General features: G+C 58.1%; 47 protein-coding genes and 1 pseudogene (1 of these 48 running past the window's edge). 19 read left to right on the top strand and 29 right to left on the bottom strand.

All coding sequences use genetic code 11. The annotated features are described in order from the left end of the window. A partial coding sequence (locus ACR1XU_RS18640) for a recombinase zinc ribbon domain-containing protein (protein WP_480915648.1) occupies nt 1-740 on the bottom strand: 740 nt, incomplete at its 3' end. Nucleotides 741-831: 91 nt separating this feature from the next. Here ACR1XU_RS18640 and ACR1XU_RS18645 point away from each other — a divergent pair. Beyond that, entirely contained in the window at nt 832-2775 is a 1944-nt protein-coding gene (locus tag ACR1XU_RS18645) for a DUF3604 domain-containing protein (RefSeq protein ID WP_480907576.1), read from the top strand. A gap of 306 nt (nt 2776-3081) precedes the next feature. Here ACR1XU_RS18645 and ACR1XU_RS18650 read toward each other — a convergent pair whose 3' ends face one another. Further along, nucleotides 3082-4116 (bottom strand): LacI family DNA-binding transcriptional regulator, encoded by a 1035-nt coding sequence (locus ACR1XU_RS18650; protein ID WP_480907578.1) that lies wholly within the window; start codon nt 4114-4116, stop codon nt 3082-3084. 207 nt (nt 4117-4323) lie between these two features. Between ACR1XU_RS18650 and ACR1XU_RS18655 the strand changes: the two genes are divergently transcribed. The 5 genes from ACR1XU_RS18655 (at nt 4324) to ACR1XU_RS18675 (ending at nt 11902) form a co-directional block, all read left to right on the top strand. Beyond that, the gene (locus ACR1XU_RS18655; protein WP_480907580.1) at nt 4324-6546 is read left to right on the top strand and encodes a DUF1989 domain-containing protein; all 2223 of its coding nucleotides are present in this window, start codon (nt 4324-4326) and stop codon (nt 6544-6546) included. Nucleotides 6547-6582: 36 nt separating this feature from the next. Beyond that, the gene (locus tag ACR1XU_RS18660) at nt 6583-7554 is read left to right on the top strand and encodes an ABC transporter substrate-binding protein (RefSeq protein WP_480907582.1); all 972 of its coding nucleotides are present in this window, start codon (nt 6583-6585) and stop codon (nt 7552-7554) included. Nucleotides 7555-7619: 65 nt separating this feature from the next. Then, nucleotides 7620-8669, top strand: a complete 1050-nt coding sequence (locus ACR1XU_RS18665; RefSeq protein WP_480907584.1) for a quaternary amine ABC transporter ATP-binding protein — start codon at nt 7620-7622, stop codon at nt 8667-8669. A 10-nt stretch (nt 8670-8679) separates the two neighbouring features. Next, nucleotides 8680-10197, top strand: coding sequence for an ABC transporter permease (locus ACR1XU_RS18670; RefSeq protein ID WP_480907586.1), 1518 nt, complete (start codon nt 8680-8682; stop codon nt 10195-10197). A 400-nt stretch (nt 10198-10597) separates the two neighbouring features. Next, a complete protein-coding gene (locus tag ACR1XU_RS18675; protein WP_480907588.1) occupies nt 10598-11902 on the top strand; it encodes a caspase family protein in 1305 nt (434 codons plus the stop codon). A gap of 503 nt (nt 11903-12405) precedes the next feature. On the opposite strand, the gene ACR1XU_RS18680 is transcribed toward ACR1XU_RS18675, so the two are convergent. The 8 genes from ACR1XU_RS18680 to ACR1XU_RS18715 form a co-directional block, all read right to left on the bottom strand. After that, on the bottom strand, nt 12406-13026 hold the full coding sequence (locus ACR1XU_RS18680; protein WP_480907590.1) for a 2OG-Fe(II) oxygenase family protein: 621 nt from the start codon (nt 13024-13026) through the stop codon (nt 12406-12408). 51 nt (nt 13027-13077) lie between these two features. After that, nucleotides 13078-13626, bottom strand: coding sequence for an amino acid synthesis family protein (locus ACR1XU_RS18685; RefSeq protein WP_480907592.1), 549 nt, complete (start codon nt 13624-13626; stop codon nt 13078-13080). Between the two features lie 159 nt (nt 13627-13785). Then, on the bottom strand, nt 13786-14199 hold the full coding sequence (gene rplP / locus ACR1XU_RS18690) for a 50S ribosomal protein L16 (protein WP_170615802.1): 414 nt from the start codon (nt 14197-14199) through the stop codon (nt 13786-13788). A 12-nt stretch (nt 14200-14211) separates the two neighbouring features. Further along, entirely contained in the window at nt 14212-14922 is a 711-nt protein-coding gene (gene rpsC / locus ACR1XU_RS18695) for a 30S ribosomal protein S3 (protein WP_008758042.1), read from the bottom strand. Beyond that, on the bottom strand, nt 14922-15302 hold the full coding sequence (rplV, locus tag ACR1XU_RS18700) for a 50S ribosomal protein L22 (RefSeq protein WP_039538267.1): 381 nt from the start codon (nt 15300-15302) through the stop codon (nt 14922-14924). Before rplV ends, rpsC begins: the two co-directional genes overlap by 1 nt. 3 nt (nt 15303-15305) lie before the next feature. Beyond that, entirely contained in the window at nt 15306-15584 is a 279-nt protein-coding gene (gene rpsS / locus ACR1XU_RS18705) for a 30S ribosomal protein S19 (protein WP_005980699.1), read from the bottom strand. 3 nt (nt 15585-15587) lie between these two features. Continuing rightward, nucleotides 15588-16430, bottom strand: coding sequence for a 50S ribosomal protein L2 (gene rplB, locus ACR1XU_RS18710; RefSeq protein ID WP_008757664.1), 843 nt, complete (start codon nt 16428-16430; stop codon nt 15588-15590). Nucleotides 16431-16707: 277 nt separating this feature from the next. Then, the gene (locus ACR1XU_RS18715; protein WP_480907594.1) at nt 16708-17208 is read right to left on the bottom strand and encodes a DUF6647 family protein; all 501 of its coding nucleotides are present in this window, start codon (nt 17206-17208) and stop codon (nt 16708-16710) included. A 103-nt stretch (nt 17209-17311) separates the two neighbouring features. Here ACR1XU_RS18715 and ACR1XU_RS18720 point away from each other — a divergent pair, with 103 nt between their 5' ends. Beyond that, on the top strand, nt 17312-18229 hold the full coding sequence (locus ACR1XU_RS18720; RefSeq protein ID WP_480907596.1) for a LysR substrate-binding domain-containing protein: 918 nt from the start codon (nt 17312-17314) through the stop codon (nt 18227-18229). A gap of 253 nt (nt 18230-18482) precedes the next feature. On the opposite strand, the pseudogene ACR1XU_RS18725 reads toward ACR1XU_RS18720, so the two are convergent. Beyond that, nucleotides 18483-19199: pseudogene (locus ACR1XU_RS18725) on the bottom strand (fatty acid desaturase); the annotation flags it as partial. A gap of 639 nt (nt 19200-19838) precedes the next feature. On the opposite strand from ACR1XU_RS18725, the gene ACR1XU_RS18730 reads away from it, so the two are divergent. Both ACR1XU_RS18730 and ACR1XU_RS18735 read left to right on the top strand, forming a co-directional pair. Beyond that, nucleotides 19839-20132, top strand: a complete 294-nt coding sequence (locus ACR1XU_RS18730) for a hypothetical protein (protein WP_480907598.1) — start codon at nt 19839-19841, stop codon at nt 20130-20132. After that, nucleotides 20122-20535: a hypothetical protein gene (locus ACR1XU_RS18735; RefSeq protein ID WP_480907600.1), complete on the top strand. Its 414-nt coding sequence runs from the start codon at nt 20122-20124 to the stop codon at nt 20533-20535. The genes ACR1XU_RS18730 and ACR1XU_RS18735 overlap by 11 nt, the downstream gene beginning before the upstream one ends. A 216-nt stretch (nt 20536-20751) precedes the next feature. Here ACR1XU_RS18735 and ACR1XU_RS18740 read toward each other — a convergent pair whose 3' ends face one another. Genes ACR1XU_RS18740 through rpsJ form a run of 5 tightly spaced genes read right to left on the bottom strand, consistent with a single transcriptional unit; the run spans nt 20752 to nt 23343 of the window. Further along, the gene (locus ACR1XU_RS18740) at nt 20752-21369 is read right to left on the bottom strand and encodes a hypothetical protein (protein WP_480907602.1); all 618 of its coding nucleotides are present in this window, start codon (nt 21367-21369) and stop codon (nt 20752-20754) included. 11 nt (nt 21370-21380) lie between these two features. Then, nucleotides 21381-21677, bottom strand: a complete 297-nt coding sequence (locus ACR1XU_RS18745; protein ID WP_010437040.1) for a 50S ribosomal protein L23 — start codon at nt 21675-21677, stop codon at nt 21381-21383. After that, nucleotides 21674-22291, bottom strand: coding sequence for a 50S ribosomal protein L4 (gene rplD / locus ACR1XU_RS18750; RefSeq protein ID WP_170334382.1), 618 nt, complete (start codon nt 22289-22291; stop codon nt 21674-21676). The genes ACR1XU_RS18745 and rplD overlap by 4 nt, the downstream gene beginning before the upstream one ends. Then, nucleotides 22288-23013 (bottom strand): 50S ribosomal protein L3, encoded by a 726-nt coding sequence (gene rplC, locus ACR1XU_RS18755; RefSeq protein WP_170682218.1) that lies wholly within the window; start codon nt 23011-23013, stop codon nt 22288-22290. The genes rplD and rplC overlap by 4 nt, the downstream gene beginning before the upstream one ends. Before the next feature lie 15 nt (nt 23014-23028). Then, a complete protein-coding gene (gene rpsJ, locus ACR1XU_RS18760; protein WP_008756422.1) occupies nt 23029-23343 on the bottom strand; it encodes a 30S ribosomal protein S10 in 315 nt (104 codons plus the stop codon). Nucleotides 23344-23621: 278 nt separating this feature from the next. Between rpsJ and ACR1XU_RS18765 the strand changes: the two genes are divergently transcribed. Continuing rightward, nucleotides 23622-25343: an amidohydrolase gene (locus tag ACR1XU_RS18765; RefSeq protein WP_480907604.1), complete on the top strand. Its 1722-nt coding sequence runs from the start codon at nt 23622-23624 to the stop codon at nt 25341-25343. Between the two features lie 196 nt (nt 25344-25539). Here the strand turns inward: ACR1XU_RS18765 and ACR1XU_RS18770 are convergent, their stop codons facing one another. Next, the gene (locus ACR1XU_RS18770) at nt 25540-26202 is read right to left on the bottom strand and encodes a hypothetical protein (protein WP_480907605.1); all 663 of its coding nucleotides are present in this window, start codon (nt 26200-26202) and stop codon (nt 25540-25542) included. Between the two features lie 165 nt (nt 26203-26367). Between ACR1XU_RS18770 and ACR1XU_RS18775 the strand changes: the two genes are divergently transcribed. After that, nucleotides 26368-27270, top strand: coding sequence for a hypothetical protein (locus tag ACR1XU_RS18775; protein WP_170615818.1), 903 nt, complete (start codon nt 26368-26370; stop codon nt 27268-27270). On the opposite strand, the gene ACR1XU_RS18780 is transcribed toward ACR1XU_RS18775, so the two are convergent. The 9 genes from ACR1XU_RS18780 to ACR1XU_RS18820 are packed head-to-tail and all read right to left on the bottom strand — an operon-like array spanning nt 27271 to nt 41959. After that, nucleotides 27271-28473, bottom strand: a complete 1203-nt coding sequence (locus tag ACR1XU_RS18780; protein ID WP_480907607.1) for an ABC transporter permease family protein — start codon at nt 28471-28473, stop codon at nt 27271-27273. It abuts the gene before it with no gap. Then, the gene (locus ACR1XU_RS18785) at nt 28470-29222 is read right to left on the bottom strand and encodes an ABC transporter ATP-binding protein (protein ID WP_480813850.1); all 753 of its coding nucleotides are present in this window, start codon (nt 29220-29222) and stop codon (nt 28470-28472) included. Before ACR1XU_RS18785 ends, ACR1XU_RS18780 begins: the two co-directional genes overlap by 4 nt. Nucleotides 29223-29225: 3 nt before the next feature. Beyond that, nucleotides 29226-31181, bottom strand: a complete 1956-nt coding sequence (locus ACR1XU_RS18790) for a vWA domain-containing protein (protein ID WP_480907609.1) — start codon at nt 31179-31181, stop codon at nt 29226-29228. Continuing rightward, nucleotides 31178-32242, bottom strand: a complete 1065-nt coding sequence (locus ACR1XU_RS18795) for a hypothetical protein (protein WP_480907611.1) — start codon at nt 32240-32242, stop codon at nt 31178-31180. The genes ACR1XU_RS18790 and ACR1XU_RS18795 overlap by 4 nt, the downstream gene beginning before the upstream one ends. Then, complete coding sequence (locus tag ACR1XU_RS18800) at nt 32239-34962, bottom strand: virulence factor SrfC family protein (RefSeq protein WP_480907613.1); 2724 nt, start codon at nt 34960-34962, stop codon at nt 32239-32241. Before ACR1XU_RS18800 ends, ACR1XU_RS18795 begins: the two co-directional genes overlap by 4 nt. A gap of 27 nt (nt 34963-34989) precedes the next feature. Beyond that, a complete protein-coding gene (locus ACR1XU_RS18805; RefSeq protein WP_480907615.1) occupies nt 34990-38178 on the bottom strand; it encodes a virulence factor SrfB in 3189 nt (1062 codons plus the stop codon). Further along, complete coding sequence (locus tag ACR1XU_RS18810) at nt 38142-39428, bottom strand: hypothetical protein (protein ID WP_480907617.1); 1287 nt, start codon at nt 39426-39428, stop codon at nt 38142-38144. Before ACR1XU_RS18810 ends, ACR1XU_RS18805 begins: the two co-directional genes overlap by 37 nt. 9 nt (nt 39429-39437) lie before the next feature. Then, a complete protein-coding gene (locus ACR1XU_RS18815) occupies nt 39438-41303 on the bottom strand; it encodes a S1C family serine protease (RefSeq protein WP_480907619.1) in 1866 nt (621 codons plus the stop codon). Continuing rightward, on the bottom strand, nt 41303-41959 hold the full coding sequence (locus ACR1XU_RS18820; protein WP_480907621.1) for a hypothetical protein: 657 nt from the start codon (nt 41957-41959) through the stop codon (nt 41303-41305). The genes ACR1XU_RS18815 and ACR1XU_RS18820 overlap by 1 nt, the downstream gene beginning before the upstream one ends. A 228-nt stretch (nt 41960-42187) precedes the next feature. Between ACR1XU_RS18820 and ACR1XU_RS18825 the strand changes: the two genes are divergently transcribed. The 7 genes from ACR1XU_RS18825 to ACR1XU_RS18855 are packed head-to-tail and all read left to right on the top strand — an operon-like array spanning nt 42188 to nt 52434. Continuing rightward, nucleotides 42188-43237, top strand: coding sequence for a patatin-like phospholipase family protein (locus ACR1XU_RS18825; protein ID WP_480907623.1), 1050 nt, complete (start codon nt 42188-42190; stop codon nt 43235-43237). A gap of 55 nt (nt 43238-43292) precedes the next feature. Continuing rightward, nucleotides 43293-44360 (top strand): response regulator transcription factor, encoded by a 1068-nt coding sequence (locus tag ACR1XU_RS18830; RefSeq protein ID WP_480907625.1) that lies wholly within the window; start codon nt 43293-43295, stop codon nt 44358-44360. Beyond that, nucleotides 44357-45766 (top strand): sensor histidine kinase, encoded by a 1410-nt coding sequence (locus ACR1XU_RS18835; RefSeq protein ID WP_480907627.1) that lies wholly within the window; start codon nt 44357-44359, stop codon nt 45764-45766. The genes ACR1XU_RS18830 and ACR1XU_RS18835 overlap by 4 nt, the downstream gene beginning before the upstream one ends. A gap of 3 nt (nt 45767-45769) precedes the next feature. Beyond that, nucleotides 45770-46327 carry a hypothetical protein gene (locus ACR1XU_RS18840; RefSeq protein WP_480907629.1) on the top strand — a complete coding sequence of 186 codons (558 nt, stop codon included), beginning with the start codon at nt 45770-45772 and terminating at the stop codon, nt 46325-46327. Continuing rightward, nucleotides 46324-48435 carry a caspase family protein gene (locus ACR1XU_RS18845; protein ID WP_480907631.1) on the top strand — a complete coding sequence of 704 codons (2112 nt, stop codon included), beginning with the start codon at nt 46324-46326 and terminating at the stop codon, nt 48433-48435. Before ACR1XU_RS18840 ends, ACR1XU_RS18845 begins: the two co-directional genes overlap by 4 nt. Then, a complete protein-coding gene (locus ACR1XU_RS18850) occupies nt 48425-49063 on the top strand; it encodes a hypothetical protein (protein ID WP_480891510.1) in 639 nt (212 codons plus the stop codon). Before ACR1XU_RS18845 ends, ACR1XU_RS18850 begins: the two co-directional genes overlap by 11 nt. Then, complete coding sequence (locus tag ACR1XU_RS18855; RefSeq protein ID WP_480907634.1) at nt 49060-52434, top strand: CHAT domain-containing tetratricopeptide repeat protein; 3375 nt, start codon at nt 49060-49062, stop codon at nt 52432-52434. The genes ACR1XU_RS18850 and ACR1XU_RS18855 overlap by 4 nt, the downstream gene beginning before the upstream one ends. Nucleotides 52435-52508: 74 nt before the next feature. Here ACR1XU_RS18855 and ACR1XU_RS18860 read toward each other — a convergent pair whose 3' ends face one another. The 3 genes from ACR1XU_RS18860 to ACR1XU_RS18870 form a co-directional block, all read right to left on the bottom strand. Then, nucleotides 52509-53957, bottom strand: coding sequence for a peptidoglycan-binding domain-containing protein (locus tag ACR1XU_RS18860; protein WP_170806936.1), 1449 nt, complete (start codon nt 53955-53957; stop codon nt 52509-52511). A gap of 214 nt (nt 53958-54171) precedes the next feature. After that, complete coding sequence (locus ACR1XU_RS18865) at nt 54172-55458, bottom strand: peptidoglycan-binding domain-containing protein (protein WP_480907636.1); 1287 nt, start codon at nt 55456-55458, stop codon at nt 54172-54174. Nucleotides 55459-55761: 303 nt separating this feature from the next. Next, nucleotides 55762-57297, bottom strand: coding sequence for a formylglycine-generating enzyme family protein (locus tag ACR1XU_RS18870; protein WP_480907638.1), 1536 nt, complete (start codon nt 57295-57297; stop codon nt 55762-55764). Nucleotides 57298-57535: 238 nt separating this feature from the next. Here ACR1XU_RS18870 and rfbC point away from each other — a divergent pair, with 238 nt between their 5' ends. Continuing rightward, nucleotides 57536-57671, top strand: partial view of a dTDP-4-dehydrorhamnose 3,5-epimerase gene (gene rfbC / locus ACR1XU_RS18875; RefSeq protein ID WP_170615854.1) — the start only. The gene runs 431 nt beyond the window's last position; the window shows 136 of its 567 coding nt (coding positions 1-136); its start codon is at nt 57536-57538; its stop codon lies off the right edge, out of view.

The raw sequence follows: 57671 nt of genomic DNA on the forward strand, positions 1-57671 counted from the left end.
AGTACCGAACAAGCCGCCGCAAGGCGGCTTTGTTCATTCTGGACCAACCCTATCAGCGCCGCCAGGGCACCCTCCAACTCAATCCGCACGCCATCCCGGTCATGTTGGATCGTAACACGTTCGATCAAGCCCCGGATAATCTCCAAGGCCCCCGTGCGGATCGCCGGGTCTGATAGTGCCTGTGCCAGATCGGCGACCTTGGAGCGATAGAGTTCCGACAGGTTCGGGTGAAGGCGCACCGGTGAGGGCACAGGCTCAGACAGCTTCGCATCAAGACCGGCGATCTGCGCTTCAAGCTCTTCGAGCCGCGTTTGAAGGCCGGGGGTACGAATGCCCTCTGCGATTGCATCATAGAACCCATTCAGTTTGCGCGCCGCTTTGTCCCGCTCGGATTGCAGACGGGTCCGGGCTACTTCCGCTGTGCTGGCTTCTGCGTTGGCGGCTTCGCTGAAGGACTTGATAAAAGCGGCCACTGCGTCGGGCTGCATCAGGCGCCGACGAAGCAAATCCAGAACGGCGTCTTCCAGGACATTGCGCCGAATGGATTGCCTGTGCGTGCAGGTGCCGAGCTTGCGGGCAGCAGAGCAGGCGAGATAGTCGCGCCCGACTGTCGCGAGCGGCCCTCCGCAGGTGCCGCAGAATGCAAGACCGGTCAGATGAGGCTGCTCAATTTGCTGAAACTTGTTTTGATGCCCACACAAAGGGCAGAACGGACCACGGCTCCCATAGTAGGCGCACATGTCTCACTATTAAATTTTGCTTGTCCTCCTTGACGGATCACTGCGCCAAATGCTGCCATGGGCAGGCATTCAGCTGGCCTGGGAGGCTCCAATGAGATTTTTTCTGACATCGACAGCAATTGTTTCTGTCGCATTATGTGCGACCTCTTCCAAAGCTCAGGAGTCCGCGCAAGGTGGGCAGGTCGGGGAGATGACCATATCGGTTGACGATATGCGCGAACCCGCGCCCGCAGATTTCTCGCCTTATGCCGGCCGCGACTTTCCGACTCGTCCCCTGTGGGGCGATACCCACCTGCACACGTCCAATTCGCTGGATGCGCGTGGATTTGGGGTCATCCTGAGCCCGGATGACGCTTATCGATTTGCACGGGGTGAGGAGGTCACGACATCACACGGCCTCCGCGTACAACTGTCTCGACCGCTCGACTGGCTTGTTGTTTCCGATCATTCGGATGCCATGGGGGCAATGAATGAAATCATTGCGGGAAACTCGACGCTGATGCGTGATCCAACGCTTCGAGACTGGAGCGAGCGACTTAATGCAGGTGGAGACGTTGCTCTCGGTGCGACTATGGAGGTCATTGAGACATTTGCCGGAATTACCGGGGAAGCCCTTCCCGAGGCTGTGTCGGATCGCAGGTTCGTGCAGTCCGTTTGGGACGAGTTCACGCAAACTGCCGATCATCACGATGACCCTGGTTCGTTTACTGCGTTCATCGGATACGAATGGACATCTACCGAAGCCGGCAACAACCTCCATCGCAACGTGATTTACCGTGATGATGCCATTCGCGCACGGCAAATGCTGCCCTTCACGACCGCAGAAACCTTTAATCCGGAAAAGCTGTGGGACTGGATGGAAACATATGAAATGGAAACCGGCGGTCGTGTTCTGGCCCTTGCCCACAACGGCAACGTTTCCAACGGCCTTATGTTTCCGGTCGAGACCAATCCGGAAACGGGTGAGCCTTTGACGGCGGACTACGCTGAACGGCGCGCGAAATGGGAGCCGATGTACGAGATCACCCAGATCAAGGGTGATGGGGAAACCCATCCGTTCCTAAGCCCGAACGATGAATTCGCGGACTATGAAACCTGGGATAAATCCAATCTTGGCCCGACGCCCAAAGAAGACTGGATGCTTCAGTACGAATATGCCCGCGAGGCTCTGAAGAACGGTCTCAAGCTGGAAGCGCAACTTGGTACCAATCCGTACAAATTCGGTGTCGTGGGTTCGACCGACAGCCATACCGCGTTGGCGACGGCGGAAGAGGATAATTTCTTTGGCAAGCACTCAGGCGTCGAGCCGGAGCCCGGTCGATGGCAGCATGTCGTTGGCGAATTTGACGCGTTGAGGATCCTCGGGTGGGAAATGGCAGCCTCTGGCTACGCGGCGGTTTGGGCCGAAGACAACACACGCGAAGCCATATTCGACGCCATGGAGCGCAAAGAAGTTTATGGAACAACCGGTAGCCGCATAACGGTTCGTTTCTTTGGTGGCTGGGACTTCACAGAGGAGGACGCGCGATCACGTCTGCCTGCCGAAATAGGATATGACAAAGGCGTTCCCATGGGCGGCGACCTCTCTGAAGTGCCCGAGGGCGCGGATGCACCGACATTCCTTATTGCTGCACTCAAGGACCCGTATTCCGGCAATCTCGACCGTGTTCAAGTTGTGAAGGGTTGGGTAAATGCCAACGGCGACACGGAAGAGCAGGTGTATGACGTGGCGTGGTCGGGAGACAGGCAACCGGATGCCGATGGCAATCTACCCGCAGTGGGTAACACCGTGGATGTCGCAACGGGTACGTTCACCAACTCAATCGGTTCTCCGGAGCTGTTGACGGTTTGGAAGGATCCCGACTTCGATCCTTCATTGCGGGCATTCTACTACGTTCGTGTTCTGGAAATTCCGACGCCCAGGTGGACAGTTTACGATGCCGTTCGGTTCGGGGACGAACTGCCCGCAGATGTGCCTACCTCAACACAGGAGCGCGCGTACACTTCGCCAATCTGGTATACTCCAGAAGGCTGAGATGTCCGGCAACCGAGGTTGACTGTGACCGAAGCCCCTTAGCTCCCAAGGCAGCGTCACAAAGCGAAATCCGTCCTTTCAGGCGGTTACTTGGGGCTCGAAGTTGATTGTGGATTGAGCTGCTTTCGGCCAAGACGGTCAGACACAAAGACCGGAGGTGCGAGAAAGGCTCAATCAGCCTCTCTCGGTGGATTGTATCGCGTGTAGGAATAAGTCCAATGCCGCCAACCTCGAACTTCGTCAGGTTTCGTATTCAGAGCGTTGCGGAGGCCAGCGAATGGGTATTCGCGGACGGTTTTTCGAAAGTCAGCCGTATTCGTCGAAAGCGCGCTTTCGAATCGTCGAACTTCTTTCAACCAGGTCTGCCTCTAACCTTTCAGGCTCAGGTCTCTCCTGAGTGGAAATCCAACGCGCCAATGCGATCGCTGCCCTTTCACCCATTGTTGAAACTGGAAGATGAACTGTTGTTATGGAAGGTACAGCCACGGCAGAGCTTGGCAGGTCATCCAGGCCCATTAAAGACACCTCGTCCGGGACACTGATGCCGTTGGATTGAAGACCAAACAAAACCCCTAGTGCCACAACGTCCGACAGACACAGGATCGCATCTGGTTTGACCGACCTGTTGACGATGCGTGCAGTAGCCTCGGCGCCGCCCCGGAGGCTTATTTCGGTTTCAACTGTCGTTATCTCGCCATCCCAATTCAGCTCGTGCAGCCCGGAAAGTCGGGCCCGTGTTCGATCATTGTTGTGAACAGGGCCGTGAACAACTGCAATCCGCCGGTGTCCAAGCTTAATCAGATGCCGTAGGGCCAATTGTGCCGCGGCCTTGTTATCGTATCCAATCGTTGGAAAAGGGTTGGAGACGTCAAAGTATGATGTGACGATCGTGGGGATTCTTGTGCGCTCGATCAGGTCGTGAAATTCAGCGGCGTGTGTTGCGCCAGTAATGATCAGCCCTTCAGCCCCGATATCAACCAGCCCCTTCGCCTTTTCGGCTTCAACTTCCAGGTCTGACTCAGTTGTGGCTACGATCAGTGAAAGCCCATCTTGGGACAGTCTGCGTTCGAGCGCAGCAAGAAACCGAGCGAAAATGGCATTGTCCAACGTTGGTACCAGCGCACCCACGAAACGGGTCCGACCAGAGTTGATTGCTCTGGCGGCCGCGCTGGGGACGAATCGAAGATCCGCAATTGCTTTCTGAACTTTCTCCAGAGTTTCCTTTTTCACAACACCCGGTTCGTTCAACACCCGGGATACGGTTGCGACCGATACGCCCGCTGCTTTCGCAACATCTCTGAGATTTGCGCGTTTTTTCAACGTCGGGTCTTTTTGTGTCACGTGGTATCGCGCCTATTTTTTCTACCTTCAACGAAAGTGTTGACATATGTAACTAGTTTCATCAACCTCTGTAACTAGTTTCATAAATGAGAATCCTACGGCAACATGCATGGTTCCGCTGTCCTACACGAGTTCACGAATGCCGGGTTTATTAGCCCGGGACGCAGATTCCCGGGCTTTCCGAAGGCCTCGGGTGTCCGAGAATATGTGCTGGCGCCACGCGACGCGCACCGTGTTGAAGCCGCCGAGGGCGACCTGCTGTCATTTGAGGCGACATCGCAGGGTTATCCGCTGGACATTGTTGCGTTTGCCGATGGGAGGCCTGCGCTTGCTCGACTGAAACTGCAAGCGAACGGAACGGTTGATCAAGGTGCATTCAACAGCGACCCTTTTACAGGTTGGATTGGTGCAAATGGCGGAGATCCAAGGCAGGAAGTCGCGTGTTTCAGGCTAATGGCCTCATCAGAACCGCTAGTGTTGCGTGTCGAAAAACGCGTGACAGTTTGGTTGATCAGGCCAACGCTCATTTCTGGCTTGGTTGAGGGAACCGATACCGGATGCGTTACGGTCTCCCATCAATGTGCAGTCTCGGACCAGCCTCAGCTGCCGCCACTTCTGGGAGATGTCCGGGACGAGTTTACTGTACCGAGAGGAACGGCGCTGGCTTACGAATTGAAAGCGGGCGAATTCGTTCAGATCATCGACGTGGAAGGGCAGCAGTGCTCGGACTTCATGGTGCTGCGTTCCGATGAGCTGGAACGCGGAATTGAATGGATGATCGACTCGACGGCGACGCGATCATTGGTGCGACGCGCCTATCCTGGCCCGGGGTTGCTGGACAAGTTCTACGATCGTGAGATGCGACCACTTCTCAATGTGGTGCAGGACACCTGTGGGCGCCACGACACTTTCGGTCTGGCCTGCACCGCCCGAGGTTATGAAGAGCGCGGCTTTCCCGGCCATGTGAACTGTTCCGATAACATGTCGAATGCGCTGGCGCCTTACGGCGTCGCGCGACGTTCGGCCTGGCCCGCGATCAATTTTTTCTGGAACACATGGGTCGATCCGGCGACGCATCACATTCTTACCGAGGAGTCCTATTCCCGCCCCGGTGACTATGTCGCCATGCGCGCAATGGAGGACCTGGTGTGCGTTTCGACCGCTTGCCCGGACGATATTGACCCGATCAATGGCTGGAACCCGACGGATGTGCACGTCCGCATCTACCGCCCAGAAACGCCGATCCGCCGTGCGGTTGCCTATCGTGAAAAGGAAGATGCCCCGATGTCGATCAGTCAGGAATCCGCATTTCATGATCGGCTGGCCCCGTTGACCCAACAATTCGCGCCTGCACGTGATCTATGGGCACCAGTCAGCTTTCCGGCGCACGGCACCTTGGGTGAATACTGGGCCTGTCGTGAGGCCGTGACAGTTCAGGACATGAGCGGGTTGCGCAAGTTTGATATTGTTGGCCCGGATGCCGAGAAATTGCTGCAGCAGGCAACAACACGAAATGTCGCCAAATTGCCGGTCTGGCGCGGATCTTACACGTTGATGTGTGACGAAAGTGGCTCAGTCATTGATGATGGCACGCTTTTCCGTCTTGCGCCCGAAATCTTCCGTTGGTGCTGTGGATCCGAAGAAAGCGGTCGTTCGTTGCAGGCATTGGCGACGAATATGGGCCTGCAGGTTCGGGTGCACGCGATGCGGAACGCGATGCCGAACCTCGCCATTCAGGGGCCAAAATCCCGCGACTTGCTGCGTAAGATTGCCTTCACCCAGCCACATGTACCTTCGCTGGATCATCTGAAGTGGTTCGGGGTCACAATTGCCCGGCTCAATGATCGCGATGGTGCGCCATTCATGCTCTCACGCTCGGGTTATACCGGGGAACTGGGTTACGAAGTCTTCTGTTCCAAGACCGACGCGCTAGCGATCTGGGATGCGGTGATGGAGGCGGGTGAAGAGTTTGGGATCACACCCATGGGCTCGGCTGCGCTGGACATCATCCGGATCGAAGCCGGATTGGCCGGGGCAAATACCGAGTTTGCGCCGGGCGTCGACGCGTTCGAGGCCGGTTTGGACTTCGCGGTCGATCTGAACAAGGCGAGCTTTACGGGCAAATCTGCGCTTGAGCGAAACGCGCGAGAGCCGCGCCGCGTGCTCAAGGGATTGTTGATCGGGTGCGATGATGTGCCTGCTCATGGCGCTTCGGTCTTTGCTGGCGAACGGCAGGTGGGCGTGGTCACTTCGGCCATCCGATCACCGATGCTTGAACACGCGATCGCCATGGCGCGGCTGTCGGTCGAGCATGCCGAGAACGGCACGCAACTTGAAATTGGGCAACTCGACGGGCGGATGAAACGCCTGGGGGCAACGGTATCGGACATTCCATTCATAGACCCGCAACGCAAGCGGGCGCGCGTCTGATGGCGCATCCAACACAACGCAACGGGAGAATTTGATATGAAGAAACTGACAACACTCATGGCAACACTGGCTTTCGCCTTGGGTGCTACTTCAGCGTTGGCGCAAGACAAGGTCATGGTGGGCGAACCCAGCTGGCCCGGTGCCAAAATCATGAGCCGCGTCATCGGGCAGGTTATCGAAACGCGTTTGGGCGGAGAGGTGGGCTATGCGCCGGGCGCCAACGCCGTGATTTTTGCCGCAATGGATGGCGGGCGAGGGGACATTGATGTGCACCCCGATGTCTGGTTGCCGAACCAGTCTTCCTTCACCGATGAATACGTCGACCAGAAAGGCACCGTCGCGCTGTCTTCAGGCAGCTACGAGGGCCGGGCGGGGATTTGTGTTCCCAACTACATGGTCGATGATCACAGCATCAAATCGATCTATGATCTGGCCACACCTATGGCCCAGGAATTGTTCGACTCTGACGGCGATGGCATGGGCGAAGTTTGGGTCGGCGCGTCGGGCTGGGCCTCAACCAACACCTTTAAGGTGCGTGTGCGCGACTATGGTATCGAAACGTTCCTGACTCCGACAACCGAAGATGAGACGGTGTTCTATTCCCGTCTCAAAGATCAAATCGACCAGAAAAAAGGCGCCGCTTTCTACTGCTACGCGCCGCATTATGTGCACGCGCTGTATGATGTGACAATCCTTGAAGAGCCCGCACACGACGCGGCCACATACAAGATGGTTCAGCCGGATCAGGACGCGGATTGGTACAACAAATCGCATGTCAGCACAGGCGAGCCTGTGAAAACCGTGACGGTTGCCCACTCCAAATCTCTGGAGCAGCGCAATCCGGCCGCAGCTTCTTTTCTGAGCAACATCAACATGAATGCCGATCAACTCAGCGGCCTAACCTACGAAGTTGTCGTTAAAGGGCGCGAAACGGATGAAGTTGTGGCCGAATGGATCGCCGCGAACGGCGATACCGTCGACGGCTGGCTGGGCCTGAAAACCAACTGATACCCAGTGCCCCCGGCCAGGTTGTCGGGGGCACATTCTGAAAGCTAGACCAAGGTGGGGCCAGTATGACAGCGGATATCGCAATCGATGCGCGCGGCGTGTGGAAAGTGTTCGGAGCACGCGCGCGGGACGCACTGAAGGCCATTCACAGTGAAGGGTTGAGCAAGGCCGAGGTGTTGGAGCGGTTCAACAGTGTTGTCGGCGTCGCTGATGCCAGCTTTGAGATCGAGCGCGGTGAGCTGTTTTGCGTCATGGGCCTGTCCGGGTCGGGTAAATCGACCCTAGTGCGCCACGTGAATCGCCTGCTGGAACCCACCGATGGCCACATCTACCTGGACGGCGATGACGTGATGGGTCTGAACGATGACGGGCTTCGCGATTTGCGGAACCGCCGCGTCGCCATGGTGTTCCAGAACTTCGGCCTGATGCCCCACCGCACTGTCCGCGACAACGTGGCCATGCCTCTGGAAATTCGCGGCACCGGCAAGGCGCGTCGCTGGGAAGAGGCAGATCGCGTTCTCGAACTGGTAGAGCTCAATGGCTGGGAAGACAAATACGCACATGAGTTGTCCGGCGGCATGCAGCAGCGTGTCGGCCTTGCCCGGGCGATCGCTGCAGACCCTGAAATCCTGCTGATGGACGAACCATTCTCGGCCCTCGATCCGCTGATCAGGAAGCAATTGCAAGACCAGTTCATGGAACTCAGCCACAAGCTCAACAAGACCACGATGTTTATCACCCATGACCTTGATGAGGCGATCCGTATCGGCCACCGCATCGCGATCATGAAGGATGGGCGCATCGTTCAGATCGGCACGCCGGAAGAAATCATCCTCAATCCCGCCGATGATTACGTCGCCGATTTCGTCGCCGGGATTTCCAAGCTCAACATGATCTTTGCGCACTCGGTGATGAAACCGGTCGACGAATTCGAGGCCCATCACGGCGAAGTTCCCGATGACGCCAAAGAGGCCCATCCCGACATGGATCTGTCCGACCTGATGAACCTTTGTGTCGAAGGGCACGGAGTGGTCGCAGTCACCCAAGACGGCAAGACCGTGGGCGTGATCAACCGCGCAGGGCTTATCCGCGCCATTCAAAACAGTCAGGCCTAAGGGGACCACGATGAAACACGTTGATGCACAGCAGGTCAAACCCGAAACTGCCGACCGTCTGAAAGGTTTGATCGCTGATTTCGTCGGGCAAAGCCAAGCATATTATCAAAAGACCTTTGCCTATATGATGCAGGCGCCGGGTTATCGGTTCACCCTGAACAAGGCTGCCGCCGTTCTCGGCCCGATCTGGTTCGGCGCGCGAGGCCTCTGGTCCTGGTTCCTAAGCTTTCTGGTTCTTGAAACATTGGCTTACATTCAAGTCGGCTTGGGTCTTTTCGGTGATCTGGGGCGGGAGTTTCGCGAACGGGCCGATCAGATCGAACAGACTCTGGCGCTGCGTCGACAGCAGATCGAGGCGGCGGAACAATCCGGCGCGGCGTCGCTGGATTCCCTAAAACGTGCGGCAGAGTCGCTGGAAGGCGCCCTGGCCGGAGCGCAGGAAGCCGCACAGAGCGCTGACTCTACCGGTATCACCTATCTGGCGGTCGGGCTTTTCCTGCTGCTGGCGGTCAAACTCCTCGCGGCGTCGTTGGCCAACTGGACGCTGGAAGGTCAGTTCGCGCGCTGGCGATCGGATTCCAGCGTGGCTCATGGATGGTCTGTGCCCCGGATGATCGTCGCGTCCGTGCTGACCCTGGTTGTCGTTGTTCTTTCTGCCATCAAGTTTGCGCAACCTGATGCGCTGTCTGTTCTAAAGACCTTTCCGACAAACCGGGATTGGCGGCTCAACGTGGGTGACGGCGTACAGGCCGTATTCGAGTGGACCAAAACAGCCGGACGCGGTTTCTTCGATGGGCTGACCTACGGAATGCGCACCCTTCTGGACTGGATCGAAGTGGTTCTGGTCGACACCCCTTGGCCGGTCGTGGGACTGGTCATAATCATGCTGGCTTATCTTTCCGCTGGCCCGCGCGTGGCAATTTTCACCGGTGCGGCATTGGCTTATTTCGGCCTGCTGGATTTCTGGGAGAAGGCGATGACAACTATTGCCCTGCTGGGGGCCGCTGCGCTGATCTCGATCACGCTGGGTATTCCGCTTGGCATTTACTGTGCACGCCGCCCCCGCGCGTTTGCCATCGTGCGGCCAACCCTGGACTTCATGCAATCGATGCCGTCCTTCGTGTATCTGATCCCAGTTGTCGCCTTCATCGGGTCTGGCAAACCTGCCGGAGTCGTTGCGACAATGATCTTTGGAAGCCCACCGGTGATCCGCTTTACCGTCCTGGGTCTGCAGCAAGTGCCGGAAACCGTGCGCGAGGCTGCCCTCGCATTTGGCGCAACGCCGCGCTATCTGTTGTGGAAAGTAGATCTGCCGCTGGCGCACAAGACCATCATGGCTGGCGTCAACCAGACCATACTTATGTCACTTGCCATGGTCGTTGTTGCATCACTGATTGGTGCGAAAGGCCTGGGCGAAGATGTGCTGGAGGCTCTGCAATATGCTGCCGCTGGGCAAGGCATACTGGCGGGTCTGGCAATCCTCTTCTGTGCTCTCATTCTGGACCGCATTGTGGCAGGCAAGAAATGACCACGGCTTTCCGGTAGCACCGGTTTGGCTGCTTCCAGTTTTCGGATCTGGTGGTTCGGCATGTAGGAACAGTGATCGGTTCAGGCATTCACGGCAAGATGCTTGGTCATGTGAAAACGGACCGGTCACAGACGAGCGGCAAGATATTGACTTGTCGTTGATATTTTCTGTTCTTCGTCAAAACCAAAAGCCGTGAAATCCCTCTAAGTACCGCGTGCGCCAGCTTGACGTCGCGGGGCAGACCAGGGTGTGATAGAGTATACTCAGGTTAAAAAATCTGCTGTTACTTATGTTTAGATGCCAAACTCATCAATTCCGTCGCGGCTTGCGGATGGTTCTTTGCTTTTTCTGGGGCCTGGTACTTTGCCTGAGTATTGCGACATCAGCCGAGGCAAAGCGCGTGGCGCTTGTAATCGGCAACGCACAGTATGACCATGTTTCGGACATTCCCAACTCGGCCAATGACGTCAGGGACGTAGCCGCCGCGCTTGGGCGGATCGGGTTTGTTGTCACCCAAAAATACAACCTCGATTACCGAGACATGCGGCTTACCCTTCGGGATTTTTCCGAGGAAACAGGCGACGCAGATATGGTGCTGGTCTACTTTGCGGGCCACGGAATCGAAATCGACAATACAAACTATCTGATACCCACAAACGCGGAACTCAGAAGTGACAAGGATGTAGAGTTCGAGGCCATCCGGTTGGAGACAATGCTGAATTCAGTTTCAACGGCCAAAGGCTTGAAACTGGTTCTTGTGGACGCCTGCCGGAACAACCCGTTCGTGTCGCAAATGGTCCGAACCACGGCGACCCGGTCGATTGGCCGGGGATTGGGACGTATCGACCCGGGCGGCGTGCTTGTCGGGTATTCCGCGCGCAGTGGGACGCTGGCATTGGATGGCGTGGGCCGCAACAGCCCTTACGCGCAGGCTTTGCTGGAGCATATCGAAGTGCCCGGTCTGGAATTGGGAAAGCTTTTCCGCAAAGTGCGGGACACAGTTTTTGACCTGACCGAGGGCTATCAGGAGCCGTTCACCTATGGCTCACTGCCCGGGCGCGACATCTTCCTTGTTCCTGCAGCAATCAAGGCTCCTTCAACCGAATTAGACCAAAACTCTGCAACCGCAGAACCCCTCCCTGCTGACGAACGCGAAGACGCGGCTCAACGCGTCCTGCGCGAAGCACTGAAGCTGGAAGATGACAGTGTGAAGAAGGGCGCATTGGAAATGATCGCGCAACTCTATCCGAACACAAGGGCCGGACAGTACGCTGGCGAGGTCGCTGGCGCGATTGGCAATCAGGCTCAGCCAAAAACGAAGGCCTCGGATGGCCAAAGGAATGCAGGCGACCTGTCCTTTATGTCGAAGAATACAGCCGACCAGGGGGTTCGGGAGAATGCGCAACAAGACATGGCGCTGGAAACCGAAACTGCGTTGAACTTAAGCCGAAGCGACTATCGAAGTATTCAGCGCGGTCTGAATGCTCTGGGCTATTCCGCCGGGCCAGTTGACGGGATATTCGGTGCGCGGTCTCGCGCGGCCTTGCGTCGATTTCAGGGGCAAAGCGGTTCAGAGGGAACCGGATACCTGACCGAGAAAAGCTATGCTGTTCTGAAAAACATCGCGAAACCCGAACCGCCACTTGATAGCAATGTGCAGCCTGACAGCCGCGTTTCAGTGGCGTTGCCAAATCCCCGTGCCTAGGCGTCCAGCCCGCTATATGGGGATTATGTCATCGATATCAGCCGACGGGCGAACCCCAATGGCAAAGACGCGGGTTCTGGCACAAAGCTGGTCTTGCGATTACACTACCGCAAGTCCGCCAACGGGTTTCAGTTGATCAGTGCTCAGGAATTCGCCAAGGGCGGAGCGTCGCGGCCCAAGAGCTATAGCGCATCGCTTTCTGATAGCGGTCAATTGCGCGTGTCCGGCCGCACGAATTACTTGTTCAAGAGTTCGATTGTTGTCGGATTCTCGATAAGTCAGAACCTGCCGCCAGATTTTTCGGCGGGAAGGTCGCTGAGCAGTACACAGGGCCGATTTGACAAAAACTGGTTTGTGGACGTCAGGATTACGAAAAGATAACGCTCATCATGGCTGGTCGACTTTGTTTTCAGGCCTCATGGCCTGCACTGTCGGAAGACGTATGCAACCGCAGTTGATACGCGGACGGGAAGGCTTTGCTGCGCCCGCTATGACCTGGTTTGTTAATCCCAACGGTAATTGAAGCTGACGCTGATCCGTTCGTCCTCGGCCATGTTCATCGGAACCTCATGGCGCAGCCAGCTTTCCCACAGCAACACGTCCCCCACCTTCGGCTTTACATAGATGAACGGCTGCAAGTCGCGCCGACCACCCTTGAGGCGTGTGGGGGCGGCCATCATGCGGCTGGACCGAGGGTCTTCTAGTTTCAGCGCGCTGGCGCCTTCTGGCATCGCGACGTAAGTTGTGCCTGAGATCACGCTGTGAGGGTGCAGGTGGCTGGAATGCATCCCGCCTTCGGGCAGGATGTTGATCCACAGATCCTCAAGCTTCAGTTCTCCTTCGCCCAGGTCAAACTCAAGATCCTTGGCAAACGCGGCCACGTGCTGATCCAAAACCTTGACCAGATCGGCAAATATTGGGAACCGCCATGGCAGATCGGTCAGGGAGGCGTAGCTGGTATAACCGGGATAGCCGTTTTCCTCACACCAGTCCTGTCCGGCCTCATCATCCTCGGCGATGACCAAGCAGGAATTTTCCAGCTCTTCCGGGTCGATTTTCGGATCGAATTCAGAAAGGGCAGCGCGGTAGAGGCGGGTGACGAAGAGTGAATCAATCTGTGGCATGGGCCGGGAATAACCCAGCCCTTGCAGCAAGGCCAGTTAATGTTTCCAGGGTTACGTCTTAAGGGGCCCTTTGCCACAGCGCGGGATAGGGCGGCCACCATCCGCATAGGCAAGGCACAATACCATCTCGTCCGGTTTCGGCGCATCTGCTACATTCAGTGTCATCGTGTCGAAATGATCGAATGACCACGGGTTGTCCTTGTGTCCCAGCGGCAGATCGATGGCGCAACCTGGTGCACCCAGTTTTACATTTGATGGGATCACAGCCTCGCCCCCGCCAGCCGCCGCGCGCATTGGGGCACCTAGCTTGGGGTGAATCACAGCCCCGCCTTGTTCGAGATCTCCGTTTATGCCGACGATGGCCGCCTTGCCGTATGAAACCGGAACTCCGTCTAGCTGCCCAATTGCTTCGGCAGCCAGATCGGCACCAAGCGCTCCGCCGATCTCGAACAAGTCCGATAAGTCTTCTGAAAACTTGCCTGCCAGACGGTTTTGAAAGACGGCCATAGCTGCCACGCGAACGATGGGTGGGCATGGCTGGCCCAGTTGATCTGTGGTGATCACTTCTTTGATAAGCACTTTCTTGCGCAACTGAACCATGGGAACCTCCGGCTAACTGACTGACAGCCTAGGGGTGCCTTCGTATTTCGTCGAATCCAATCACGCGACCGCGAATGCAGTGCATCGTTGAAACAGAAAACCCCCGCCGGTGTCCCGGCGGGGGTCTTTTCAGTCACGAATGGGGTTGCCCCCAATCGCTTACCAGTCTTCGCGAACCACGACGCGGGTCTTGATCGGCAGCTTCATCGCGGCCAGGCGCAGGGCCTCGCGGGCGATGTCGTCATTGACGCCGTCGATCTCGAACATCACGCGACCGGGCTTGACCTTGCAAACCCAACGGTCCACGGAACCTTTACCTTTACCCATACGAACTTCGATCGGCTTTGCAGTGACCGGAGTGTCGGGGAAAATGCGGATCCAGACACGACCCTGACGCTTCATGTGACGGGTCATGGCACGACGCGCAGCTTCGATCTGGCGCGCAGTTACACGCTCAGGCTCGATGGCTTTCAGGCCGTAAGTGCCAAAGTTCAGATCAGAGCCGCCCTTGGCTTCGCCCTTGATCCGGCCTTTGTGCATCTTGCGGAATTTTGTACGCTTTGGTTGAAGCATATCTTTCCCTCCTTAGCGACGACCGCCACCAGCACCACGAGGTGCAGGGCCGTCCTGGAGTTCCTGTGCTTTACGGTCACGTGCCTGCGGATCGTGCTCCATGATCTCCCCTTTGAAGATCCAGACCTTGATCCCGATGATCCCGTAGGGGGTCATCGCTTCGGCATGTGCGTAATCGATGTCGGCACGCAGGGTGTGCAGAGGCACGCGGCCTTCGCGGTACCACTCGGTCCGTGCGATTTCGGCGCCGCCCAGACGACCAGCGACGTTCACCCGGATACCCAGGGCGCCCATGCGCATGGCATTCTGAACCGACCGCTTCATTGCGCGACGGAACGAGACGCGGCGCTCCAGCTGCTGAGCGATGGACTCGGCAACCAGCTGCGCGTCAAGCTCGGGCTTGCGCACTTCGACGATGTTCAGGTGCAGTTCGCTGTCGGTCATACGAGCAAGCTTTTTGCGCAGAACTTCGATGTCTGCACCTTTCTTGCCGATGATGACACCGGGACGTGCGGTGTGGATCGTAACGCGGCACTTCTTGTGCGGACGTTCGATGATCACACGGGCAACACCGGCCTGCTTGCACTCTTTGTTGATGAACTCACGGATCTTGAGGTCTTCCAGCAGAAGATCACCGTAGTCCTTGGTGTCGGCGTACCAGCGGCTGTCCCAGGTGCGGTTGACCTGCAGGCGCATGCCGATCGGATTTACTTTATGACCCATTAGGCTTGCTCCTCAACTTGACGCACCTTGATGGTGATCTCCGAGAACGGCTTCATGATCTTGCCGAAACGGCCACGGGCACGCGGGCGACCGCGCTTCATGACCAGGTTCTTGCCAACCCATGCTTCGGCGACGATCAGTTCGTCAACGTCCAGGTTGTGGTTGTTTTCGGCATTCGCGATTGCGGACTGCAGGCACTTCTTGACGTCCTGCGCGACGCGCTTGTTCGAGAAAGTCAGGTCGGTCAGAGCCTTCTCAACTTTCTTGCCGCGGATCATTTGCGCAACCAGGTTCAGTTTCTGCGGGCTGGTGCGAAGCATGCGCGTTTTCGCCATTGCTTCGTTTTCAGCCACGCGGCGGGGGTTCTTTTCCTTGCCCATGACTTACTTCCGCTTCGCTTTTTTGTCTGCGGCGTGGCCATAATAGGTACGGGTCGGCGAGTATTCACCGAACTTCTGACCGATCATGTCTTCCGAGACGTTTACCGGGATATGCTTCTGGCCGTTGTACACACCAAAGGTCAGACCCACGAACTGGGGCAGAATGGTGGAACGACGCGACCAGATCTTGATGACTTCGTTGCGGCCCGACTCGCGCGCTGCTTCGGCTTTTTTCAGCACGTAAGCATCGACGAAAGGACCCTTCCAAACAGAGCGAGACATAGATTAACGTCCCTTCTTCTTGGCGTGCCGCGAGCGGATGATCAGCTTCTGGGACGCTTTGTTCTTGTTGCGGGTACGCTTACCCTTGGTGTCCTTACCCCACGGAGTAACCGGCGTACGGCCACCCGAGGTACGACCTTCACCACCACCGTGCGGGTGGTCGATCGGGTTCATTGCAACACCACGAACCGACGGACGCACGCCTTTGTGGCGCATACGACCGGCTTTACCGAGGTTCTGGTTCGAGTTGTCGGGGTTGGACACGGCACCAACGGTGGCCATGCATTCCTGACGGACCATGCGCAGCTCGCCCGAGCTCAGACGGATCTGAGCGTAGCCGCCATCGCGACCAACGAACTGAGCGTAAGTACCGGCCGCACGTGCGATCTGACCGCCTTTGCCAGGCTTCATCTCGATGTTGTGGACGATGGTACCAATGGGCATGCCCGAGAACGGCATTGCGTTGCCCGGCTTGATGTCGGCCTTGGCGGATGCCACGACTTTGTCACCAACAGCCAGACGCTGCGGAGCCAGGATATATGCCTGCTCGCCGTCTTCGTATTTTACCAGTGCGATGAATGCGGTCCGGTTCGGGTCATATTCGATCCGCTCGACGGTTGCCGCGACATCAAATTTGTTCCGTTTGAAGTCAACGATCCGGTAGAGACGCTTTGCGCCACCGCCGCGGCGGCGTGAAGTGATCCGTCCGGTGTTGTTCCGGCCGCCCGATTTGGTCAAACCCTCTGTGAGAGACTTGACCGGACGTCCTTTCCAAAGCTCCGAACGGTCGATCAGCACCAGCCCGCGCTGGCCCGGCGTCGTCGGCTTGTACGACTTAAGTGCCATGCTTTCTGTCTTCCGTTTAGCAAGTGCAGGGGATTTCCCTGCTATGTGATAGGCCCCCGTAGGTGCCAAGGGTATAGGGCCCCGAAGGTCCCCGGTTACAAATATCAGAGGCCCCGGAGCGAATCCGAGGCCGTAAGATTGGGTGCATGTAGCAGTGTTGGGGGTAGGTGTCTATAGGGCCCTGCTGATTTTCTGGCACTCAAATTCGGAACCAACTCAGCAGTCAGGGGGCACAGTAAAAACGACGCGGTTGTTTCGCGAGACCAACAATCTCTCGTTATGGATGAATGTCGCGTGCCGTACAACTTGAAGCCAGGACAACCGCGATCCAATTGACGTCCAGCGAAAGGTCGCGCTCGGCCAGCCAGGCCTGCTGCAAACCATAGGCGGCCTGTTCCTTGGCGGCCTCACAGTAATAATGCTGACCCTCCTGACGATGATGAATAAGTTCGTGCAGCAGGACAGAAATGTCCTGCGGGTCTTCTGCGCTCCAAGGAAGGACCAGCGTTATCCTCTTCGTTTCAGGATCATAGATCCCGCGGGGCGTGCCGCCAATCATCGAAGCCATCTCACTCGGTTCAGCCAAATTCTTGGAATCAGCAAAAAAGATGCTTGCTGGTGAAGGCGCCCTTGGGAGGTCCGTGGCAGTATCTATCCAGCGGTGAAGCTCTTCCGTCAAATCGTCTGGAACTGTCGGGGTCTCTGCCGCGACCGCGAAGGAAAAGGCAAAAAGAAACTGTGCGGCCACGGCGAGCATGACGCGTCTGAGGAACAGCATTGTTCCCTCCTTCCGACAGATGAGGAATTGCCCCGAGCCTAGCCGACAGGTATTATTGACCGCAAAAGATCGTTTTTCATTGCTTGATGAGGGAAATTCACGCGTGAAGAAACGGCAATTACCCCCGTTCTCGGCCGTGAAAGCATTTGAGGCCGCAGCCCGGCATCTGAGCTTCAAAGATGCTGCTGACGAACTTTGCTTAAGCCCTTCAGCAATTTCGCACCAAATCCGCGCATTGGAGGATTATCTCGCAACTGCTCTTTTTCGCCGGGAAGGTAACAGGATCAGTTTGACCGGCACCGGTCGAGACTACGCAGGCCGGCTGACGCAATTGCTGGACAACCTCGAAGACGGCACCAGCGCGGCGAAGGCTGACGCACATGGTCAAACATTGCGGGTCTTGTCCACTCCGGGATTTGCCGCCCGATGGCTTGTGCCACGGATGGGGCGATTTGAGCACGCGAAAGCGGTCAGGCTGCGCATTGCCGAGGGCGCGCCCTCCACAGATTTTGCAACCAACGATGCCGATGTCGTAATCAAGTGGCGCGATGACCCCGAGGTAGGTGTCGATGTCGTGCCATTCCTGAACTCGGCGCGCTACCCGGTCGCTTCACCATCGCTGTTGGAACGCGAAAACATCTCTCATCCAAGGGACCTGTTGCGCTTGACGCTGTTTCGTGACGAAGTTGACGATCAGTGGGCTGAATGGTTCCGTGCCGCAGGCGTCGTGGCCGAGCTTCCGCATGGTGACCCGATTTATCCAAACTGCGAATATGCTTCCACTGCGGCAGAGGCTGGTCTGGGTGTATCGCTTGCCTATGAAGCCGTCATAGGCAGTTCGGTCAACGATGGTCGCCTCGTACGATTGTTCGAGGCCACAACGATTCCATTCACCATCTATGCTATTGCAACGCCACAGGAAAAGCGCGACGACCCACTCGTCATCAGTTTCCGCGAATGGCTGCTCTCTGAGGCCAGGGAAAACGTCGCAAGATCACAACCGATCGAAGCTGCTGAGTAAGAAACCGAGCTCAAGACTTTTTCATTTATTCAGCGTTTTGTCCCATTGTGCAAATTCACAAAAATGACTGCAGCTCTGCCAACTTCCCGTAAACCAGAAAACAATACCCCCGCTTTGGCGGGGGCTCTCATCTCTCTCCAAAAACCGGTTCGATCAGAGACCGGAGGACACGACGATGGTGTTACCTATTTCCAGGGTCACGCAGGCTATCTTAAGTCTTTCCGCTTGCCCAACTTTCCGCGGTAACTACCGCTCACCCATACAGCGCCCGCGCCTCCGCAAAGGACAACAGGCGACGGCTCTTTTCATCCCACAAATGCAGACGCGCGTTGGCGAGGCTCTCACGGATGGTCATCCGGTTGCTATTTGCCAGTTCATCATGGTCGCGCAGCACTTCGGTCAGACGGTAGAACGGGATGCGGCTGTACAGGTGGTGGACGTGGTGGATGCCAATATTGGCCGTGAACCACTGCAATATGGATGGCAGGATGTAATGCGAACTTCCGTGCAGGGCGGCCTCGTGCAATTGCCAGTCCTTGTCGGGATCCCATTGCGTCTCTTCAAACTGGTGCTGAACGTAAAAAAGCCAAACGCCGGCCGCAGCGGCAACCAGCGTTGACGGCAGAAAGATCAGCACCATCGGCATCAGGCCACCAAAATAGTAGATCGCCCCCAGCACGGTCAGAATGGCAAGGTTTGTCACCATCGCGCTGACCCATAATTTCGGAATTCCTGTCAGGCCTAGCGGCAGGCGGTTCTGCAACAGGAACAGATAGCCGGGACCAAAGCCAAACAGGGTGATCGGATGACGATACACGCGGTACCAAAACTGGCTCATCGGCTTCAGTGCGCGGTATTCGTCCACCGTCAGCGTATGGACGTCGCCCATCCCGCGCTTGTCCAGATTACCGGAAGAGTTGTGATGCGTGGAATGCGTACGACGCCAGACGTCATAGGGCGTCAGCACCAGCCCGCGCTGGCCCGGCGTCGTCGGCTTGTACGACTTGAGTGCCATGCTTTCTGTCTTCCGTTTAGCAAGTGCAGGGGATTTCCCTGCTATGTGATAGGCCCCCGTAGGTGCCAAGGATATCGGGCCCCGAAGGTCCCCGGTTAAAAATATCAGAGGCCCCGGAACGAATCCGAGGCCGCAAGATTGGGAGCGTGAAACAGGGTTGGGGGTGGGTGTCTATAGCATAAGGCAGATTTCTAATCTGGTCGCCTAAAGCATGCTCAGGCAACTTTTCGCGTCAGTGGAAACGAGTCTCTTATATCGTATTAATAACAGCGATGTCATTTCCAAACCATCGGAGACCTGGCCGCCAATGTAGTTGGCCAAGTGCTTCATGATTGATCGGCAACGCCAATTGCGGGAGGTCATTGTCGTATCTGCGCCATCAACGACAGCCGCTTCGGTGCTTACGCTTCACATCCAATGTTCATTATATTCGGTTTTTTTGATCTGTATCAACGAAATCAGCAGACATAAAGCCTTCAGTTCTAGACCGGAGTCATTTCTGCGGAGGAGATCATGTCTTGTAAGTCTATTTCTGTAGCTTTAGCCCTTATATGCGGACTTGCGTCAGCGTCATGCACCGGATTGAGTTACGCCATGGAAACCTATGGCGAAGTCAAGCCAGTGGATTTTGACGCCTATGGGCGAACCTGGCGGGTTTTTGACAAACCGGAAAGCGGTTTGATTATGCTGACACCAAGCATAGGCGACGCTGCAATTGCCGGCGCAGCCGAGGGTGCAACACTGGGCTTGGCTGGCAGCATGGATGCAACTCAGTTGGTCTTTCAGTCTGCTGCCAAAGATTATCTCGCGTCTACTGGTCGGAATTGCCAGATTCTGACAGCTCGCTTAGTGGTGGACCCTCAGTGGGAGTTTTCCTATGCGTGCTGAGTTAGAGTTGGCAATGTTTTCACCAAAAAGAGAACGCAATGCGTCTCTCAGTATTCGGAATATCGGCATAATACTTTGTTCTTCTGCGGTAATCTCAGCCTGCGCTGAACAACCTAGCTCGATCGTACCAGTCGCGATGGGCGATGTTTACGCGAATGTACCTTGCAACAAGGCGAGAGAGCTCTATCAAAAAGAAACTGCAAAAGTCCCTGGGTTGATTGCTGGGCAAAAACAGGCCGTTACAGGTGACGCAGTAGGAGTATTTTTGATTGGTGTTCCGGTTTCCAGCCTCTCTGGTGATGATCTGGAAGGTGAAATTGCCGTTACTAAAGGCAAAATTGCTGCCCTTGCAGCGCGGCTCGATGTTTGCGGAACACCGCCACCCGCAATCGTCTGGGACTGATTTGAACGCGAGTGTTTAGAGCCTATTACATGGCTCCATTCGCTCAAAGTTTTGTGCCCGGCACAAAACCTGTACAATCAGCTTGGATACCCGTTCACCAAACCGGGTCTTCTCTGGAAACCAGATGAAGGGAGAGATTGTATTACTAAGTTGTAGCCCTGTTCCAGATTAAAATAAGTTCCTGCACAACACCACTAGAGCTGCCAAATCTAATACTCACCCCAAAGAACGCCTGCGGCAAAGCGGCTCGGCTTCCACCGCGATCCGCTGTTTAAGTTTGATATGCCCCAGCACTTCGCGAAAGGCGCGGTGTTTGGGTTTGCCTTCCAGATAATCCGCCAGTTTGAGCAGGTTGATCGGGTGTTTCGAAATCAACGCCTCGATCCGCTGCACCGCGTCGTCCAACTCATAGTGATCCACGTACTGACAGGCCACTTGCGTGGGTGTCAGCAGGCAGTAGTCTTGAGGGCGTTTTTCAGTATAGCGGGCGATGTCGAAGGGCGACGCGCCGAGGGCATGAAACTTGGGGATGTGCACGCGCATATCGGCCTCGGCGTGCTCCAAAACCGTCCCCGAGGTCTGGTGGAACCCGAGCGGACCAAGTTTGCCGACCACGTGCTTGCGCATCGCCGGAGAGACCATGTCCACATCCGCCCGGTCGTATTTCAGATCATCGAAGACCGACAGAAGCCCTAGCTTCTCATCTGTGATCTGGAAATAGGGCCCGGCGCTGAACGCCCGCATCTGCTCCAGCACCTGCGCCCGCACAGTTTCAGGGTCTGAAACGAAATCGGCCCCGGCGGGTTGAACCGCCGAGGCCGTGAATAGTCGCACTAAGCGTCCGATCAAAGACCGGTGCTAACGTCGATGGTGTTGCCCTCTTCCAGGGTCACATATGCTTTCTTGACGTCTTTCCGACGGCCCAGCTGGCCGCGGAACCGCTTGACCTTGCCTTTGGTCACGGTGGTGTTCACCGCCTTGACCTTCACACCAAACAGCGCCTCGACGGCCTCTTTGATCTGCGGCTTGTTGCTGTCGATCGCCACTTCAAAGACAACCGCGCCGTTTTCGGACGCCATGGTCGACTTTTCGGTGATGACCGGCTTGCGGATCACGTCGTAGTGTTCTGCCTTCGCGCTCATTTCAGACGAGCCTCCAGTGCTTCGACAGCCGCTTTGGTGAGCACCAGGGTGTCACGCTTGAGGATGTCATAAACGTTTGCACCCATCGACGGCAGGATATCCAGACCTTCGATGTTGCGCGACGCCTTCAGGAAACCTTCGTTCACGGTCGCGCCGTCGATGACCAGAGCGCGTTTCCAGCCCAGGTTTGCAACCTGTTTGGCCAGAGCGGCGGTCTTGCCTTCGGCTTCGGCGTTCTCGATCACAACCAGTTCACCTGCCTTGGCTTTGGCCGACAGAGCGTGGCGCAGGCCAAGCTTGCGGAACTTCTTCGGCAGGTCGTGGCCGTGCGAACGAGGGGTCGGGCCCTTGTAGATACCACCCTTGCGGAAGATCGGCGCGTTGCGGTCACCATGGCGTGCGCCACCGGTGCCCTTCTGGCGATAGATCTTCTTGGTCGAGTAGCTGGTTTCCGAGCGGGTCTTGACCTTGTGGGTGCCGGCCTGCGCGTTGTTGCGCTGCCAACGGACCACACGGTGCAGGATGTCCGCGCGCGGCTCCAGGCCGAACAGGTCCGCATCCAGCTCGATGTTGCCGGCTTTGCCGCCGTCCAGTTTGATTACATCAAGTTTCATGCTTCACCACCTTCCGCGGGTGCTTCTTCCGCAGGTGCTTCGGTTGCAGCCGATTTCACAGCAGCCGGGAAAGGCAGGCCTTCCGGTGCTTTCTTCTTGACGGCGTCCTTGACGGTGACCCAGCCCGATTTCGGTCCGGGAACGGCGCCTTTGATGAAGACCAGACCACGGTCGGCGTCGGTTTTGACGACTTCCAGGTTCTGGGTGGTGACACGGGCAGCACCCATGTGACCGGCCATCTTCTTGCCTTTGAACACCTTGCCCGGGTCCTGACACTGACCAGTCGAACCGTGCGAACGGTGGCTGATCGAAACACCGTGCGAGGCGCGAAGACCACCGAAGTTGTGGCGCTTCATCGCACCGGCAAAGCCTTTACCGATCGAGGTACCCGAAACGTCAACCTTCTGACCTGCCAGGAAGTGTTCTGCCGAAATTTCGGCGCCCACTTCGATCAGGCCATCTTCAGAGACGCGGAACTCGGCCAGCTTGCGCTTGGGCTCGACCTTGGCAGCGGCATAGTGACCGCGCATGGCTTTCGAGGTGCGTTTTGCCTTGGCAGCACCTGCGCCCAGCTGAACGGCGGTGTAGCCGTCTTTGTCAGCGGTACGCTGTGCAACGACCTGCAGGTTGTCCAGGTGAAGAACGGTCACAGGGATCTGCTTGCCGTCTTCCATGAACAGGCGGGTCATGCCAACTTTTTTTGCGATAATACCAGAGCGCATTCTCATACCCTCCGATTACGACTGCAGCTTGATCTCGACGTCCACACCAGCAGCCAGGTCGAGCTTCATCAGCGCGTCCACGGTCTGGGGGGTCGGATCAACGATGTCGAGCAGACGCTTGTGCGTGCGGATCTCGAACTGGTCGCGGGATTTCTTGTCAACGTGAGGGCCACGGAGAACCGTGAACTTCTCGATCTTGTTCGGCAGCGGGATCGGGCCGCGCACGTTCGCGCCGGTCCGCTTGGCAGTGTTGACGATCTCTTGCGTGCTGGCATCCAGAACGCGATAGTCAAATGCCTTCAGCCGAATACGGATGTTTTGGCTTTGCATATTAACAGCCTTTTATCAGGCGTTGAGGTTGAGAGGAGGACAGACGCGCATCGCCAACCCTCATCGAACCCAAAAGGCGGGAATCACCCCGCCTTGATGTTCTTGTCGAGAACTCGCGCGATCTACAGGGGTGTGAGGAGTTTGGCAAGGGTGAATTGATATCGGCTTGGATTTGGCCTTGCCTACTTCGTCGCACGACCAGCAATCAGCCGTAAAGGTCGTTTTTTGGGATTGGTACACTATGATCATATTCGAATTATTCGTTTGGAGAGGTTGCAATGACCAGACTACTTGTTTCGGCTATCGCCATTTTTGCCAGTACATCCCCCGCATTCGCACAGTCCAATCGAAGTAACCCAACTGCTGATTACGCTCTGATCAACGGAGAGGTCCATACGATGGATGCAAGCAGAAGCATTGCAACCGCCGTGGGAATAGAAGGCGATGAAATTGTCTATGTGGGCGATGCGGCTGGATTGAAGGACGTCATCGGCATCGGTACCGAAGTCATCGACCTCAAGGGTAGAATGGCCCTTCCGGGTTTCGTTGATGGGCATATACATGCGGCCGCAGGCGGGTTGATCATGCTTGGCGTGGATCTGCAGACAGATGACAAGGACGAGCTGTTTTCCCGTATCCGCCAGGAAGCCGAAACCAACGACAACGACATAATTCTGGGCTACGGGGTCCGTTTCAACCCATGGACGGACGGAAATCCGACGGCCGCCATGCTCGATGAAATTGAACCTGATCGACCTGTGTTTTTGTGGGCAATCGACGGCCACGCGGCTTGGGTGAATTCCAAGGCGTTGGAAATGGCCGGTGTCGACAAGGACACGCCTGACACAGCGCCGGGTTTTTCGTTTTTTGAACGTGACACCGACGGCAACCCGACCGGGTGGATCGTTGAGGTGCCAGCCCAGATGCAGGTTCTGACATCGCTGATAGACATCAACCCCGAGTTCTTGGTGGATGGCGTTTCGAACTGGCTACAGCGCTTCGCTGCTGCCGGGATCACCGCAGTTCATGACCACGGCATTCAGGGGATGAGCCAGGAAGAAGGCTTTCAGATGATGGCCGATTTCGAGGAAAACGGAAATCTGCCAATACGCTTCATCGGCTCATACTACTGGAACGACGGGGCGATTGACCCCCTTCCCGGCACACAGGAGCTCAGCGAAAAGTTCGACTCCGAATTGGTCAAGGCTCGCTATCTGAAGATCAATATTGATGGTGGGGACGACAAATGGAATGCGCTCTATGTGGATCCATATGCCGACAAACCCGAACTTGAGGTCGACCCGATTATTCCGATCAGATTGGTCAAAGACGCGGTGATCCGCGCCGATGCCGCAGGCTTCAACGTCACGTGTCACTGCTTTGGAGATCTGGCGGTACGAACTCTTCTGGACGCCATTGAAACCGCAATCGAAGTGAACCCTGACCGTGAACGTGCGCACAAGATAACGCATGGCACCCTGGTTCATCCCGAGGATTACGCCCGGTTCGGAGAACTGGGCGTCATATATGACACGACCGGCGCGTGGATGACCTTTGACCCGCTCATGCAGTCCATTTCGACCTCCAGACTGGGTGAAGAACGCGTGCAGGCGATGTTTCCGGTGAACAGGGTCGCGGACGAGGGTGGCATATTCTCATTCGGTTCGGACTGGCCTGTGTCCGGGTACGTATCCGAGTATCGTCCGCTTGCAGCCATTGAGGCAGGGGTAACACGCCAATTGCGCGGTCGCGCGGATGTTCCGCCACTGGGCGGAGAAGAGGCTAAAATACCGCTGCAACTGGCATTGGAAGCACATACGATCAATGCCGCAAAAGGTATGGCAATGGACGGCGAGATCGGAAGCATCGAAGTCGGAAAGAAGGCCGATATTGTAGTGCTTGGGGAAAACCTGTTCGAAGTCGAACCATCAGCCATCTCGGATGTCGAAGTTGTCTACACGATCATGGGTGGCGCACTGACGCACCAGAAATCGGATTGAACCGGAGACTTCCTGAACTGCCTTAATTTCGACGACACGTCGCGGGCCGCCCCATTTGGGGCGGATGCTTCAGCTTGACGATGTGCCGAGTTCAAGCCCGGACTTTCTTTGGTCTTCGGAGAAATTCTGCCAAACGCGGGTGCCGACAGCGTGACCATCATCGCGCTTGGCGACGCACGAAAACTATCCTCAAACTTCAAGCCGGCGCACGTTCGAACCCGACCGTGGCCTCGCCTCCGGTTTCGGGCTGCAAGGTCTCGCAACTCGCCTTGCCGTTTTCTGCCAGGGCGCAACTGATCTGGCGCTGATGGATGTAGCCGTTGTCCTGGCAGGCAAGATTTCCAGGCTCGATCAGGTTCAGCTGACCTTGCGCGAATTGCGCCTGAACCGGACCTTCGCATGTGATCCCATCGTTCGACCGCATGACCTGCTTGCCGTTGCCATTGGTGTCGAAACACATCTGCCAGTCCCGATAGGTGCGGATTTCACCGGAATCGACGTCACGGGTGCGATAGGTGGTGTCAAGCGACCAGCATCCATAGAGCATTTCCAGATCCGCCTCGTTCCACCCCTCATCGTGCAGCGGTCCGGTGGCATCGGGTGGGGCCTTGACGCATTGCAGCGCGGCCAGTTCTCTCTCCAACTGAAAGATACGGCGTTCCAACTCCAGACCGGCTGCTTTCGACACACCCAGTTGCTGCTGCGCGACCAGTTGCGTTTGCGGCTTACAGCCTGTCAGGTCCCGCAGTATCGGGATCTGCAACGCACATGCCTGCAGGATCAGTGCCGCGGAAACACCGGCGAGGCCGACGATGCCGACACTGGCAATCATGACTGGCAGGGTTGATCTGACCGGCATATTCCTTAGCGATACCTAATAATTATCTCAAAAACTCCTCTGGCAGAGTTGCGGATATTAGGCCGTTGGTCAATCCGCCCCTTGCCTGAGCAGAATGACAGTTTTCGTTATTTTGCGGGGCGGGGAAGTCGGATAAACTGAAACCTGTATTGGTGGAGTTGGGTCGTGACTGTTTTGAGCCGTCTATTTCGAATTTGGTTTGTCTTGTTTCTTTTTGCCGGCACACCGGCCCACGCCCAGCATCAGGGGCACAACAAAACCCGCAGCGTATTGTGGTTCAACGCGATGCCCGATTACAGCCCCGAGGTTGTATCGCGGCACCGTCAGCAAATGGCCCAGTTCCTCGATCAGTATCGCGAAGGCAAGGTTTTCAATGTCACATACGAACGGAACCTGCAGGGTGGTGGCCTGGCGGCGGCTTTGCGGGGCGGGCAATACGATATTCTGATCCTGGACACAGCCAATCAACGCAAACGGATGAATGCTGAAGACGTGCAGGCCCTGCAGCAGTTTTACGGGGCAGGGCGCCGAACGCTGATGCTGGACGGATCTTTCGCGATCCGGAACATCAATCATAACCCGACCACGAAGTTTCCGGGCCGGAACGGATCAAGCGGGGCCATTCTGATCAATCAGCTGTCGGCGCTGGCCGAGCGGGGCGGCGGCGTTCTGATCGGGACGGACCATAATATCTGGCAGGTCAACGCCAACGCGGCGCTGGGCGCACTGGTGCCAGGCGCGCGCTTCAAGGGGACCACCAACCCGTCAACGGACGGCGACTTCATCGGCACAACGCTGATCGGTGGGCGCGAGTCCGTGAAGGCGCTGGATTTGCTGCGGCATTGGGAATCCGTGCCCAATCAGGGTGAGGCCCCGGTCGGTACGTTTCAGGATTTCAGCGGGCAGCAGATCGTGTTGTATTCGCTGGTCGAAACGGCTGACAAACCCGGTGGCGGGCGCAAGCGGCCTTATATCTCGGCCAGCTATTACCCCGGCGACAACCGTATCCCGATCGACAGCGACGAAGAGATTTTCGACAACCTGCCTACACACAAAAGCGGCAGTTGATCAGGTCGCCCCTTCGCGCAGCACTTCAGCGGGGTCCACACGCGCAGCACTGCGAGCCGCAAAAAAGGCGGCGGCCATCACAAACATCAGTGTCAGAACGATGATGACCAGGCTTTGAAGGAACCCCAGAACGACAAGACCGTTTTCTTCGGTCAGACCGCTGTCAAACAAACGCTCGGCCAGATTGCCCGCGATCCAGAACAGTAAGAAACTGACCAGCAAGCCGATCAATCCGCTGACAAATGCCTGAACGACGGGAAACATCCACAGCCTGCGGGGACCGATCCCCAACAACGCCAACGAGGCGAGGGTCTGACGCTTGCGCGCGACCTCACCCCAGAACCCGAAGACCAGCGCGGCGGCCAGACCCAGACTGGCAACCCCGGCTGTCAGCAGCAGTGCCAGATTCAGATTGCGTCCCAGGCTGAGGACGCCGCTGACCTCGGCCGTGCGGGCTTCGGTCTGCACGCCAAACCGCTGTTCCAGCCTTGATTGCAGGGCCGCCAGTTCGGTGATGTCGCGGGCAAAGACGCGCATTCCTTCGAATTCGGGCTTGCGTGCAGCGATGTCGCGCCCTTCGGTTATTCCATGTTCGGGCAGGGCGTATTCGTCATAAAAGGCTTCGACCAGATCCAGCACCTCGATATTGGCCAGAACGGACCGGCCGGACAGCGCGGAATCCGGAAGGATCACGACAAGTTCCAGCGGCAGCATCAATTGCCGTTTTCGCTCTGTAGCCTGCGTGAAAATCTGCACAGTGTCGCCTACAGTGAACTCGAGCTGGCGCGCCAGACTGGCGCTGAGGACCACCTGGTCTGCGCCCAGCTCAAGGCCCTTTGGCAAGGTCGGGTCACCTGTGCCCGACGGAACCAGAACAGCGTCCCTCTTGGCGACGGCCCCTTCCTTTCGGACATTGACGAAATCAAAGATCGACCGGGTTTTTGCCGTGGCAAAGGCCGTCTGTTCCCAGCCCGCCACCTCGGCTACGTCGCTTTCAACAAACGCGCTGTTTCCGGTGGTTTCGATCCGCAAGGTCGCCGGGTCGTTCAACAGCCGCCCGATCAGCGCGTCATAAACCCCGTTCTTGACGCCGAAGACCACCATGAGCGGCACCAGGACCCCGGCAAGAATTGCGACATTGCAGATCAAATGTACGCGTTGGCGCAACAGGTCGCGCAGGGCCAGCTCGATCATCAATCTCATGCCGCGTCCCCCGCTGTCGCCACGCCGGTCTGGCCGTGTAGTTGGCTGACGACGTTGGACTGGCTCGCCGGATCCACCAGTCCAAGGGCGATCCGGCGGAGCGAAAACTGGTCCAGAAGGTCCAGATCATGGGACGAGATGATTACACCGGCCCCGCCCGAAATGGCCATATCGATCAGCAACCCCATCGCGGTCGAGGCCGCCCCGGGGTCCAGCGCTGCGGTGGGTTCGTCCGCGATCACAAAGGCAGGGCGATGCGCCAGCGCACGGCAGATGGCAACACGCTGACGCTGACCGATGGACAACGCGCCGGGATAGAGCGCGGAAATTTCCGAGATCCCCAATCGCTGCAGCAACTCGCTGCACCATCCCGGATCATCCATACCGACAATCTTTTGCGACAGCGCAACATTGTCAGCCACGGTCAGAAACGGCAAAAGGCCGCCGCTTTGTGGAACGAACCCAAACATCGTCCCGCGAATTTCCGCGGGCGACATGCTGGGATTGTTCCAGATGCCGCCAAAATCCAGCCCATCCTCACCAACTCCGATCAGAAATTTCTTCGCCGTTGATGGACGCCGCAGCAACCCGAGTGTCTCAAGCAACAGGGTCTTGCCCGTGCCGCTGGGGCCGGTCAGGCCTATCGCTTCTCCCGAGGTCAGGCTTAGACCCGGAACATCCAGCGTAAACCGACGTTCCTGATCGCTCAGGCTGACCGAGACACCTTCAAGAAGCAGCTGAGCCGACACGGGTCAGGGCAACACGTCAAAGGGCATGGCAAAGACATGCTCGCCGTCAGGTGCGCCCTCATAAAGTGCAGTCCAGACGGTGCTGTCAAACAGCCACTTCCGATATTGGGTCAGTTTCTGGCGCATGCCATCGATCACGCTGCGGCGGAACATGGCGCTTTCGGCCCAGCGTTGCTCGCTCATGCCCAGAACCTGGCTTTGATAGGGCAGACGGTCCAGAAACTCCATCGCGCCGCCCAGCGTGTCGGCGTTTGCGTTGACCAGCAGGTCCGGGTTCTGCGCCATATCCGCGATCAGGCCCCGAACCTGCGAGAAGAAATCAAGCGACTGTTCCGAGCTTTGCGCGGTTTCGCCAAAGCGCACCAGATTGTCCAGAAACTCGGCCATGCTGGCCATCTCGTTCTTGGTCACCAGCAGGCGCGGTTCGATGGCAAGCCGGTCGGGTGCTTCGACAGCGCGATTGGACAGCCAGCCCTTGATCACGTCAGGGGCTTGCGTGCCTTTCTGTTCGCCCAGCCAGGCCAGTTGCATGGCGCGGCCCAGTTCGACCAGGCCTTCGCCGGCCTCTTCCGGGTTGAGCACCGTTTTTTCGCCCCGGACGATACGGACATGGTCGGTCAATGCGGTCACCAGCCGGGTGACGACGCCTTCGAATGCCTGTTCCGAGCCGCCTTCAATGGGGAAATAGTACTCCCGCCCGGCGAAGCGCGAAAGCTCACGGTATTTGGCCGCGGCATAAGCGTGATTGCCCTGCCCGTTAGGGGTTTTGAGGTGCAGCGTCATGACGACGATATTACGGCCTTCGGCGTCTTTCTGCAGTTCGACGGTTCCGATCTCGGACCGCGCGTTCGGATCCCGCGGGTCCTTCGGCCCAGCGTCGGTCACAAGAATGACATAGCGCGCATCGATCTTGTCGCCGTCACCCTTGGACAGTTCCCAATCAATCGTATCGATCGCATCCTCAACGCCAGCAAGGCTGTCCTCGTTGAAACCGGGCGAATTGGCGCGGGCCACATACGTTGCCTCGCCAATCGCAGACAGAACCGGGCTTTGATCCTGACGCCGTTCCACATCCATCAGAGTTTTGGTGCGGTATTCCAGCTCTGGTACAGCTTCGGTGTTGTCGCGAAATCCGATCACTCCGAAATTGACCAGCTTGCCGATTTCAGTGCCCTCAATCTGGCGCACTGTGTTCTGCAGAACGCGCTGTGTGGCCGCGATGTAAGGCTCCATCGACTGTGTCGTGTCCAGAACAAAGACGATGCCCACATCAAAGGCCGCCGGATCGCCCTGCAGTTCCTGTGCGCCAGCCGTATCCTCTTGTTTCGGGACCGAGGCCACCTGCATCAGCAGGACCTCGTCATAGGTCAGCGGATGCAACGCTTCGGTGAAATCGAGGATCGGCATCAGATACAGTTCGTCGCGGATATTGACGAATTCCTGTGGTTCGACCGAGACGACACCATTCTGACCGTCAACAACACCGGCCGAGGCTTCGGCGACCAGACGCTCCTGCACATCGCGCAGCGCTTCGTGGTTCATCAGCCAATCCAAGTTTTGCTGCGTATCGAACAGCAGTTGACGGCTGCGACCGGCGGAGTTGGTAAAGGCACCGACAATGTTCTGCTTCCAGGGTACGGTGCCGGGCTCCTGCACCCAGCCTTCGGGCGCGATATTCGGGCTTGGGCCAACTTCAAGCCAACCGTCTTGCCGTGCAAAGACATAAAGCGGCTGAAAGGCCGGATAGGTCGATTGCGCAGGGCCGTTTGCCGACGGGTGAAGTGTGGTACCGGGGCGGGTCAGGACCCGTTCATAGATTGTTTGGGCCCCTTCAAGCAGCAGGGGTTTGCGTTGCTGTGCCTCCGCACCAGCCGCCCCAAACGCCCAGAGCAATGCAAAGACGGCAACGAACCGGAGTATCAGGGCAGGGTGCATGGTTTTCAGGGTCCTCTGGGTCACTGGCAATAATCTTCAAACGCGCTTTTCGACAGGGAATCGGACTTGATCCGCAAACGTGTACAGACCGCTGCCAGGCGATCCGCTGCTTCCTGGGACCCGGCCTTGACGGCCCTGTCGTAATACTCGGCCGCCAGGGACGGCTTATCAGGGAATGTCAGGCCGATCTGACCTTCGATGACGTCATCCGTGACGCCGCTGTCGTAAATCGAGCCGAACAGGGCAAGCGCCTCGGCATCTCCGGCAAGGGCCGCTTTTTCGACAAGACCCAGTGCGTCATCGGCCGACAAACTACCACCGCATTCGCGCATTTTGCCTGCTACCGCGTCGAAACCTTGCGACGAGAGTTCGGCAAACTGAGACATTGCGCAGGCATTCTGCACCGCGGCCGGTTCAGGTTCGGGCGCGGGTTCCGGCTCAGTCACTTCGACCGGGTCATCTTCCGGCGTGGTGCCCGGCATCAGGAACAGATAGGCAAGCGCGGCAAGGACCGCTGCCACCACGACCCCGCCGATAATCAATCCGGACTTGCTGGATTTTCCTTCGGAATCTTCCTCTGACGTATCTGACGGGGCGACGCTGCCCTTGCCTTCCAGATTGCTTTCAGGTGACTTTGCGTCCCCATCATCGCCCACGTCGACACCACTTTCGGCATCGTCTGTCTGCGGTTGCGCCACCATTACGGTTGGTGCTTTGACTTCGGGTGCCGTGCCGGTGCCGCCGATGCCACCAATGACGGCCTCGTCCGGGCCAGCATTGATATCGTCAGGCCAATAGGTGTCCCAACTGCCGCCGCCCACTTCGATCCGAACGGGTGTATCTTCTTCGATGTGGTTTACAACCTCGGGTCCGACGACCAGTCGCAGCGTGTCCCCGCCCTGTTCGGCGGTGCGCGCCGGGATACTCGCTCGGTTCGGCTGCCAGCCATCCGCGCCCAGCCATTTCTGCTGATAGCTGTTGAACACCGCAACGCTGACCGGATCATCATCGGCGGTCGCACCGGATATGGTGATTTCGGCAAAGCCACCGCGAGGATGTTTGGGATCTGGTTTGATCTCGATCACGAGGGTTGCTCCGCGTTGACTGTCAGCTCGTTGAGGACGCCGCCCAGTTTGATGTTCTGTTCAATATTTACCGTGCCGGCATCACCGTCCTTGGCGTTTTCTACAAACAGCGCGTCCAATGCGAATACCCAATCCGTCCAGGTATCTGTCGCGGCTGCGCGCGGCACTTCCGGCAGGCTTTCGGCAGTATCTGCGCCCTTGTGTTTTTCGAACGCTTTCCTGCTTGCTCCTTCGCCAAGATCAATGTCCAGACCCTGTCCATTAAACATGTCGCGGGCGCCAAGCGTAGTGACAAAATTATTAATTCGTTCCGAGCAGACAATGGCGGCAGACGGCGCCTGCTTGTCGACGGTCAGGCTGTAAGAAATGCTTCGCAGCAGTTCCATAATGCCGCTCTGGACATTGGTGCGCGAGAAACCGTGCACCATTTCATTCACCAGATCGCCGGCTTTTTCCGGCGTCAGTTGGAAGATGGCCAGCCGTTCTTCATCCTCACGGAACCGGTTAAGGCCCTCGACCCAGACGGAAATCGCGGTATCTGCCTGAAAGGTTTCGGGTGTCATGGTGCGGATTGACTTTGTCTTTGGCTTGTCATCCTCGGCCTCGGGCGTTTCAGGCGGTGCTGCATTGGCCTGCGAGGTCGGGGCCGATGGTCTGGCCGGTGCGCCGGGACGTAACGGTGCGCCGGGGCGCGCCGGGCTTGCTGCGCTGGTCGCGGCCGCCGGCGTTACTGCGGCAGGTTTGTGCGCTTCGTTTGCAACCGCGTTCGTGATGCGGATTGACGAAGGCACCCGCGAAATCCGGTCCTGCACCGCATCCTGATCCACCGACAACGCATTCAGGAAGGCACCGAACCGGTGGTTGGACAAGGTCAGTTCAAGACTGTCGATGATACCGGCGGCGGCCAGTCTCTTTTCCTCGATCCGTTTTTCGACGTCATCGGAGATGTAGAACTGGGCCAGTTCCTGATACAGATTGGCGGCGACCGCTTCGATCTGATTGCTGATCTGGCGCAGTTTGCTTTCGGGTTTGCAGACTTTCGTCAGTTCTTCGATCAGATAGCTGACGCCACCATCGTTCAGGCCCAGGGCCGCTTCCCATGCCCGTTCGGGATCCTTGAAGTGCTTTTGCACCGGTTCCGCCTGAAGGCAGCCCGCCTTGAGTTCGGCCAGGCGGTTGACCTTGTCGGGGATGATCTCGACCTCGCGCTCATCCTCGTATTTGATCAGCGCTTCGATCGGATAATAGGGGTTTCGCAACCAGTAGCAGTTGGTGAACGGTTCGGTCCCGGCCCATTTGTGAACCCAAGACGTTGGCACCTTGCCGAACCCTTTCAGCAAGGACGCATCCATGCGCCGCTCGAACCGCTCGTAATCCTCGGCGCCCGAGGCGCTGTCGATCAGGTGTTTGTCGAACTTGGTCATCACGAAGAACAGAATACAGTCGTTCTTTGCCCGTTCATCCGGGGTCGCGCCGTGGGTCAGCTCGATCCACTGCTCGACCAGTCCCGGCAAGCTGAGCGTTTCCATGTTGCTGTCAGGCACACACAGCAGCATCGAGGTGATTTCCTGGTTCGAAACGTAGCGGTCGAACAGATAGGCCACCTTGCCGCGCAACAGCATGTTGGTCACGGCTTCTTCGGGATTGCGAAGGGTGACTGACAGCGGTGCCTCAAACCGGTTGCGGGCCCCGGGAAAGTCCAGCAGATCGGTTTCGGCAAACAGGGGTGACGGCTGTTCTTCCATCGGAAAGACCAGTTCCGCCGCCAGCGCGGTTGTCACCGCCCGGTTCAGCTGACCGTTTTGCCCGGCGGCGGTCTGGATATTCAGCATGTCCTCGCCCTCCGGTCCAAACAAACCCGACAGGGTGTTGACGTCGATGATTGAGGTCTCGCGCGGCTGCAGCGAATCCAGCGAGGCGTAGATCACCTCGGCATGGTTGATCGTCGCCAGCGCTTTAGACAGTTTGATGTACAGGTTGGTCAGCGGCTCGTACCCGCCCCACAGAATTGACAGGAACTGACCCCGGTCTTCGGGTGTCAGGCGCGGTGCCAGTTCGGCCGCTTCGTCCCAGAACCCGCCCAGATTGAAGGCGTATGACGATTTGCTGACCCATTTCTGGACGTAATCGGCAATCTCGTAGACTTCTTCATAGTCGATCCCGCCGGTGGGTGCTGGCTGCGCCTTGCCCGAATGAGTCGAAAAATGAGCCCCCAGCGATTCCGGCGTCGGCGGCTCTTCGGACAGGTCGCCATCCTCGTAGAAGCTGTTGATCAGGGTGCGCGCGATGTCGGCTTCCGTCAGCAGGTTGAGCTGGATCGGATACCCGTCCGGCGTCGGGGCCTTGGTCATGGTGAACCGCGTCACCAGCCCGGTGGACTCGCCGTCGCCTGCCGGATTCACCTGGCTGATATAGTCAAGCTTGCCGCCCGGGCCGTTGAAATCGGCCACCAGACGCCCCTCGTTCGGGCGGGCCAGAACCGAGACCAGAAAGGACTTGCCGGCCTGCGAGGGACCGAAAACACTGACGCTCATCTTGGTTTGCGAAGCGCGCCCCAGTCGTTCGGCCCGCCTTGCAGCTTTGCGCAGAACCTTGGGCAGATGGGCGACGCGGCCCTCGACGGTCTGCGCGTTCTCGGGATCATTGATCCATTCCAGCGCGGCGCGGGACAAGCGGGCGACATCGGTGCAGCGGTTGGTAAGGGCGTCTTGTTGGCTCATATCATCGTCTCACATCTTCAAACCGGATCAGACCTGGAACACGCCAGTGTCAATCCAGTATTCATCTTCGAACCCAAGGGTGTGCAGGCGCAGTATGACATCACTTGATTTCATCGCGCCGCCTTCGCCGTCTTCGACCTGATCGATCTCGAAGGCCTCGCGCATGGATTCCCGGCGCAGCTTGTCTTCGCTGGTTTCCCCATCGCTGTCGTCAAAGTCCGTCTTGCGCAGTTCGACCCGGATCGGCAGCGGGCGCGACTGGTTGCCGGTATCCGCAAAATCCAGCCGGAACAGCGGCGTGGTTGTCCAGCGGTCCAACGGTAACTGCCGCGATCCGATATAGACTGGCGAATAGAGGTTCACGGTCGCGGTGTCATTGCTGGACCCATCCGTGTCCAGATCGACATCCGAGAACAGGATGCGTTCGTCCGGGATCTGGCCGTTGATGTCCATCTCACCGACAAACCGCGCGGTCGAGCGCATCTGGAACGCGCCGGTCGTGACCTTGAAATTCGGGATACGGTTTTCCGAAAGCGCAATCAGCATACCGCCGACCGCAACGGTCGATTTCGGATCGCCGATCTTTTGCGAAACCGGATCCCGGAACGGGTACCAGCGCCCGGTTTTGTACTGGTGCATCGAGATCAGCCGGTGTGGCGACACAACCAGCATTTCCTCGACGATCGAGCGGATGGCCGGCAGGCGCGAGGGCCGTCCGGTCAGCAGCACGACATCAACGCCCAGATGGTCGATCACCTCGCACATGTTGCCCAGAACGCGCTGGAACACCTCGCGGCTGATCGCATCGACATCTTCGCGCGAGCTGGTCAGGACCAGATCGGCCAGCCTCCAGTCGCGTGCACCAAGGGCCGCCGCCGCGTCTTCGACATATGACAGGATGTCAGAGCCGACCTCGCGGCCGCCATTCGCATCGGGTGTCGGCTCGGTTGTTGGTGCTTCTGCTACCTCTTCTTCACCTTCAGGCCGATCTTCGGGATCAACCGGCTCTGGCATACCCAGAATGCGGGCCACGGGCAGGTCGAACCGGTCGAACTCTTCCGAGGTTTCGCAGTGGGCCAGAGTTGCCTCGGCCAGTGGCACAAGCACGCGCAGCGAGAATTGCCGGCGTCGCTGAACGGCCTGCTGATCCTGTCCGCCGATGTCGCCGCCGAACAGCTCGCGCAGCTTCTCGGCCACGTAGACGCCGCCCGCAGCTTCGATGGATTCCTGAATGCGCGGAATGATGATGGCGCTGACCACTCGGTGAACCAGGTCATCACCCGCGATGCGGAACCCCTCGCGGAACGTCTGTTCGGGGTGCAGAACCCGGTTGGCTTCATTCCGGTAGGTGGTGATCATCAGGTCGGTTGTGCCACCACCCACATCAATGCTGGCCAGTCTCAACGACGGCTCCTCGGCCCCCGACGGGGACATGCGGGGCTTGCCCTTGAGGTTGATGAACGTATCGATGCGCCCGTCGAATTTCTGTGTCAGCTCGCTGTAAAGGTAAACAAGCTGGGTACACGACGCTTCGTCCCAGTCCACCATCACCTCGGGCTTGGTCGAATAGGGCTTCTGAGCGCTGTCCAAACCCAATTGCTGCCAGATCAGGCCAAGCGCACCTTGCGTGCGCGAACGGATGATGGCCTGTTCCTTGATCGGTGTGGCGGTTGGCAGGCTCAGGATGATGCGGTTCAGACGGCGTGGCAGATCCGATTGCGCCCGGCGGGATCGCCCGGCGGGATCGTTGATCTGGATCAGCGCGTGCGCAATGATCTCGCCCATCATGAACCCGAACAGCGAACTGCGCGAAAAGCGCGGCCGGATGGCCGGAGTGCTGGGTGTTTCGCCCCGGCGGCGCAGGCGTTGTTCTTCCTCATACCGGACCTGCTTCATCACGTCGCCCGCCTCATTGAGGTGGCGCATGGCAGATCGCACCGCCTTGGGCAGGTTGTTTGGGTCCATGTGATTGTGGAACCGCCAGTCCTGCTGAACGGCGGCGCTGTCCCATAGGTATCGTTTCGGTGACGAGAGACCGGACAGGGTTTCCGTCCCTTCCTCGCCCTGAACCAGCCGCACCGCTTCGGGGCCGATGCGCACGAAGCTGGGCCACAGGAACGCGTTGCGCCGTCCCGAACGACTGGCATAGCGATCATCGCCGAACCGGACATCGGAAAACTCGACCCGGCTGGGGAACAGACCGCTGTAGTAGAATTCCGGCTTGCTGAGATCGCGGATTTCCAGCGGGAAGGACCGCGCCAGATCGACACGTGTTTCACCCGGAAACTGCTCGATCAGAATGCCGCAGGTACGGCTGTTGCCGACGTCCAGAACCAGATCGACATTCACCGGTGTAACAGCGTCCCGCTCGCTGACGGTATTGGCAAAACGGACGGTCGGCGGGTTCGCGGTATTCTGTACGACCTGCAGATAAGCCAGGTATCGTGCCCAATGTTCGAACCGGTGCGGCAGGTCCTCTTCCGCGAAACGGCGTCCGGGCCGTTCAGCGCGCTTGAAGTTGATGAACAGCTCCTTAAGCCACTCCGACACCCAGCGCTGATGATCCAGCATGTTGCCGTCTTCGTCCGTTTCGGGACGGCGCAGGAACCATCTCATGTCGTTGGGTTCGGTCACCAGTTTGAAATCGCGGGCCTTTTCGGCATCCGATTTCTCAGGCGCGACGTAATTCATGTCCTGCTGATGATCCACCAACGTGGTGTCCAGCGCGATCTGGATCCTGTGGGTATGCCCGGTTTCGGCGTCCGGTTCGGCCAGTTCGACGGTTCGCATACGCGCCCAGCTGGACGGGCCGGGGTCGAACTGCAATTCACCGGCATGGCCGCGCTGGCTTTTCTGGCGCAGGAAAGGCACCGGCACCCATTTGTCCAGAAACGGGTCCAGCGCCGCAGTTGGCCGAACCGAATATTCGTCGTCATCGTCTCGCCGCGCGTCCAGGATTTCGGCGTCGCGCGTGTCCTCGCCGGACAGCGGGAACAGGGTCAGAATGTTCTCACCATCCTGCTCGCCCGTGACCCTTTCAATATATCGCAGAGGGCGCATTTCGAGCTTGGAAATGTCAAAGCCGAAATCCAGCATTTGAATTCCCGAAAACGGAATCAGAGTGATTTCTTCGCGCAAATTCGCGAGTTTGCGAATTTGTGGTTTCCGATCCCTGAGCATCAGTTTCCCTTTCCAACTTCGTATTGTTTGGTCCATGCGGGTTGGCCGCTTGTGACGGAACCATTGAATATTTTGGTCTCGACCCCGTCCTTGATACGCAATCGGAAGGATTGCGTGGTGCTTTGGCCGTGGGGGTCAAACAACGAGACTGCGATATTGTACGGTCCATTGGCCGGGGCGTCGAAATACATGCTTTCGATTGCGTTGGGCACGGCCGTACGAATGTCGTGATTGCCGCCGATATCCAGGTTGCCACCGCAAGCCGCGCGATTGTCGTAGTTGATGATCTGATTGCCCGGGCACCGCACATCCATATGTAAGTCCGCAACCGAGTCCCACAGCAACGAAATCGTCAGTTTTCCTTCGCGTGCACCGCGTTCAGCCAGTCTTTCGCTGTCGATATCCGGAACCAGTTGCGCCCGGTCTTTCGGGTCGGGGATCGGCGCTGTTGCCTTGTCAGGCTGACAGGCGCGGTCGGCAATGCCGATGTCTTTCTCGAGGCTGGCGATCCGGTCGCGCAGCCAAAGTGTTCTGCGTTCTTCTTCGGATGCCTCCACACCCGGCGGCGGGCAGTAACTGGGCAAACCCGGAATGCGCAGGGCGCAGGCTTCGACCATCAGATACAGGATGGCTGCGATCATCAGCATCAGCAGCAGCCAGCCAAACCACATCAGCCACCAGAGGTTTAACGGACCACGATCAGCCGCCGTGGCCTGCGCTTCTCCGGCGGATGCCGGTGCCGCTGCAGCAGTGGCCGCAGCAACCGCTGCCGCCTTTTCCGTGGCTTTCTTCTGTGCTCTTGCAGCCCCCTCCTTGCCACTCAGGTCGCCTGCAACCGCGGCCTGATTGTCCGAGACCCAGGCCCAGTTCAACAGCACGGGCTGACGTGTTTCGCCATCCGTCAGTACGTAGATGCAACCATCATCGGGATAACGTGTTGCGTTGGACAGGGCTTCGCCAAGCCGCTGCTGGTCCGGGTCGTTGCTGTCCAGCAGGGATTGGCCCAATTCGCGGATGTCCGACAACAGGCCCTGAAGGTCCGCGTCGATGGCGGCGCGCTCCTCCTCTTCGAATGTGTCCAGCCTGTGGGGTTTGCCGCCCGTCACGGCATACCAGTCGAACCGATCCCCGTACTGGGTCGCCACTGGTTCGGCAAACAGGGCTGCGTGACGTTCGCCCAATTTGTCCCGAATCGTGCCCGAGATCAGTTCGAATGACCGCTGCGGTGCCGTTCCCAGCGGGGAAAGCCCTTGCGTCGACGTATTTGCGAGGAAAGCTTCAAACATCGTTGCGGCTCACTCGGATTTGGGCGTCAGCGCCGGCAGTTTCGGAAGCGCGTTGGTTTCCGGGGCGGGGCTTTCAGGTGCCGCCCCCGACGCCTGTGCGGTTTCCGGCGGCAGCGGGCGCTGAACCTGCGGGGCGCAGGTTTGTGTCACAACGGCGGGAAGCGCGCCTGTGTCGGCAAGAAAACGCATCAGGTCGCCGGTAGACAGCGCGAAATTCAGGCTGCGCATCGGGCCCACTTTGACAAAGGTATTCACGCCAACCAACCGGCCGCACATATCAACCAGCGGACCGCCCGAATTGCCTTTGGAAATCGGCGCTGAATGCACAACCACTTTGGTTTGCGGTGGCAGTGTCTGTTCGGCCGATACAGTGCCGTCCGTCACCGCCAATTCCGGAACGGCGGTTCTGTCACCGGACCGGAGTTGTTGGAAATTCGCGTCACTTTGCAGCAGATCACCCGGGTAGCCCGCGGCGATAACGGATTGCAGGCGCAGCGATTCCGCGGAATCCAGCACGTTGAACGAAGGCTGTTGTGCGCCTTGAACACGCAACAGCGCAAAATCCCCGCCTGTGGACTGGAACGGGCCAAATGTCTTGAGAACCTGCGCTTCTCTCAGTGAACCGAGCGCATTGTTGGTTACATAAATCGTTGCACCCGGCGACGCGATAACGTGGTGATTGGTGACCAGAAGGTCCGGGCCCACAAAGAAACCTGTCCCGCTGCCCAACCCTTCGGGCGACGGGGCGAGGACCATGGCTGTCCGCTCCTCGATATAGGCAAGCAGCGATTTGGTGTCCTTGGGGTTATCGGAATCCTGAATTTTCACGCGCTCCGGATTGGGTGGCAGAATAGAGGTTCTGTCAGCGGGGCGCACTGCGCCGGGTATGTCGGCGCGGTCATTCGGATCGGGCGGCAGCAACCCTTCGATCGTGCGACCGTTGGGCATCAGCAAGGTGCCATCCGCTTCGCAAACCGCGCCATCCAGCGCAAACTGCAGGTCTGCCAGACGCTGTTCCAGCGACTTGTTGGTGCTAAGAACCGCCGCAAGTGCAGCCTCGTCAGTAACCGCGCGGTCTTTGGCAAGGTCCGGGAAAATGCGATTTCCGGGGATCAGCAGCCAGATCAGGACGCCGCCGGCCAGCAGAAGCAGCAACAGTAACGGCAGCCAGGCCCAAAGCGGCACCCGCTGCGGTGTTGCCGATGCCTGAGAAGGCGGAGGCGGCGGTGTTGGATCGGCCGTTGCGGCTGCTGCTGCGACCGGAGCCGCCGTGGCTGCCGCTGCTGTCGCTACCGCCGCGTCTGGCGCAGGAGTTGCCGGGGCAGCAGCCTGTTTCTGCGCGGCCATTTCCTGCGCTTCGACTGATGACAAAGGCGGTGCAGAAGGCAGGGGAAGAAAACGCCCAAGAGTTTGCGCATAGTGTTTCGCGCGTGTTTCGGTTTCGCGGCTGGCTCCGGCGGGCAACATGCCCCAGTTGATGATGACCGGTGTTCCGTCCACGGACCAGACATCGTTCATGTCAGGGATATGAAGGGCGCTGCCAATCAGGCTTCCGGTCTGCTCGTTGCCCAAGGCGGTCTGAAGTGGCGCCAGCCTGCGGGTCAGCTCCTGCCCCAGCGAGTTCTGCGCGGCGTCATCCAGACGATTGAACGGCGTCGCATTTCCCTTGATGTCGGTATACCACGACACCGACGGAGCCACCTGATCGTTTCCCCGGCTAAGCAGCGGTTCGGCAAAAAGGTGCGCCGTTTCCTCACCCCCATGCGCGGTGAGCGCGTCCAGCAGAGCTGGATAGGCCTCAATCGCAAGCTCGTCTCCAGCCTCAAGGCACTGGCCCAGTTCGATTTGCGTCTTAGTCAGAAAGTGTTCAGCCATCAGTTGCCCCTTGCGGGTCGGCGGAATTCGACGGTTGTCGAACTGCCGACTTCTGGTTGCGTCACGACACAGCTGGCCGTGCCGGATTCATTCAGTTTACAGCTGCTGCTCAGGCGGTAGATGTATCCGCCGTCGCTGCATTGCAGGTTGCCGGGTTCGTCGATAATCAGCGATCCATCAGCTGCGAACGCGCCGGCCACCGGTCCGGCGCAGCTGTTGCCGTTATCGGCACGCATTTCTTCGCGCCCATTGCCACTGGCGTCGAAACACATGGTCCACTGGTTGTAATCAGTCTTCACGCCGGTCCGTCTGTTGGTGGTCACAAACCGGGAATCCAGTTCCCAGCACCCTTCCAGCAATCCGATACGCTGATTGTCCCAGTCCTGAGGGTCGATCTTGTCGGGTAAGGGGGCCAAATCGGGCAGCGCGGCCTGTTGCGGGGCCTTGGGTTCGCACTGCAACAATGCAAGCTCGCGTTCGTGCCGCAAAATGCGATCGACCAGTTCCTGGTTTTGTCGTTCGAGTGCCGCCAGCCTCTGTTCAGCCTGCTCGGCCTTGTTGACCGGGCACCAATCCAGCCAGGTTCCTGCGACCCGATCATTTGCGCCGCATGCAGGAACAAGCGCGGCGGCAGACCAGGCAACAATCGCGATCAACACACCAGTCGTCAAAAATGCCAACACAGCCCGAAACAAAAGAAAAATAGCCCCCTACAAATTGAAGATAAGTAAACGTGACTCATAACTCATGGTCAACGCAAATCTCAGAATTTGGCCAGTTACAGAACTTGTCACACAGCCGCGCTTACAAAAGCTGTCATTTCAAACTTCTAACCGCACAGCCTACCATTTTAGGCAATGGTAAAATCGTCCGGAGAGTTCGAGATGTTTGACTTTGAAAACACAGCAGGACCAGTTACCGAAAGTTCACTGTTGTCCGTTTCCGGAGGCGGTTTGCTGGGCGTTATCCCGGCTGCCATGTTGCTGCGTATCGAGGCCCTGGGGAAAGAGAAATATGGCCCCCATTATCGCCTGTCCGACAGCTTCGATTCCGTGTCCGGATCCTCGACCGGGGCAGTGATTGCCGCCGGCGTCGCGCTGGGCCTTTCCGCTCAGGATATCGCGGATTTTTATTTGCAGGATGTGCCGCGCGGTTTCAAACGGCGCAAGCGGGCTGTACCGCTCTTGCAGGACATCTTCGACGGTGATCTGCTGCACAGCTTCTTCGAACAGCGCACGCAGGGGCGGCTGCTGGACCGCAACGATCTGGAATGCGACCTGACATTGCTGGCCAAAGACCTGCAGCGCGGGAATTCGATCGCGTTTACAACGATTGACTATGGTGTGGACCGTGTATTGTCCGCCGAAATCCGATGCGAAAAACTGCCTCTGTCCGACCTTTTGCGCGCCAGCACTGCAGCCCCCGGTCTGTTCTCGCCGGTGTCCATGACATTGCGCGGCGTGGGCGAGACCCGTCTGGTGGATGGCGGCTTTAGCCTGTTCAATGATCCGTCTTACCTGCTGACCCGTCTGACCAGGGCTCGTGGTGTGCAGCGCATTGCGCTGACCTCGCTGGGTACGGGCAGTTCGCGCCCTGTTTATTCGGGCAATTCGCTGACAGACAAAGTGTCAGTCTTCAGGGCCTTCCGTGGCCTCTTCGGCCTGATCAAGGATGGTGAGGCGCTGTCTCGGGAGCTGATGCGTGATATGGCAGACATGTTAGGTTCGGGATTGCAACACACCCATTACGACATGAGCCTGACCCGCGACACCTTCGATGCGCTTGGTTTTGAACTTGAGCCCGGTGAACTGCGCAACATGCGCAAAATCGCGGATTTTTCAGGGAAGGAAAGGCTATTTGAAGCAGCGCAACTGTTGGCCGAAGCAACGATTGTTGAGCCTCTGCCGTTGGTTGGAAACCTGCAGGCAGCCTAGGGAATTGACAGTTCAAATCATATCGTCCCCAATCGGAGAAAACGGATAGTACATCATGAATACTGTAGATGTTTCATATTTGGACGGTGTTCCGGAAAAGAAAGCTTCACGCATTGCCATTCTGGATGCGCAAAAGCTGATCATCGGCGACGAGGGTGCGACAGTCACTGTTCTGGACGTTGAAACCCTGACGGATGACCAGGCGAATGAACGTCTGACACAGGTTGCACAGAACGCGGCACGGGTTCTGGTTCTTTTTTCTCTGTCCCACGGGGTCAGTTTTCGCAATCGCCGGGACGAGCTGATTGCGCTTGGCGCGGACGACGTCATGTCGGCCACCGGGGCGGATGAAGAGTTTCTGACCCGGGTGCAGGCGCTTCGGCATCAGGCGCAGCCTCCGCGCGTACTGATTGTGGAAGATGAAGAGGAAATCGGAGACTGGGCGGTGGATGTCCTGCGCGAGGCCGGTATGGACGCCCTGCGTGTACGCACCCTGAAGGATGCGCAGAACAGGTTCGAAGCCGGACCGGTTGACGCGCTGGTCGTGGACCGGGGCCTGCCGGATGGGGACGGGCTGACCTTCATCTCGCGTCTGCGTGACCTCGGCATCCGAATTCCGGCCCTGTTGTTCACCGCACTGGATTCCATCGAGGAACGTATCCGCGGGCTCGAGACCGCGCGGGCAGATGACTACATCTGCAAGCCGGTTCACGAGGCCGAGTTGCGCGCGCGCGTTCAGGTGCTATTGCGTCCCTTGGTTTCGGAAGAAACGATGGTGTTTGGTCCGCTTGAGATCAGCCGTAAGGACAGGATCGTCCGGTGGCGCGGCGCGCGTGTCGAACTGCGGCCGAAAGAATGCGAAATGCTGATCTACCTGGCCGAGCGCGACGGCCTACCGATCCCCAAGCGAATGATCTATCTGGACGTTTGGCAAAAGACGTTCATGGATGTCGGCTCGAACCCGGTGACGGCGGCCCGGCACCGGCTGGTGCGCGATTTCAAGTCCGCCCTGGATTCGCGCGGCGAGACGTACCCGGAATTCCTGGAAACCGATGGGGATGCCTATGTTTTCCGGTCCGAGGCATTGCTGCGCATTCCCGCTGATGAAAGCCCGGATCAGTGATCCACCTGATCGGAGAAAACCCGAAACTGTCCCGCATGGTAACGGGACAAGGGCTGTTTTACGCGGCGCTTGGTGTTTTCCTGACATTGGCGGCAATATTCTGTCTGTCCGTATTCTCGGCGGCAGACAGGGCGGACCGGCAGACCCTAAAAAGCGTCGAAGCGCAGATGTTGCGTATTCTCGAAGACAGTGGCGTCAGTGGGCTGGCCACCGCGTTCGATCGGTCACGCAACATAGTTCTGCCGGGCACCGATCGGCTGGAACTGGCGATCTGGCAGATCAGCGGAGATCGCAGGCGCGTTCTGCTGGAAACAACACCGGGCGCAGCCAGCGCCCTTGAGCACGGGCAGGGACATGCGTCGCTGGATGGGGCCGACTTTGAAACCAGATCGGTTGATGTTGCAGCGGCCTCACAGGACTGGGCGCTGCCCGTTGGGGATGTGGCGCTTGTCTTTGGAATTGAATCGCCCAGTTTCGAAACCCAACGCGCACGTTGGCTGGCGCTTGCCATTGCCGGTGTCTCACTTGTCGTGTGCGGTTTGATGATCCTGTTGCAGATCGCCCATTGGCAACGGTACCGACGCAGTCTGCAACGGGTGAACCGGTTGCTTGAGCGGTATTCTTCGGGCGAGACCGGCATTCGGTTTGAAGATGAAACGCCCGCGCCGGAATTGCGCGAGCTGGGTCGCCAGTTGAACGAAGCGCTGCCCAAGATTGACGGGCTGTTCGCAGATTTGCGTGCCCTGTCCGCCCATCTGGCGCATGAGTTGCGGACACCGCTTCAGAATATTCGCAGCGGCATGCGGAAGCTGCTGAATGCACAAAACGCGCAGGACAGGCAGATTCACGCACAGCGTATCGACATGGGAATAGATGCCGCTGACGCCCGCCTGCAATCCATCATGCAATTGTTCCGGCTTCAGGCCGATGCAGATATCCGGCTGGAACCAGACGTCCCGCTGGGGGATTTGCTGGAAGACCTTGTTTACGATTTCGAAGAAGACCTGCAGGCAAACGGGCGAAGTCTGGTTCAGCACATAGACAAGTCGCTACGTGTCACCGGCAACTCGCATCTTCTGGAACTCATGCTGTCGAACCTCTTGTCCAACGCCGTAAAATACGCTGCCGCAAACAGCGAAATCCGGGTCGAATTGACCGGGGATGCGACACGATTCGACCTCAAGATTTCCAATGCCGGGGCCTTGTCGCAAGGCTTTACCGAGCATGCGTTCGAGCGTTTCGCGCAAGGTGCCGAGCATTCCGGTATTACCGGGTATGGGTTGGGTCTGGGGTTGGTGAAAGCGATTGTGCAGAAACATCGTTTTTCGGCCAGCCTGGCGGAAGATGCAGGCGGCGGGCGGGTCGTTGCATCGGTATCCGGCGCGGCATCGGGCGGGGGAGGGTAGGCCATGATGAAGGCAAAAGTGTTTTCAGCCTTTCTTGTGATCGTCCTGCCAACGGGAATGCAGGCACAACCAGACAGTGCGGCAGCACGGGTCTCTGCCGGTCTGGTTCTTGCCGACTGGGCCGTATCAACTGAAAACGCGCCCCTGTTGCTAACCGCGCTCGAGATTGTTTCCGCACACGCGCCAAAAGGCGAAGCCGCAACGCAACTGCAAAACCGCTATCAGGCCGAGGCGCGGTTTTTGATGCGCGGGGACAAAGAGCTTGGTGAGCGGTTTGACGCTCTGATCAGCAATACCGCGCCTGAATCTTTGCGAAACACAATTTGGATTGTCCCAGGCGGCAGCCGGTTCGAACCGCCACAGGGGCAGGGTGTTGCATCTTTTGCTTCCGCAACAGGCGTCTCAGCGCGGCAGGTGTTTGGTCTGTCGGGGGCGTCCTGCCGACGTGAGGCGCAGAACTGGAACTGTGTGCCTGCAGACCTGCAAGGTGAGATACACATCAATCATGTGCCGGGTGGCCCTGACTGGGTCGTCATTGAAACCCGGCCTGTAGACCCATGATCCGCGTTTTTCTGTTAGCGGGATGTATTCTGTCGGCCGGTGCGGCCGTCGCTAATCCCGACCGCAAAGCGCTGTTGATTGGCGTGATGAATTACACTGCTGATCTGGCCCGTCTGGGTGGAGCCCTGACCGGACCGGGCCCGGACGTGGCGCTGATGACGCAGGTTTTTGCTGGCAAAGGTGTTCCAATAGAAAAGATTTCAGTGCTGTCGGATTCTCCGGAACTGACTGAAACTGAGGGTGTTTCTATCGAAACTCCAACGCGCGCCAATATTCTGGCCGCGCTGGATCGGTTGGCGGCAGAGGCGCAGGCGGGCGACAAGATAGCGATCTACATGGCGGGCCACGGTGCGCAGATTGCGTCCGGTTCGGACACATCCGAGGTGGACGGGCTGGATGAGGTTTTCTTGCCCTCGGATTTTGCATTTGATGCCGATGACGCGCCGGTCAATGTTGTCCGGGACGATGAGATCGGTGCCAGAATAGACCGGATGATCGCCGCCGGGGCGAATGTGTGGCTGATTGCGGATACCTGTCATTCCGGCAGCTTTCGGCGGGGTGAGACAGCCGTTGCGCGCTTTGTCGATCTGAGGCCCGACAAGACAGTCAGCCCGGTTGCCGAACCACTCGTGGACCTGTCGAAAGCCAGTACTCTCGCACCCGGTCACTTTACCGGCTTCTATGCCGCCGAGGCTGGATCATTGGCCTACGAGTTGAAACCGCCGGGTTCGCCAACGGTTCATGGTCTGATGACATGGGCGCTGGCCAGTGCGTTGCGAAGTGCCGAAGCCCCCACATATTCAGAACTGGCCAGACAGGTTTCCGCGACGCTCTGGGATATTGGCTGGGGGCGTGCAGACCCCCGGTTTGAAGGGGCTTTGGGTACAAAGCCCATGCTTTCTGAGGGTATCGGGGTGTCGGACCGGTTTGCCGTCTCCATTTCGGACCTCGTTGTTGTCGAGGCTGGTGTCATCGATGGCGTTACGACAGATACGGTGTTTTCAGTCGAGGACAGCGATGGCGCCTTGCTGTTCGATGTGTCGCCAACCGAAGTGACGCTGACCCAAGCCACCGCACCGCTTCCGGAAACCACCCGCGCCACACTGGATGAGAAGATCAAAGCCGAGGGTCTGGACCCCGAACAGTTCCGAATGCGCTGGCTTCAGCACCGCGCGCCCCGCCTGGCCGCAAAGGTTTCTTCGCGCCCGACAGATCTTTCGCTGGCAGTAGGGCTGTCGCTGCTATCTGCTGGCTCGCAATTTGAGGAGCAGATTGCTCAGATGATCTCGGACCTGCAGCCACGGTTGCGCCTTGATCAGAACGATCCGGACATTCAAATCGTCGCCGATAAGGACCGGCTGGTGCTGCACCCCGTTCCCGACGGTGCGCGCGATGCGCTGTCTGTTCCGTTTGATGCGACCCAATTGCCTCTGCTGGAGCAGATGTTGCAGCAGGCCGCAAAGTCGCGCGCGTTGATCTCGGTTGCGGCGATATTGCAGACCAGCCCCTTGTCGCACGGGATCACCGCCAGTGCCCGTCGCATCCCCGGTGAAGCAGACGAAGAATTTGTATGTCAGGAGGCTTTGGCGGTTCAGGTTGAGCCGAAGTTCGCACCTCAGGGCATCCTGCAGGTTGGCCACTGTGACACAGTGTTGGTCTCCGTTCACAATCGCAATCCCTGGCCGGTTGATCTGACGCCCCTTTATGTCGCGCCGGACAATAAGGTGTATTTCCTGTCGGGATACAGGGATGCCGAAAAAGGCGGCTGGCGCATAGGGGCAGGAGAGACCGATGCCCTGCGCTATACCGAAGCCACGCGTGGGCCGGATGGGGCAGTGCTGGCTACTGGTCAGATGCGTGTTTTGCTCTTGGCCGAACGCGGCATGCCCGGGTCGGACCCGGTCGATTTTCGTTATTTACAAGACGAACGCGCGCCGCCCGCAACACGGTCTGCACCTGCCAACTCGTTATCCTCGCTTTTGACCGAAGCCGGATTCGGGCTGGCCAAAACCCGTTCCGTCGGTGAAACTGTTATCAAGCAAAGCGGTGCCGTTATTATTCCGCTGAAAACCGTTGCAGAGGTGGGGGCCGATCGCGGTGCGCAGTAAAGTCAACATTGCGGTTCTGGCTGTTCTGAGCCTGATGTTCCTTGGTCAGGGTGGATCGGCCGTGGCGGCCGACCTGCGCAAAAGCGCCCTGGTTGTGGCAGAATGGGCCGTTGAGGCAAACGAACCGCAGGCCCTTGCCAGCAGTCTGGCTGTGTTGCTTGAGGAAGGCGGCACTCTGGACCCGGAGGATCCGTTCTCGGTCTTGCCTTTGGCCGACGCGCTGCGTGACATGCCCGGAGGAGCGGATTTGATGGACGCGGTTCTCGAAACCGGATCCCGGGGTCAGCTTGGTGGCGCCGCCCGTCTGGACCTGTTGCTTGCGCCCGGACAAACTCATGAAACGGACGTTTTTCTTGTCGGCTCGGAAGTAACGTGGATCGAGGCTCGCTTGTGGCGCGGGTCAGGTGGGGCTGATATCGACGTTGAACTCGTGGGCTCGGACGGAACCAGCATCGCCGCAGACATCAGCCCGCAGACCGGCATTGAAGGGATTGCGGCGCTGGTGGATGTCTGGATCGACAGTTGCGTCAACGCGACGTTGCGGATCACGAATGCCGGCGGCAGTCAGGGGCGCGTCGCGTTGTTTGTTCCACAGTCGCCCCATCAGGATTGCGAGGCGCCGGGTTGACCGGCATCCGCCTGTCGGGCGCTGTTTTCGCGCTTTTGCTGGCTCTGGCCCTGCCGGTCGTCGCCCAGAACCAGAACTCTGCCGAATTGGAAGCGCTGCAAAACAGAGCCGGTCAGGCCTTCGTTGCACAGGATCATGCCACGGTCCGGGAACTTGTCAGGCAGATGGAACCCATGATCGACCGGGGCCTGCGTACCGAAGGGCGGAACGGGGTCGCGCAATATGGGATACTAGGAGAAATCCTGTTCGGCATCGGCGACAGGGAAGACGCATTGCGCGCCTACACCAAATCGGTCGACGCAGCCCGGATTGAGGGTCTGTGGCTTCAGCGAGACGGGCTGTATGTCCGCTATGAATACGGAAGTCTTCTGCAACTGCTCGGACAGCACGACAAAGCGCTGAGTGTCAGCTCAGAGCTGCTGCAGGATCTTGAGCAACTAGGTTTTACAAACAGCGCTGCGGGATTGGATACCGGTATTCTGGTAGGCGCAATCCTAATGGAAACAAACCAGCTGGATGGCGCCCGGCAAGTGTTTGAAAACATGGTCGGGATCGCGCGGGAACACGACACGGAAGGCCGCAAGCTGCAAGTGGCGTTGAACGGTTTGGCCAATACCCTGAACGCGATGGAAGCCTATGAAGCAGCGCTTGAACCCACACGTGAAGCGTCTGAACTGGGCAAAAGATTAAACGCGGTTGACAGCGAGTCCCACCTTTACGCGCGGCTGCGATACGGAATTGCGCTGGAGCGTGTTGGCAGACTGGATGAGGCGCGATCCGTTACTGAGGACGTTCTTGCCTCGGCGCAGGGCAAACTGCCTCAGGGGCACGAGATTATTCAATGGGCGCGCCGAACGCTGGAGGATATCGAACGCGCGGAGGGGCGGAAGTTCGCAGCCCGCGAGTTGAACCGGCAAATTGTGGATGATGCCTTGTCCAGCGAGGATCCTGCTCAGCGTCTTGCTGCGCTGCTGGCGCTGGCCGGACATGATTTGGCTAATCTCGAGTTCGAGAGTTATGAGGCCAAAATGATGGCGGCGCTTGAACTGATCGTCTCGGACCCGGGTGCGGTCCCTGAACGGCAGCAGGCCCAAGTCTATTTCGCAGTGGCCGATCACCTGGTGAATTTCCGCCAGAACTTCAAAGGGGCCAAGCCGCTATACGCCCGATCCATCGATATCCTGACGCGTGAACTGGGACCGGATCACCGCGAAACCCTGCAAGTCCAGGCCCGCAGGTTGCAGGCCAAGGACAAGGAAATTCAGGCCAACGTCGCCTTGGACCGGCCCAAGGAGGAGCTTGCGTTCTGGGATGGAACAGAGGCGGGAAAGGCACCCACGGCCTCGGATCTGGAAATGCTGCGCCGACTGGCCGCCGCAGAGGAGGCGCAAGGCACGCGGCTTGAGGCTTATGCATCACAACTCAACTATGCCTTTTTCCTGCAAGAAGCCGGACAAATTGAAACCGCGCTGGCAGTCATAAGAAACCAGATCGAAAAGCGGGAAGGAGAACAGCGGACGGGTTCCATACCCGATCTGGACATCAACTACCGATTGGTGGACGCGCATGGGTCGGCACTGCTCAAAGGCGGGCAATTCTCTGCTGCGGCATCCGTTTTCCAGAATGGAACAGTCGACCTGTTGAACTATCTGCGCGGGTTTCAATGGCTGGAAGGGATAGCGGGCGGGGCAAAAGTATACCTGATTGGCCAGGTGTATGGTGAGTTGTTCGCCTCATCAGCGCTCAAGGCTGCCGAAACCGGCAGTGAGCAGGAGAAGAACCGCTATGTTCAGATGGCCTTTGAGGCCATGCAACTGGCGGGTTACGGCCCCGCCTCTGTCGCTGTGGCCCGTGCGGCGATCCGGGACAAGGCGCAAAACCCCGATCTGGTTCAACTTGCGGCGCAATGGCAGAAAGCGACTTTGGCCCAGCGGGTCGGGAACGATGTTCAGAATTCGGATCTGGACCGTCTGCGGTCCCGGATGTCGGCACAGTTTTCCGAGTACTTCGAATGGCAAATCCCAGCGCCGCTGACGATGAGCCATATCCAGCGCGAGGTAATCGCCCCGGATGAGGCTGTGATCATGATCCTGACAGCCACAACCCAGAGCGCGCATAAGAAAGGGATCAAAGGGCTGGTTCTTGCCGTGACCCGGGACGGCGCGGCGATGGTTGAATTGCCTCAGAAGTGGAACGTTCTGGTGCAGGACATACTTGATCTCCAGCGTACGCTTGACCCGAAGTCGCCAGAGCAGATGGCCCAATTGCGGGCGCCGCTTGCCAACGTGCAGGGCGCGTCGGGCGCCGCAGCGACGCGGTATGCCGCCCCGTTTGCTTTCGATGCCGCAGAACGACTGCACAAGACGTTTTTCGGATCGCCGGAAATAACTGATCTGATTGGTTCCAAGTCGACCTGGACGTTGGTCCCCTACGGTGAAACGCTGAGCATACCTTTCGCGGCCCTGATCGTGGATGACCCGGGCCGACATTTGCAGGACCGTCGCACCGCAAAGGACCTGCGCGAAATACGCTGGTTGGGGCATGAGCGCGCGCTCCGGGTTGTGCCGTCCGTCGCGGCCCTTGAAAACCTGCGAAAACGTCCCCGGGTCCCCGAGCAACCAGCCTCCAGGCTGGCATATGTCGGATTTGGCGACCCTGCGTTTCAGGGGGCGGAACTGGCGGCCTTGCCTCAGACAGACATCGTTATGCGCGGATCGATCTCGCAACGAGCAACCGCAGTACGCGCGCTTCCGCGTTTGCCGGGCACCCGGCGCGAAGTTGAAACGCTGGCAGGGTTGTTCGGAGAGACCCGCAGCGACATTCGGTTGGGTTCCTCAGCAAGCGAAGCGGAAATCGTTGCGCTCAACAGCCAAGGCAAACTGGCGCAGGCGCAAATTCTGCATTTTGCGACGCATGGGTTGTTGTCGGGCGCGTTCGAAGGGTTGGCCGAACCCGCATTGGCGCTGACGCCAGACGCGACTGCCCCGGCGCAAGGAAGTTTCACTGGCGATGGCCTGTTGACCGCCTCCGAGGCCGCGCAGCTCGATATTGGTGCCGACTGGGTCATTCTGTCGGCCTGCGACACGGCAGGGGAAGATTCGATCGGCGGCGAAGGTCTGGGGGGGTTGGTTCAGGGCTTTTTCTCGGCTGGCGCGCGCAATATGCTTGTTTCGCATTGGCGCGTAGATGATCGCGCCGCCGAGGCGCTGATTACCCGCACCGTGACCGCCTCGCAAAATCAGACCAGCAAGGCCGAGTCGCTGAGGCAGGCGATGAAATCTCTTTTTGACGACCCGAGCCGCGATCAGACCCAACTGCCGAATTCCCACCCGTCGATCTGGGCCCCGTTCCTGATGATTGGCGCAGGCTGACGGGTGACCTGCGCCACAAAAGCAAACGGGCCACCTGATCAGGCGGCCCGTTTGCTTTTTCTGGCAGTTGTAGCTTAGTCCTTGGGCGTCAGTAGCGGCAGCGTATTTGCAACCGGAACCACCCTGGGCAAGCTTTGCCCGTTGTTTCCTGCACGCTGATTCTGTACCTGCAGTGCAGAACGGATGACCTGAACCCGTTCGGTTGTCGTGCTGGGGACGAAAACAGGCGTTGCACCGCTTTCCAGTGAATCCATCGCGTTCACATACCACGGAACCGCTGCCGCAGGGGTCGCCGGCACACCGAACCCTTCACGCAGGTGGTGCCCAATCAGCTCTCCGTAAGGAGCCTGACCCGCAGCCATCATTGTCAATGCGCCAGCCAGAGCCATTTCGGCATCATCCAGACGATAACCGATGCCCAGGCAGATCTGGCCATAGACGCCCATTGTTGCGGCGTCGCTCAGACCCAACTGGGTGGCGGTCGATTGCACCGCCGGCATGACCTGTGCCTGATCCGTTGTGGGCAGGCCGGACATGACGTCGGAGTACCCGCCTGCAATCTGGCTGCACAGCTCCGTCATCTCGTTTTCGGACACCGCGTATTGCGACGCGAGCGATCCACCTTGCGTGATGGCAAATCCACGTGCTTCGCAGAACTTTTCGCTTAGTGCCTGGTTCGGATCTGTCATGTTCGACGCCTGAACCACACCGCCCTGAATGCGCGTTGTCTGGTCAACCAGTTCGCACCGTGCGGCAGCGGATACAGTGGGCTGACCAACCGGCTTCAGGGGCTTGAGCTTTGGCACCGTGCCGCCATTGCCGATAACCTGACCGCCACCCTGCTGGGGCTGGTCGGGAATGACAGCCTGCGGGACCTGCTGGCGTGGTACCTGGTTCAGGGGCTGCGCCGCCGCGGCCTGAGTGCCGTTGTTGGCCCACGGGTCAACAATGCCGTTGTTGTTGGTGCCATAATTGGGAGTATTTGCACCGTAGTTTGGCCCGGCATTGTCGCCATAACGTGCGGCATAGTTGGGGTCACGACCGATGTTCAGCAATCCGCGCGGGCCTTCAGCAGCCATCGTACGGGGATAGGCGCCACCGGCACCTGACTGATACTGCCGCCATCCGTTGACCAGGTTCTGACGTTCCCAATCCGAAAGCTGGCCGGTCTGGGGGTATCCCATGTAACCTTGATAATCACGGATCGCACCGCGGCTGCGGTTTCCCATCACGCCGTCGACCGTTCCCGCGTTCCAGCCGAAGCCGTTGAGCGCGCTCTGAACCTCACGGTTTTGCTGCCGCTGGGCAGAATTCACCGTCGAGCGGCGCGTTGTCGTCGTTTGGCTGCGTTTTTTGTTTTTGTTGCAGTTGATTGCGCCTGTAGCGCACCCAAGGATCACAGCGGCACCGCCGCCGATAATCACATCTGCCAGATCTGCACTTGCGCGGCTGACGCCCGTGGTAATCATCAGGGAGACCAGCAATGCGCCGCCGACGGATTTATTTAAAATATGACGTGGCATCTTTAAGTCACCTCCTTACCCAAAATCTATATCGCTATTCTTACTTAAACATGTGATTCAGTGCATGTTACAAAAAATGTCACCTGTTTGCACCCATGCAATTGAGCATTGAAAACAAATAATTTTAGGACGCCGAGGGTGGGTATGGCGCCCTAAAACTTCGACAATTCAGGCGTAATGACCCTTAATGTCGAAACAGTATCTCGATAAATCGTCAATTACCTGCAGACCATTGGGCATTTACGGGAACACCGTGAAGTGCAGCCTGCGTTTCCGCGATTTGCATTGCCTTGCGGATTACGCTGACGCGATCCTGTGTGGCGCTGGCCATGAAAACGGCAGGCGCACCATTTTCCAGTGCCGTCATCGCGTTCGCGTACCACTCGACCGACGCCTTCGGAGCTTCGGCGGTGCCGAAACCTTCCCGTAGGTGGTGGCCAACCAGTTCGCCATATGCAGCGTGGCCGGATGCGGTCAGTGAAAGGGCACCGGCCAGCGCCATCTCGGCGTCGTCCATGCGATACCCCATTCCGGTGCAGATCTCGCCATAGTCCCGGGCAATCTGGGGCATATTCAGCCCAAGCGTAGCATTCGCATTCCGCGCGCTGTCCAGGGTGGACTGCACCGGCGTTCCGGGAAGAGCACTGATCGTGCCCGAGAATGTGGCTTTGATGTGATTGCAGATTTCCGTCATTTCGGTTTCGGAAACCGCGAAATGGGACTGCGAGGACTGTCCCAAAGTAATGACAAGTCCGCGTGCCTCGCACAGTTTTTCACTCAGCGCCTGATGGTGATCGGTCACATTGTCCGCGTGGATCAGCCCGCCCTGGATTTTCGAGGTGGCACCCACCAGTTCGCAGCGCCCGGCCACAGATTTGACGGGTGTTCCTATGCGTTTGGGCAGTTCGCCGACGATGGGTGGCGGGGATGGATTGTTCGGATCGACAATGCCACCGTCTAAGGGTTGTGGCGATGGGTAGGGCTGCGGTTGCTGCCCGTCGTAATGCCCGGCGTAGCTGGGGTTGCGTTCAACCTTAAGCAGGCCACGGGGGCCTTCGGCGGCCATCAGTCGTGGATATGCGTTGCCCGCGCCTGCCTGATACTTGCGCCATGCGTTGATCAATGTATCCCGTTCCCACTGGGAAAGGCGTCCGTTGGCGGGATCACCCATGAAGTACTGATAGTCGCGAATGGCTGCGCGGCTCCGGCGGCCCAATACACCGTCAGCGTTTCCGACCGGAAAGCCGAATGTGTTCAAGGCGTTCTGCACGTCGCGGTTTTGTTGACGTTCTTCCTCGCTTAGAACGGGCGTTGGGATCGGGTTTCTGCCGGGAGGTCTTGGTTTGTTTCTTGGGCAGATGTTTGGATTGGCGAGACATAACAGCATCGCTGTACCGATCACTTCCTTCGCGCCTGCGTTTGCGCGTTCAACCGATGCTGTCATCATCATGGATGCGGCCAATGCGCCGCCCAGCGTGTGTTTGAAAATACTGCGTGCCATTGTCGACCCCCTAAGCAAAAAACTATCTGGGAACAACGCTAGCCAGTGCCGTTCATAATAGCCCGTTACAAAAAATGTTATCGCTCAGGGTCAGAGAGGTGGTCGATTTTTACGATTTCTTTTCAAAGAGTTGGTTTTATTCTTCGGTTTTTTGGCCTCAAGTCTGACCCATAGCGCAAACATGCATTAGGGCACCAAGGGACGGAGCGTGCCCGGATTTTTGCCCGAAACAGCTTTTTGTCATTCAGATTTGCGGGGGCCGCTCAGCCAAATGAATGGGTCCACAAACCGCACAGGTTCACCCTACTGAATAGCGATCAGCAGCAGTTGATCTTTCTCCATGTCCGGTTCTTCAAGATAAAGCCCCATATCCGTCCAGAACCGGTTGAGCATTGCCAAAAGCTGCGCCTGTTCCGCCTGGGCCAGATCCTGCGCCAGCCCTTCATAGGCGCGTTCACGGATTTCTGCTTCGACGTCGGAACCCAAGGTTTCAAGCGTTGCCCGGTAAGACAGCAAGTACGTATCCCGGCTTGCCCGCAAGGCATCCAGCCGGTCGAGGTTCAGGTTCAATGTCTGCATCAGTTGGGTGCGTTGATTGCCGACCGTGACCTTGATCGTGTCCAGCAGGCGCAGGCTGTCCCGTTCCAGTTGCTGAATTTCGCGGCTGCCTTCGATCAAGGTCTCCACGAAAGCTGCCCCGCTCAGAAGTGTGGATTTTGCGGCTTGAAACAGGGATTCCGCAGCCTGTTCCCGCGCGATGCGAAATTCCAGCTGAAGATCGCCCAAGGCAGATTTGCGGCGGGGGTCCACTTCCTCTTCCAGCAGCGCGTTCAGGGTCGCCAGTGGGTCAGATTGCTCTTCCGAGGACCGATCAGCCTCTTGCGTCCAGCCATCACGGATCGCGTCATAGCGGTCTTCGGATACCACGGCGGCACTGATGACCAGCCTGACACCAAAGTATTCGCCGGCCAGAGCCTGTCCATTCAGGCTGCTGTACATCGGGTATTCATTACGGCGCGCGGTGTAGATTTGTGCGTCTTCCTGATCGACCGAACCGCCACGCGTGACCAGTCCGCCAGACTGGCCGTGACTGCGCCCGATGGCATTCAGGCGGAACGGTTCAAGCATCAGTTCCTCAACATTGCCATAGATATCCAAAAGGCCCAGCGGGTTGGGTTTCCGTCGCGCTCCGATGATGCTGAGCTTGGTGCTGCCGCTGCCGGGCGCCAGATAGGCGGCGTAATCGGACAACGTCCCTTCGGAAAAGAACCTGCGGGCGGCAAAAACCGAGGCGTCTGCTTTGGCACCGCCACGGGCGGCGTATTCCCATTCAGGTTCGGTCGGCAGCCGCAGAAAGCCGGTGCGGTCACCCTGCCGGGGCAGGCTGTCGCGGGCGTTCTGCATCAGCCATTCGGAATAGGCGCGCGAGAGATCAACGGCTTCGAACCAACTTAATCCGCCTTTGGCCCGGGCTTCGACCGGTTTGAAGCCGCCGTCGCAATTCAGGTTGATGGCGCGGTACTGAGCCTCATTCAATTCGTACCGGGCAAAATAATAGTAGCTGACACTGTTTTCGGGGTCGTCGAATGCCCCGCGCAGATAGGTGGGCTTGAGGTAGTCCGAAAAAGCGGTATCGGCGTCAGACTGCCCCATACGAAAGGGTCGGTCCGACAACGGGCGGGCGATATCGACCGGCACGTTGACTTTCTGAAAGGCCATGCCACCGCCACAAGGCATCGGCAAGACCAGATCCGCAGGGCCGTGCAACTGGCTGGAAGGATCGATCAGAATGGGGGGCCATGGGGCGTCGCTTGCCCAAGCCGAAGACAGCCAAGCCATGAAAAAACACAGGCTCAGTCGAGCAGATACGGGCAAAATCGGAACTCCCCAAAATTCTGTAACCACCCTGCATCGGGCAGGAGACAGTTTTGCACAGATGAAACAGATTGCAACTGAGGCCGTCCGGTTGTTCTTGCCGAAATCACGTTCGCGTGGTGGTAATTCCACATCAGGCGGGTTAGAGGGTGGGCAACCGACAAACCGAACATTTGCGATTGAAACGGCAGGAAGTTTTTTGATGCAGATAGAAGATACTTCGTTAGAAGGTGTGAAAATCCTTACACCAGCACGCTTTGGCGACAACCGTGGCTTCTTTTCCGAAAGCTGGAACCGGAAGCGCATGGAGGATGCAGGGCTGAACTTCGAGTTTGTTC

Source organism: Ruegeria sp. D1(2025) (genome assembly GCF_056536425.1).

Coding starts and splice junctions, on each gene's coding strand:
- ACR1XU_RS18680 (WP_480907590.1), bottom strand. CDS start 13,026: ATGCCACAGATTGATTCACTCTTCGTCACCCGCCTCTACCGCGCTGCC.
- ACR1XU_RS18815 (WP_480907619.1), bottom strand. CDS start 41,303: ATGGCTGAACACTTTCTGACTAAGACGCAAATCGAACTGGGCCAGTGC.
- ACR1XU_RS18805 (WP_480907615.1), bottom strand. CDS start 38,178: ATGGACCAAACAATACGAAGTTGGAAAGGGAAACTGATGCTCAGGGAT.
- ACR1XU_RS18745 (WP_010437040.1), bottom strand. CDS start 21,677: ATGAGCGCGAAGGCAGAACACTACGACGTGATCCGCAAGCCGGTCATC.
- ACR1XU_RS18670 (WP_480907586.1), top strand. CDS start 8,680: ATGAAACACGTTGATGCACAGCAGGTCAAACCCGAAACTGCCGACCGT.
- ACR1XU_RS18830 (WP_480907625.1), top strand. CDS start 43,293: ATGAATACTGTAGATGTTTCATATTTGGACGGTGTTCCGGAAAAGAAA.
- ACR1XU_RS18735 (WP_480907600.1), top strand. CDS start 20,122: ATGCGTGCTGAGTTAGAGTTGGCAATGTTTTCACCAAAAAGAGAACGC.
- ACR1XU_RS18860 (WP_170806936.1), bottom strand. CDS start 53,957: ATGCCACGTCATATTTTAAATAAATCCGTCGGCGGCGCATTGCTGGTC.
- ACR1XU_RS18685 (WP_480907592.1), bottom strand. CDS start 13,626: ATGGTTCAGTTGCGCAAGAAAGTGCTTATCAAAGAAGTGATCACCACA.
- ACR1XU_RS18660 (WP_480907582.1), top strand. CDS start 6,583: ATGAAGAAACTGACAACACTCATGGCAACACTGGCTTTCGCCTTGGGT.
- rplP (WP_170615802.1), bottom strand. CDS start 14,199: ATGCTTCAACCAAAGCGTACAAAATTCCGCAAGATGCACAAAGGCCGG.
- ACR1XU_RS18780 (WP_480907607.1), bottom strand. CDS start 28,473: ATGAGATTGATGATCGAGCTGGCCCTGCGCGACCTGTTGCGCCAACGC.
- rpsS (WP_005980699.1), bottom strand. CDS start 15,584: ATGTCTCGCTCTGTTTGGAAGGGTCCTTTCGTCGATGCTTACGTGCTG.
- rpsC (WP_008758042.1), bottom strand. CDS start 14,922: ATGGGTCATAAAGTAAATCCGATCGGCATGCGCCTGCAGGTCAACCGC.
- ACR1XU_RS18730 (WP_480907598.1), top strand. CDS start 19,839: ATGGAAACCTATGGCGAAGTCAAGCCAGTGGATTTTGACGCCTATGGG.
- rplD (WP_170334382.1), bottom strand. CDS start 22,291: ATGAAACTTGATGTAATCAAACTGGACGGCGGCAAAGCCGGCAACATC.
- ACR1XU_RS18870 (WP_480907638.1), bottom strand. CDS start 57,297: ATGGCTTGGCTGTCTTCGGCTTGGGCAAGCGACGCCCCATGGCCCCCC.
- ACR1XU_RS18825 (WP_480907623.1), top strand. CDS start 42,188: ATGTTTGACTTTGAAAACACAGCAGGACCAGTTACCGAAAGTTCACTG.
- rpsJ (WP_008756422.1), bottom strand. CDS start 23,343: ATGCAAAGCCAAAACATCCGTATTCGGCTGAAGGCATTTGACTATCGC.
- ACR1XU_RS18840 (WP_480907629.1), top strand. CDS start 45,770: ATGATGAAGGCAAAAGTGTTTTCAGCCTTTCTTGTGATCGTCCTGCCA.
- ACR1XU_RS18645 (WP_480907576.1), top strand. CDS start 832: ATGAGATTTTTTCTGACATCGACAGCAATTGTTTCTGTCGCATTATGT.
- rplV (WP_039538267.1), bottom strand. CDS start 15,302: ATGGGCAAGGAAAAGAACCCCCGCCGCGTGGCTGAAAACGAAGCAATG.
- ACR1XU_RS18800 (WP_480907613.1), bottom strand. CDS start 34,962: ATGAGCCAACAAGACGCCCTTACCAACCGCTGCACCGATGTCGCCCGC.
- ACR1XU_RS18865 (WP_480907636.1), bottom strand. CDS start 55,458: ATGGCACGCAGTATTTTCAAACACACGCTGGGCGGCGCATTGGCCGCA.
- ACR1XU_RS18665 (WP_480907584.1), top strand. CDS start 7,620: ATGACAGCGGATATCGCAATCGATGCGCGCGGCGTGTGGAAAGTGTTC.
- ACR1XU_RS18765 (WP_480907604.1), top strand. CDS start 23,622: ATGACCAGACTACTTGTTTCGGCTATCGCCATTTTTGCCAGTACATCC.
- rplC (WP_170682218.1), bottom strand. CDS start 23,013: ATGCGCTCTGGTATTATCGCAAAAAAAGTTGGCATGACCCGCCTGTTC.
- ACR1XU_RS18845 (WP_480907631.1), top strand. CDS start 46,324: ATGATCCGCGTTTTTCTGTTAGCGGGATGTATTCTGTCGGCCGGTGCG.
- ACR1XU_RS18715 (WP_480907594.1), bottom strand. CDS start 17,208: ATGCTGTTCCTCAGACGCGTCATGCTCGCCGTGGCCGCACAGTTTCTT.
- ACR1XU_RS18810 (WP_480907617.1), bottom strand. CDS start 39,428: ATGTTTGAAGCTTTCCTCGCAAATACGTCGACGCAAGGGCTTTCCCCG.
- ACR1XU_RS18770 (WP_480907605.1), bottom strand. CDS start 26,202: ATGCCGGTCAGATCAACCCTGCCAGTCATGATTGCCAGTGTCGGCATC.
- rplB (WP_008757664.1), bottom strand. CDS start 16,430: ATGGCACTTAAGTCGTACAAGCCGACGACGCCGGGCCAGCGCGGGCTG.